Origin of the sequence: Blautia sp. An249, assembly GCF_002159835.1 — a bacterium.
In the GTDB taxonomy this organism is placed as follows: Bacteria; Bacillota; Clostridia; order Lachnospirales; family Lachnospiraceae; genus Blautia_A; species Blautia_A avistercoris.
In genome coordinates, this window is sequence record NZ_NFJL01000011.1 from 1 (window position 1) to 57,671 (window position 57,671).

At 46.3% G+C, this 57,671-nt stretch carries 46 protein-coding genes and 1 tRNA gene (1 of these 47 running past the window's edge); 8 read left to right on the forward strand and 39 right to left on the reverse strand.

Annotated features, from left to right (window positions below; genetic code table 11):
* Window positions 1-186: 186 nt before the first annotated feature.
* The gene (locus B5F53_RS11035; RefSeq protein WP_087223349.1) at window positions 187-897 is read left to right on the forward strand and encodes a TraX family protein; all 711 of its coding nucleotides are present in this window, start codon (window positions 187-189) and stop codon (window positions 895-897) included.
* Between the two features lie 16 nt (window positions 898-913).
* Here B5F53_RS11035 and B5F53_RS11040 read toward each other — a convergent pair whose 3' ends face one another.
* The 4 genes from B5F53_RS11040 to argH form a co-directional block, all read right to left on the reverse strand.
* Window positions 914-1,579 (reverse strand): UDP-N-acetylglucosamine pyrophosphorylase, encoded by a 666-nt coding sequence (locus tag B5F53_RS11040; protein WP_087223351.1) that lies wholly within the window; start codon window positions 1,577-1,579, stop codon window positions 914-916.
* Between the two features lie 11 nt (window positions 1,580-1,590).
* Window positions 1,591-3,594 (reverse strand): DNA topoisomerase, encoded by a 2,004-nt coding sequence (locus B5F53_RS11045; RefSeq protein WP_087223353.1) that lies wholly within the window; start codon window positions 3,592-3,594, stop codon window positions 1,591-1,593.
* A 130-nt stretch (window positions 3,595-3,724) separates the two neighbouring features.
* On the reverse strand, window positions 3,725-4,810 hold the full coding sequence (gene asd, locus B5F53_RS11050; protein ID WP_087223355.1) for an aspartate-semialdehyde dehydrogenase: 1,086 nt from the start codon (window positions 4,808-4,810) through the stop codon (window positions 3,725-3,727).
* Window positions 4,811-4,938: 128 nt separating this feature from the next.
* Window positions 4,939-6,321, reverse strand: a complete 1,383-nt coding sequence (argH, locus tag B5F53_RS11055; RefSeq protein ID WP_087223358.1) for an argininosuccinate lyase — start codon at window positions 6,319-6,321, stop codon at window positions 4,939-4,941.
* Window positions 6,322-6,608: 287 nt separating this feature from the next.
* Here argH and ald point away from each other — a divergent pair, with 287 nt between their 5' ends.
* Window positions 6,609-7,721 carry an alanine dehydrogenase gene (ald, locus tag B5F53_RS11060; RefSeq protein ID WP_087223361.1) on the forward strand — a complete coding sequence of 371 codons (1,113 nt, stop codon included), beginning with the start codon at window positions 6,609-6,611 and terminating at the stop codon, window positions 7,719-7,721.
* 89 nt (window positions 7,722-7,810) lie between these two features.
* Here ald and gatB read toward each other — a convergent pair whose 3' ends face one another.
* The 9 genes from gatB to B5F53_RS11110 form a co-directional block, all read right to left on the reverse strand.
* Window positions 7,811-9,250, reverse strand: a complete 1,440-nt coding sequence (gatB, locus tag B5F53_RS11065; RefSeq protein ID WP_087223363.1) for an Asp-tRNA(Asn)/Glu-tRNA(Gln) amidotransferase subunit GatB — start codon at window positions 9,248-9,250, stop codon at window positions 7,811-7,813.
* A complete protein-coding gene (gene gatA / locus B5F53_RS11070; RefSeq protein ID WP_087223365.1) occupies window positions 9,251-10,726 on the reverse strand; it encodes an Asp-tRNA(Asn)/Glu-tRNA(Gln) amidotransferase subunit GatA in 1,476 nt (491 codons plus the stop codon).
* Window positions 10,727-10,736: 10 nt separating this feature from the next.
* Window positions 10,737-11,027: an Asp-tRNA(Asn)/Glu-tRNA(Gln) amidotransferase subunit GatC gene (gatC, locus tag B5F53_RS11075; RefSeq protein ID WP_087223367.1), complete on the reverse strand. Its 291-nt coding sequence runs from the start codon at window positions 11,025-11,027 to the stop codon at window positions 10,737-10,739.
* A 13-nt stretch (window positions 11,028-11,040) separates the two neighbouring features.
* Complete coding sequence (aspS, locus tag B5F53_RS11080; protein WP_087223369.1) at window positions 11,041-12,372, reverse strand: aspartate--tRNA(Asn) ligase; 1,332 nt, start codon at window positions 12,370-12,372, stop codon at window positions 11,041-11,043.
* A gap of 74 nt (window positions 12,373-12,446) precedes the next feature.
* On the reverse strand, window positions 12,447-12,995 hold the full coding sequence (locus B5F53_RS11085) for an ANTAR domain-containing response regulator (RefSeq protein ID WP_087223371.1): 549 nt from the start codon (window positions 12,993-12,995) through the stop codon (window positions 12,447-12,449).
* Between the two features lie 27 nt (window positions 12,996-13,022).
* Window positions 13,023-14,330, reverse strand: a complete 1,308-nt coding sequence (gene glnA, locus B5F53_RS11090) for a type I glutamate--ammonia ligase (RefSeq protein WP_087223373.1) — start codon at window positions 14,328-14,330, stop codon at window positions 13,023-13,025.
* 274 nt (window positions 14,331-14,604) lie between these two features.
* On the reverse strand, window positions 14,605-16,086 hold the full coding sequence (locus B5F53_RS11100; RefSeq protein WP_087223377.1) for a glutamate synthase subunit beta: 1,482 nt from the start codon (window positions 16,084-16,086) through the stop codon (window positions 14,605-14,607).
* A gap of 21 nt (window positions 16,087-16,107) precedes the next feature.
* Complete coding sequence (gene gltB, locus B5F53_RS11105; RefSeq protein WP_087223379.1) at window positions 16,108-20,634, reverse strand: glutamate synthase large subunit; 4,527 nt, start codon at window positions 20,632-20,634, stop codon at window positions 16,108-16,110.
* The gene (locus B5F53_RS11110) at window positions 20,600-22,249 is read right to left on the reverse strand and encodes a CTP synthase (protein WP_087223381.1); all 1,650 of its coding nucleotides are present in this window, start codon (window positions 22,247-22,249) and stop codon (window positions 20,600-20,602) included. The genes gltB and B5F53_RS11110 overlap by 35 nt, the downstream gene beginning before the upstream one ends.
* Window positions 22,250-22,634: 385 nt before the next feature.
* On the opposite strand from B5F53_RS11110, the gene B5F53_RS11115 reads away from it, so the two are divergent.
* Both B5F53_RS11115 and purF read left to right on the forward strand, forming a co-directional pair.
* The gene (locus B5F53_RS11115) at window positions 22,635-24,731 is read left to right on the forward strand and encodes a glutamine synthetase III family protein (RefSeq protein ID WP_087223383.1); all 2,097 of its coding nucleotides are present in this window, start codon (window positions 22,635-22,637) and stop codon (window positions 24,729-24,731) included.
* 12 nt (window positions 24,732-24,743) lie between these two features.
* Entirely contained in the window at window positions 24,744-26,147 is a 1,404-nt protein-coding gene (gene purF / locus B5F53_RS11120; RefSeq protein WP_087223385.1) for an amidophosphoribosyltransferase, read from the forward strand.
* Here the strand turns inward: purF and B5F53_RS11125 are convergent.
* A complete protein-coding gene (locus tag B5F53_RS11125; protein WP_087223387.1) occupies window positions 26,144-26,779 on the reverse strand; it encodes an epoxyqueuosine reductase QueH in 636 nt (211 codons plus the stop codon). The genes purF and B5F53_RS11125 overlap by 4 nt on opposite strands.
* 97 nt (window positions 26,780-26,876) lie before the next feature.
* On the opposite strand from B5F53_RS11125, the gene B5F53_RS11130 reads away from it, so the two are divergent.
* Both B5F53_RS11130 and B5F53_RS11135 read left to right on the forward strand, forming a co-directional pair.
* Window positions 26,877-27,689: an ABC transporter ATP-binding protein gene (locus B5F53_RS11130; protein WP_087223389.1), complete on the forward strand. Its 813-nt coding sequence runs from the start codon at window positions 26,877-26,879 to the stop codon at window positions 27,687-27,689.
* Entirely contained in the window at window positions 27,637-28,434 is a 798-nt protein-coding gene (locus B5F53_RS11135) for an ABC transporter permease (RefSeq protein WP_087223391.1), read from the forward strand. The genes B5F53_RS11130 and B5F53_RS11135 overlap by 53 nt, the downstream gene beginning before the upstream one ends.
* A gap of 77 nt (window positions 28,435-28,511) precedes the next feature.
* Here B5F53_RS11135 and pckA read toward each other — a convergent pair whose 3' ends face one another.
* From pckA to B5F53_RS11175, 8 genes are all read right to left on the reverse strand, one after another.
* Window positions 28,512-30,116 (reverse strand): phosphoenolpyruvate carboxykinase (ATP), encoded by a 1,605-nt coding sequence (gene pckA / locus B5F53_RS11140; protein ID WP_087223393.1) that lies wholly within the window; start codon window positions 30,114-30,116, stop codon window positions 28,512-28,514.
* A 238-nt stretch (window positions 30,117-30,354) separates the two neighbouring features.
* Window positions 30,355-30,552, reverse strand: a complete 198-nt coding sequence (locus B5F53_RS11145) for a hypothetical protein (RefSeq protein ID WP_087223395.1) — start codon at window positions 30,550-30,552, stop codon at window positions 30,355-30,357.
* Window positions 30,553-30,652: 100 nt separating this feature from the next.
* On the reverse strand, window positions 30,653-31,363 hold the full coding sequence (locus B5F53_RS11150) for a NifB/NifX family molybdenum-iron cluster-binding protein (RefSeq protein WP_087223397.1): 711 nt from the start codon (window positions 31,361-31,363) through the stop codon (window positions 30,653-30,655).
* Between the two features lie 77 nt (window positions 31,364-31,440).
* Window positions 31,441-32,262, reverse strand: coding sequence for a hypothetical protein (locus B5F53_RS11155; protein ID WP_087223399.1), 822 nt, complete (start codon window positions 32,260-32,262; stop codon window positions 31,441-31,443).
* Window positions 32,263-32,386: 124 nt separating this feature from the next.
* Entirely contained in the window at window positions 32,387-33,727 is a 1,341-nt protein-coding gene (locus B5F53_RS11160; protein ID WP_087223401.1) for an MATE family efflux transporter, read from the reverse strand.
* 202 nt (window positions 33,728-33,929) lie between these two features.
* The gene (locus B5F53_RS11165) at window positions 33,930-34,847 is read right to left on the reverse strand and encodes a SufB/SufD family protein (protein ID WP_087223633.1); all 918 of its coding nucleotides are present in this window, start codon (window positions 34,845-34,847) and stop codon (window positions 33,930-33,932) included.
* Between the two features lie 14 nt (window positions 34,848-34,861).
* On the reverse strand, window positions 34,862-35,608 hold the full coding sequence (locus B5F53_RS11170) for an ABC transporter ATP-binding protein (RefSeq protein WP_087223403.1): 747 nt from the start codon (window positions 35,606-35,608) through the stop codon (window positions 34,862-34,864).
* 66 nt (window positions 35,609-35,674) lie between these two features.
* A complete protein-coding gene (locus B5F53_RS11175; RefSeq protein WP_087223405.1) occupies window positions 35,675-36,664 on the reverse strand; it encodes an acyltransferase family protein in 990 nt (329 codons plus the stop codon).
* 112 nt (window positions 36,665-36,776) lie between these two features.
* Here B5F53_RS11175 and B5F53_RS11180 point away from each other — a divergent pair, with 112 nt between their 5' ends.
* Window positions 36,777-37,646, forward strand: coding sequence for a homocysteine S-methyltransferase family protein (locus B5F53_RS11180; protein WP_087223635.1), 870 nt, complete (start codon window positions 36,777-36,779; stop codon window positions 37,644-37,646).
* Here the strand turns inward: B5F53_RS11180 and B5F53_RS11185 are convergent.
* From B5F53_RS11185 to glgB, 11 genes are all read right to left on the reverse strand, one after another.
* Window positions 37,643-38,791 carry a DUF362 domain-containing protein gene (locus tag B5F53_RS11185; protein ID WP_087223407.1) on the reverse strand — a complete coding sequence of 383 codons (1,149 nt, stop codon included), beginning with the start codon at window positions 38,789-38,791 and terminating at the stop codon, window positions 37,643-37,645. The genes B5F53_RS11180 and B5F53_RS11185 overlap by 4 nt on opposite strands.
* Window positions 38,788-40,416 (reverse strand): phosphoenolpyruvate--protein phosphotransferase, encoded by a 1,629-nt coding sequence (gene ptsP / locus B5F53_RS11190; protein ID WP_087223409.1) that lies wholly within the window; start codon window positions 40,414-40,416, stop codon window positions 38,788-38,790. The genes B5F53_RS11185 and ptsP overlap by 4 nt, the downstream gene beginning before the upstream one ends.
* Window positions 40,417-40,446: 30 nt before the next feature.
* Window positions 40,447-41,487: a polyamine ABC transporter substrate-binding protein gene (locus B5F53_RS11195; RefSeq protein WP_087223411.1), complete on the reverse strand. Its 1,041-nt coding sequence runs from the start codon at window positions 41,485-41,487 to the stop codon at window positions 40,447-40,449.
* Window positions 41,484-42,284, reverse strand: a complete 801-nt coding sequence (locus tag B5F53_RS11200) for an ABC transporter permease (RefSeq protein WP_087223413.1) — start codon at window positions 42,282-42,284, stop codon at window positions 41,484-41,486. The genes B5F53_RS11195 and B5F53_RS11200 overlap by 4 nt, the downstream gene beginning before the upstream one ends.
* Complete coding sequence (locus B5F53_RS11205; RefSeq protein WP_087223415.1) at window positions 42,281-43,135, reverse strand: ABC transporter permease; 855 nt, start codon at window positions 43,133-43,135, stop codon at window positions 42,281-42,283. The genes B5F53_RS11200 and B5F53_RS11205 overlap by 4 nt, the downstream gene beginning before the upstream one ends.
* The gene (locus B5F53_RS11210; RefSeq protein WP_087223417.1) at window positions 43,125-44,207 is read right to left on the reverse strand and encodes an ABC transporter ATP-binding protein; all 1,083 of its coding nucleotides are present in this window, start codon (window positions 44,205-44,207) and stop codon (window positions 43,125-43,127) included. Before B5F53_RS11210 ends, B5F53_RS11205 begins: the two co-directional genes overlap by 11 nt.
* 25 nt (window positions 44,208-44,232) lie before the next feature.
* Window positions 44,233-45,588, reverse strand: a complete 1,356-nt coding sequence (locus tag B5F53_RS11215) for an N-acyl-D-amino-acid deacylase family protein (RefSeq protein ID WP_242970302.1) — start codon at window positions 45,586-45,588, stop codon at window positions 44,233-44,235.
* A 107-nt stretch (window positions 45,589-45,695) separates the two neighbouring features.
* Window positions 45,696-45,989 carry a hypothetical protein gene (locus tag B5F53_RS11220; RefSeq protein WP_087223421.1) on the reverse strand — a complete coding sequence of 98 codons (294 nt, stop codon included), beginning with the start codon at window positions 45,987-45,989 and terminating at the stop codon, window positions 45,696-45,698.
* A gap of 91 nt (window positions 45,990-46,080) precedes the next feature.
* A tRNA-Thr gene (locus B5F53_RS11225) sits at window positions 46,081-46,153 on the reverse strand.
* A gap of 128 nt (window positions 46,154-46,281) precedes the next feature.
* Window positions 46,282-47,106, reverse strand: a complete 825-nt coding sequence (locus tag B5F53_RS11230) for a mechanosensitive ion channel family protein (RefSeq protein ID WP_087223423.1) — start codon at window positions 47,104-47,106, stop codon at window positions 46,282-46,284.
* 2 nt (window positions 47,107-47,108) lie between these two features.
* Window positions 47,109-49,298 carry a 1,4-alpha-glucan branching enzyme gene (glgB, locus tag B5F53_RS11235; protein WP_087223425.1) on the reverse strand — a complete coding sequence of 730 codons (2,190 nt, stop codon included), beginning with the start codon at window positions 49,296-49,298 and terminating at the stop codon, window positions 47,109-47,111.
* Window positions 49,299-49,436: 138 nt separating this feature from the next.
* Between glgB and B5F53_RS11240 the strand changes: the two genes are divergently transcribed.
* Window positions 49,437-50,411, forward strand: a complete 975-nt coding sequence (locus B5F53_RS11240) for a PfkB family carbohydrate kinase (protein ID WP_087223427.1) — start codon at window positions 49,437-49,439, stop codon at window positions 50,409-50,411.
* Window positions 50,412-50,468: 57 nt separating this feature from the next.
* Here the strand turns inward: B5F53_RS11240 and B5F53_RS11245 are convergent, their stop codons facing one another.
* The 6 genes in view from B5F53_RS11245 to ilvD are tightly spaced (at most 58 nt apart) and all read right to left on the reverse strand, a layout consistent with a single transcriptional unit that may run on beyond the window.
* Window positions 50,469-52,568 carry a sodium-translocating pyrophosphatase gene (locus B5F53_RS11245; protein WP_087223637.1) on the reverse strand — a complete coding sequence of 700 codons (2,100 nt, stop codon included), beginning with the start codon at window positions 52,566-52,568 and terminating at the stop codon, window positions 50,469-50,471.
* 58 nt (window positions 52,569-52,626) lie between these two features.
* Complete coding sequence (locus B5F53_RS19865; RefSeq protein WP_162610585.1) at window positions 52,627-52,803, reverse strand: hypothetical protein; 177 nt, start codon at window positions 52,801-52,803, stop codon at window positions 52,627-52,629.
* Between the two features lie 49 nt (window positions 52,804-52,852).
* The gene (locus B5F53_RS11250; RefSeq protein WP_087223429.1) at window positions 52,853-54,016 is read right to left on the reverse strand and encodes a phosphoglycerate dehydrogenase; all 1,164 of its coding nucleotides are present in this window, start codon (window positions 54,014-54,016) and stop codon (window positions 52,853-52,855) included.
* Window positions 54,016-55,098, reverse strand: a complete 1,083-nt coding sequence (gene serC, locus B5F53_RS11255) for a 3-phosphoserine/phosphohydroxythreonine transaminase (protein WP_087223431.1) — start codon at window positions 55,096-55,098, stop codon at window positions 54,016-54,018. Before serC ends, B5F53_RS11250 begins: the two co-directional genes overlap by 1 nt.
* Window positions 55,082-56,773: a biosynthetic-type acetolactate synthase large subunit gene (gene ilvB / locus B5F53_RS11260; protein ID WP_087223433.1), complete on the reverse strand. Its 1,692-nt coding sequence runs from the start codon at window positions 56,771-56,773 to the stop codon at window positions 55,082-55,084. Before ilvB ends, serC begins: the two co-directional genes overlap by 17 nt.
* A gap of 14 nt (window positions 56,774-56,787) precedes the next feature.
* Window positions 56,788-57,671, reverse strand: the 3' portion of a protein-coding gene (ilvD, locus tag B5F53_RS11265) for a dihydroxy-acid dehydratase (protein ID WP_087223435.1). It continues 787 nt past the right edge of the window; only the last 884 of its 1,671 coding nucleotides appear in the window; the start codon falls outside the window, past its right edge; its stop codon occupies window positions 56,788-56,790.

The window sequence follows — 57,671 nt, forward strand, 5'->3', positions numbered from 1 at the left end:
GAAAGAGTAAATATCAACTGTGCAGGAGTAAACTCTACACCTCATTAAAGGAGTGGAATTTAAAATTTCATTTTAGGTCTGCTTTCCTTTTCTATTACTGACTATCTTTTAGTATACCTTTTATGCTATAATATTTCAAGCACGGCTGTCAGCATAGTTACAACTTTCCGAGAAAGGAGGAGCCCCATGGAACGTCGCAGAATTTCTTTCAGCAACAGCGGATTAAAACTGATTGCAGTCATTACCATGCTTATTGACCATACCGGTCTGGTAATTCTGAGATACTGGCCTTCGGCCCTGGAGCCCGTTTCTCTGTTTGGGTTTTCCACCACCCTCTATCAGATTTCCAGAACCATCGGAAGAATTGCCTTTCCCATCTTCTGTTTTCTTCTGGTAGAAGGATTCCGGCATACTTCCAGCCGTTTCCGATATGCGCGAAATCTTTTTCTTTTTGCCCTGATCTCCGAAATTCCTTTTAATTATATGTTTTCCACAGACGGACGCTGGGAAAATCAAAATGTATATTTTACCCTTTTACTGGGATTTCTGGTTTTCTGTGCTCTGGAACGCTTTCAGAATCAGCTTCTTTTGCAGATTCTGTCTGCCACAGCCGGATTTGCCGCTTCCATGATTCTGAAGGCAGATTACGATTACCGGGGGTTCGTGCTTCTTATGATTCTTTATTTCTTTGCCTTTCGTCCTGCGGAGAGAACCTTACTGGCCTGCATCAGCCTGTACTGGGAATGGCCGGCCTGCTTTGCCTTTCTTCCTATCCACTTTTATAACGGAGAGCGGGGATTTATAAAAGGAAAAGCCGCGAAGTATTTCTTCTACGGCTTTTATCCTGTCCATATGATTTTGCTGGTGTGTCTGAGACACCTGCTCTTTGGCCTCTGAAATTCAGGGGTCTTTTTTATTGTTTCTTTACAATTTCTTTTGCATTTTTGTAAATGCTGTCTGCCGGTACACAGCCTCTGACTGGTGAGAGGGGATAAATATTGGAGTTTCTTCCGATTACAGTTCCCGGGTTTAAAACGGAACCGCAGCCTACTTCTACCTGGTCCCCCAGCATAGCTCCGAATTTCTTCAGACCTGTTTCCACGGATTCGCCTTCTGCTTTCACCACCACCAGTTTTTTATCGGATTTAACATTGGAGCAGATAGAGCCGGCTCCCATATGAGCCTTATAACCCAGTACGGAATCACCCACATAGTTATAGTGAGGTACCTGAACTTTATTAAATAATACGGCGTTTTTTAATTCGGTAGAATTTCCTACAACAGCTCCTTCTCCCACAATTACTTTGCCGCGGATGAAGGCACAGTGGCGGACTTCCGCTTCTTTTCCGATAATTGCCGGTCCGGTAATGCTGGCGGTAGGAGCTACTTTGGCGCTTTTGGCAATCCAGATGTCCCCTTCTTTATAATCGTATTCCTGCAAACTTAATGTCTTTCCCAGTTCTTTAATAAAATCTCCAATCTCCGGAAGTACCTCCCAGGGATAGGTTTTGCCTTCAAACAGCTTCGCCGCAATGGTTTCGTTTAAATCCAGCAAGTTTTCAATGGTATAACTTTTCATGGTTCAACCTCCTAATTGACTTTTTTATTTTTTTCGTAACAGGCCGCCGCCCTGTCGTAACAGCCCCGAAGGGCATACTGGAAATTGGAATCCAGCACCTGTTTCGTACGGCTTCGTATAAAGTTTTCCAGTTTATCCATATATTCTTTCGGCTCTATGGTTCCCTCTGCCACATAGGTCAGACCCTTCTCCCAGCTTGCCGTTAAATCGGGATTCAGCAGAGAGCGAATGGAGCAGTTTACCACATCGAAAACCATCTCGCCCAGCAGTGTGGGAGTAATGGTCTGGGTCTTTTTATTCAGGGCAAGATATTGAATCGTTACCAGTTTCTTCAGTATTTCTGCCCTGGTGGCGCTTGTGCCGATTCCACTTCCTTTTATCTGTGCCCGCAGTTCTTCATCTTCAATCAACTGACCGGCATTTTCCATTGCCAGGATCAGGGAGCCGGAATTATAACGTTTGGGAGGAGAGGTCTCTCCTTCTTTTACTTTCAGACCGTTTACAGGCAGTATACCACCCTTTCTTACTTTCTGCAACGCTTCCAGAAAGGCCGGATCTTCATTCTCCGGCTCTTCCTCTTCTGCCTTCTTTCTGGATACCGTGTTTGGAACCACCTTTAAATATCCCTCGGAAACCAGAACCTTAAAAGATGCAAAGAAGGATTCCTGGCCGATCTTCGTCTGAATACTGACTTTCTGATAGACTGCAGGCGGATAAAAGATACTTAAAAACCTTCTGACAATGGTCTCATAGACTCTCTGCGCTGTTTGGGAAAGGCCGGAAAGGGCAGAGATTCCCTGTCCTGTGGGGATGATGGCATAGTGATCCGTTATCTGCTTATCATTGGTGTAACGGCTCTTTCCTATGGTTTTATACGTTCCTGATTCCAGAATTTCCCGGGCAAAGTCAGAAACGGGTCCATAATTTTTCAGTCCGTTTATATTTCGTCCCACTACTTTGGCCACGGCCCCTGATAATACACGGGCGTCGGTTCTGGGATAGGTGACCAGTTTCTTCTCATACAGTTCCTGGGCAATCCGCAGGGTTTCATCAGGGCTGATCTTAAATAATCTGGAACAGACATTCTGAAGCTCTGCCAGATTAAACAGCAGAGGCGGATTCTTTTTTTCTTTTTTCTTTTCCGCCTTTTCCACCACCCCTTTTAAGGGCGCGTTCTTTTCCAGTTCCTGTATCAGGCTGCGGGCATCTTTTTCCTCTTTAAAACCATTTTCTTTATACAGTCTGGGAGACTGGTAATACCGGCTTCCTTCCACTGCCCTCCATTCTCCCTCAAAGGTTCTTCCTTCCAGAGCAATCTCTGCCAGCACCCGGTAAAATGGGGTTTTAACGAATTCCCGGATCTCCCGTTCTCTTCTTACTACCATTCCCAGGACACAGGTCATGACTCTTCCTACGGAAACGGCCTGATATTTGGTATGCAGGTAATTGGAAATACTGTTTCCGTATTTCAGTGACAGCAGACGGGAGAAATTAATCCCCATCAGATAATCTTCTTTGGCCCGCAAATAGGCGGACTGTGCCAGATTATCATAGGCAGACAAATCCTTTGCCTCCCGGATTCCTCTTAAGATTTCTTCCTCTGTCTGGGAATCAATCCAGACTCTCTTTCTCTCTTTTCCACAGACCTTTGCCTCCTGCTCCACCAGACGGTAAATATATTCTCCTTCCCGCCCGGAGTCCGTACATACATAGATGGTATCCACATCTTTCCGGTTCAGGAGACGGCTGACAATCTGAAACTGTTTTTTCACGGAAGGTATCACTTCATATTTAAATTCATACGGCAAAAAAGGCAGGGTATCAAGACTCCACCTTTTGTACTTGGGATCGTATTTTTCCGGATAACTCATGGTTACAAGGTGACCCACACACCAGGTTACAATCGCTGACTCAGATTCCAGATAACCGTCCTGACGTTTTCCGTTGATTTTTAAAGCTTTCGCGAATTCCTGCGCTACGCTGGGTTTTTCCGCTATGTATAAAGATTTTCCCATAATTTCTTTCTGTCCGTCTTTCTAAAAAATCAGGTCTATTATAGCATCTTCCTTTTGAAATAACAAGATTTCCAAAAAAGCGAAACGACCGTTTCAGAGAGTCACCCCTGAAACGATCGTTTTTTCCGGATTATTTCGCCTGAATATATCCTTTTGCTTTTAATGTCTCTGCACACAGAACAGCTCCGCCGGCAGCGCCGCGAACGGTATTATGAGATAATCCGATGAATTTATAATCATATACGGTATCTTCTCTTAAACGTCCGATGGAAGTACCCATGCCTTTTTCAAAGTCCACATCCTCTGATACCTGAGGACGGTTATCTTCTTCCAGATACTGAATGAAGTGTTTCGGTGCGCTGGGAAGTTCCAGTTCCTGAGGAATTCCCTTAAACTCACGCAGCTTTTCGATTAACTGCTCTTTGGTTGGTTTCTTTCTGAATTTTACAAAGACTGCTGCGGTGTGTCCGTTTAATACAGGAACACGTACGCACTGGCAGGTAATTACCGGTTCCTGTGCCGGAACGATAACGCCGTCTTTGATTTCTCCCCAGAGTCTTAATGGTTCTTTTTCGCTCTTTTCTTCTTCTCCGCCAATGTACGGAATGATGTTATGTTCCATTTCCGGCCATTCTTTAAATGTTTTTCCTGCTCCGGAAATTGCCTGGTATGTGGTAGCCACCACTTCATAAGGCTCGAATTCTTTCCATGCAGTTAAAGCCGGTGCGTAGCTCTGGATAGAGCAGTTTGGTTTAACTGCGATAAATCCTCTGGTAGTTCCCAGACGTTTCTTCTGGAATTCAATGACTTCAAAGTGTTCCGGATTGATTTCCGGCACTACCATCGGAACATCCGGTGTCCATCTGTGGGCGCTGTTATTGGAAACCACAGGTGTTTCTGTCTTTGCATATTCTTCTTCAATGGCCTTGATTTCCTCTTTGGACATATCAACTGCAGAGAATACGAAATCTACGGTTGCAGCTACTTTCTCCACTTCATTGACGTTCATAACTACCATTTTTTTCACTGCTTCCGGCATTGGAGTATCCATTTTCCAGCGTCCGCCTACAGCTTCTTCATAAGTCTTTCCTGCGCTTCTTGCGCTGGCTGCCAAAGTAACTACTTCAAACCAGGGATGGTTTTCCAAAAGAGAGATAAATCTCTGGCCTACCATACCGGTTGCTCCTAAAATTCCGACTCTTAATTTTTCACTCATAATCTTCATCCTCTTCTTACTTATTCAAATGTCTTTCCTTCGCAAACATTTGTCTTTCTTGTACATACTACAACAGATTTATCAAAAATGCAACTGTTTTTTGAAATTTTATGCAAATTTATCCCTTTTCATGCTTCTTCCTGCAGATAGGCTTCTTCCCTTGCAATTACCTGTTCCATCACAGCCGCTCCCGGCGCTCCCAGGGTCATTCGCTTCTCCACACAGGTTTTCATGCTGATGGCTTCATAAATATCTTCTTCAAATACCGGGCTGATGGATTTGTATTCTTCCAGAGAGAGATCGTCTAAGGAAATTCCCTTTTCAATGCAGCGCAGAACAAGCTGTCCTACAATTCCGTGGGCATCCCGGAAGGGCACTCCGTGATTTACCAGGTAATCGGCTGCATCCGTGGCGTTGGTAAATCCGTTTTTCGCGCTTGCCTCCATGTTTTCTCTCTTAAATTCCATGGTATCGATCATTCCTGTAAACAGGGTCAGACACCCTTTCACCGTATCAATGGCGTCAAAGGTCAGTTCCTTATCCTCCTGCATGTCTTTGTTGTAAGCCAGGGGAATCCCTTTCATGGTTGTCAGAAGGGTAACCAGCGCCCCATAGACGCGCCCGGTCTTTCCTCTTACCAGCTCTGCAATGTCCGGATTTTTCTTCTGGGGCATAATACTGCTTCCGGTGCTGTAAGCGTCATCAATTTCCACGAACTGGTACTCGTTAGAGTTCCACAGGATAATTTCCTCACAGAACCGGCTCAGATGCATCATTACCGTAGATAGAGCGCTTAACAGCTCAATTAAATAGTCCCTGTCTGAAACAGAGTCCATACTGTTTAAGGTCGCGCTGTCAAATTCCAGCAGACCTGCCGTATACTCCCGGTCCAGAGGATAGGTTGTTCCCGCCAGGGCTCCGGCCCCCAGAGGACAGGTATTCATTCTCTTTTTAATATCGGCCAGACGTCCCCGGTCTCTTTTAAACATTTCAAAATACGCACCGAAATGATGGGACACCGTAACGGGCTGGGCTTTCTGCAAATGAGTAAACCCGGGCATATACGTGTGAATTTCCTCTTTCATAATTCTCAGAAGAACTTCCAGCAAATCCTTCAGCCGCCGATCCAGTTCCTGGATTTCATCTCTGGTATAAAGCTTCATATCTAAAGCCACCTGATCGTTTCTGCTTCGTCCGGTATGTAATTTCTTTCCGGTATCTCCAATCCGTTCAATCAGATTTGCCTCCACAAAGCTGTGAATATCTTCGTATTCTTCCGTAATCTTAAGCGCGCCGCTTTGCACATCTTCCAGAATCCCCTGCAGTCCGCGGATGATTTCATCCCGTTCTGCTTCTGTTAAAATTCCCTGTTTCGCCAGCATAGTTACATGGGCAATACTTCCCCGAATATCCTGACGGTAAAATTTCTGATCATAAGTTATAGATGCATTAAAATCATATACTAACTGATCTGTTTCTTTTGTAAAGCGTCCGCCCCACAATTGAGCCATAGTCTTTCCTCTTTTCTTTCTATTTTTTGATAAATTAATACTACATTTTTTCCGATCAGAAGTCCACCCTATTTTTTAGGTAAAATAGGACGCTGACCGGTTTTTCGCCTTATAAATTCTGAAAAAATGCACCTCCCGTAAAAATTTTTATCCTAATTCCTTCTAATACGCAATTTTCAGATACTTATGCGCAAAATTTATAAATTGACTGTTCTTTCATTCTTGTTTATAATACTTTACAGAAGGGATGAAAAATACTATATAAGTTTTTTAAGGAGGATTTTACAATGAAAGTAGGATGTGTGAAAGAAATTAAAAACAATGAATTCCGTGTGGGCATGACTCCCTCTAATGTGAAATCTTACGTAAATGCCGGCCACGAAGTACTCATTGAAAAGGATGCCGGCGTGGGGTCCGGATTTTCCACGGAAGAATATGAAAAAGCAGGCGCAAAGATTCTGGATACGGCAAAGGAAGTCTGGGATGGCTGCGATATGATGATAAAAGTGAAAGAACCTCTGCCGGAAGAATATGCTTATTTCCGTAAAGACTTAATCCTGTTTACTTATCTGCATCTGGCCGCTGACCGTCCTCTGACCGACGCTATGCTTTCTTCCGGAATTAAAAGTGTTGCCTATGAAACCCTGATTGAACGCAACCGCAGCATTCCTCTTTTAGCTCCTATGAGCCAGATTGCAGGCCGTCTCTCCATTCAGGAAGGCGCCAAATATCTGGAAAAACCTTTCGGAGGCTCCGGCGTTTTATTATCCGGAGTACCTGGAACCCCGAAAGCGAAAGTTGTGATTCTGGGCGCCGGAACCGTTGGTACCAATGCCTGCAAGATCGCCGTTGGTATGGGCGCCGATGTGACGATTATGGATATTAATCTGGAACGTCTGGCCTATCTGGATGACGTTTTCGGAGCAAGAATCCAGACTCTCTACAGTACAGACGCCAACATTGAAGAAGCTTTGTCCACCGCAGATCTGGTTATCGGAAGCGTTCTGATCCCCGGAAAGGCCGCTCCCAAATTAATTAAACGGGAATATCTGAAACTTATGAAACCGGGCAGCTTAATCGTGGATGTGGCTGTAGATCAGGGCGGATGCTGTGAAACTACAAAAGTTACCTATCATGACAATCCAACCTTTGAGGTAGACGGAGTGGTTCATTACTGTGTAGGAAATATGCCGGGCGCCGTTCCGAGAACTTCCACCATCGCACTGACCAACGCTACCTTAAAATATGGTCTGATGATCGCATCCAAAGGCCTGGAGGAAGCATGCCGCGGTTATGATGTACTCTATTCCGGAGTTAATACCTATGAAGGAGCTTTAACCTGCGAAAACGTTGCCCTCAGCTACAATATGGACTATACCGATCCGAAGAGTTTATTCTAGAATAACGATTCCATCTTTTCCTGTTTTAAGCAGGCGGCTGTCAGGCTGGAAATCTCAGCCTGACAGCCGCCTTTTGTTTCCCGGAAAATTTAAAATTCTGCCAGCTTTTCTTTCAGACATTTGCTTACTTCAGCCGGATCAGCTTTTCCCTTTGTCTTTTTCATAACCTGTCCCACGAAAAATCCCATTACTTTCTCTTTTCCGTTTCGGTATTGTTCTACGGAATCCGGATTCTGTTTCAATACCTCTTCTACAATCCCACTGATCATCTGCGAGTCTTTTACGATTTTTAAGTGGTGTTCTTCAATATAAGGAATCGGATCCAGATCCTCTTTAAAAATTTTCTTAAATACGTCTTTTGCTGTCTGATTGTTAATCTCTCCTCTTTCCTGCATAAGAATCAGATCGGATAAATGTCCGGGTGTAAACTGAATCTCCTCCGGCTCCATTCCTTCTTCTTTTCTCAGACGCAAAAGCTCTCCCATAAACCAGTTGGCCGCCTTTTTCGGCTGACGGCTTAAGACTGCCGTCTCTTCAAAGAGATCTGCCAGATGCTTCGACTCGGTGAGAATTCCGGCATCATAGGAAGACAGTCCGTATTCCTCCTGAAAATATGCGGCTTTTTCTTCCCGAAGCTGGGGCTGGCGGCTCTTAATCTGTGCAATCCATTCTTCAGAAACCAGCACCGGCGGCAGATCCGGATCGGGAAAATAGCGGTAGTCTTTTGCGTCTTCTTTGGAACGCATGGCACGGGAAGACTCCTTATTATCATCCCAGCGTCTGGTTTCCTGGATAACCGGCTTTCCTGCTTCCAGAAGTTCTATCTGCCGCTCCTTCTCTCCTTCTATGGCCCTGGCAATGGCTTTAAAGGAGTTCAGATTTTTCATCTCCGTACGGGTTCCCAGTTCAGAACTTCCTGCTTTTCTCACAGATAAGTTCACATCCGCCCTCATGGATCCTTCCTGCAATTTACAGTCAGACACTCCTAAGTACTGCATCATCATCCGCAGTTTCTCCAGATAGGCAATCACTTCTTCTGCATTTCTCATATCCGGCTCTGAAACAATCTCAATCAGAGGGACGCCGCTTCGGTTATAATCCACCAGGGAACAGTCCTCCCATTCATCGTGAATCAGTTTTCCCGCGTCTTCTTCCATATGCATTTCATGGATCCGGACTTTTTTCGTTCCGCTTTCTGTCTGAATTTCTACCCATCCGTCATAGCAGATAGGCAGGTACAACTGGGAAATCTGGTAGTTCTGGGGATTGTCCGGATAGAAATAATTCTTTCGGTCAAATTTGCATACATTGCGGATTTTACAGTTTGCTGCCAGACCTGCGGCTACGGCAAACTCCACCACCTGTTTATTCAACACCGGAAGGGACCCCGGCATTCCTGTGCAGACCGGACAGGTCTGAGTATTTGGTTCTGCCCCGAACCTGGTAGAACAGCCGCAGAAAATTTTTGTCCTGGTGGCCAGCTCCACATGGACCTCTAATCCGATTACGGTTTCATATTCCTGTTTCATCTATTCTCCCTCCCTGTCCTGTTCATATGGCAGCAGAAAATCTCCTCTGGCCTTTTCATAAGCCCTGGCTGCCCGCAGCATCTGTTTCTCCTGGAAGCAGTCACCAATAAACTGGATTCCCACCGGAAGCCCTTTCTCATCCAGGCCGCAGGGAACGCTGATTCCCGGCAGACCGGCCAGATTCACTGCCACTGTATAAATATCTCCCAGATACATCTTCAGCGGGTCTTCCAGGCTGGTTCCAATAGCAGGCGCGGTGTCCGGAGCTGCGGGAGCCAGAAGTACGTCATACTTCTGAAAGGCTTTCTGAAAGCTCTTTTGTATCATCCCTTTGACCCGCAGCGCCTTCAGATAATAGGCGTCATAATAGCCGGAGCTTAATACAAAGGAGCCCAGCATAATCCTCCGTTTCACTTCCGCTCCGAATCCCTCGGAACGGGTCTTCTTATACATCTCATGCAGTCCCTCATAACCGGAGCTGCGGAATCCGTATTTTACCCCGTCGAACCGCTCCAGATTGGAGCTGGCCTCCGCCGAGGCAATAATATAGTAAGCCGGTATGGTGTAGTCCACCAGTCCAAGGGAGAAGAACTCTACGATAGCTCCCTGTTCGGTAAGTACCCGGACGGCCTCCATAAATTCACTTTTCACTCCCTCGGCAATTCCTTCCATTAAATATTCTTTCGGAATACCTATTTTCATTCCGCAGATTCCTTCCCCATCAAAATCTGCATATGTTTCTTCCTTTCTCTCCATGGAAGTGGCGTCTTTCTCATCTTTTCCCGCCAGAATCTCAAGTATGGCCGTACAGTCTTCTACATTTTTTCCGATGGGTCCAATCTGATCCAGGGAAGAACCATAGGCAATGAGTCCATAGCGGGATACGGATCCATATGTGGGTTTCAGCCCGGTAACTCCGCAGTGTCCGCTCGGCTGGCGGATAGAGCCGCCGGTGTCTGAACCCAGGGCGCACAGAACTTCACCGGAAGCTACTGCCGCGCAGGAACCCCCGGAAGAACCGCCGGGGACATGGTTTTTATTCCATGGATTATAGGTAGGGCCAAAGGCGGAAGTCTCTGTTGTGCTTCCCATGGCAAACTCATCCATATTGGTTTTACCAATGGGAATCATCCCCGCCTCTTCCAGCCTCCTGACGGCCTCGGCAGTATAAGTGGGTACAAAATTCTCCAGCATTCTGGAGGCACAGGTAGCGGGCACTCCTTTGATACAGATGTTGTCTTTAACGGCAATGGGCACTCCTGCCAGGGGTCCCTGGAAACGCCCCTCTTTTTGTCCTTCCTCTACTTTTCTGGCCTGTGCATAGGCATACTTTTCCATTACATGCAAAAACGCATGGCAGGATTTTTCCTTTTTTTCAATCTGTTCCAGGGTGTATTTCACAGCTTCCCTGGCTGATATTTCTCTGTTTTTGATTTTCTTTCCCAATTCTAATGCGGTAAGTTCTCTAAAGTCCATTCGGCGCCTCCTATTCCACAATTTTGGGAACCTGATACTGTCCCTCTTTTTGTCCCGGGGCATTGGCAAGCATCTCGTCCCTCTGATTTTCATTGGTAACCACATCTTCCCGAAATACATTTTCCATGGGGAACAGATGGGTTACAGGCTCTTCCTTTGTGGTATCCAGTTCATTTAATTTTTCCACATAATCCAGCATCTTCTGCATATCTTTCTGAGCCTGTTTCTTTTCTTCTTCATTCAGAGACAGTTTTGCCAGTATTCCGATATAATCCATTGTTTCGTCATCTATTTTTACCATATTTTCTCTCCTTTTACGGTTCCAGCCGGTTGATGTCTCTTGGGAAGAGGCAGGCCTCCCGGATGTTTTCTTCCTGTATCAGCTGCATGGTCAGACGTTCCAGCCCGATCCCAAGGCCGCCGTGAGGCGGCATTCCCCAGCGAAAAGCGTTCAGATAAGTCTCCAGTCCTTCCTGGGTCATCCCTCTTTTTTCAATTTTATCTGCAAGCATTTGATAGTCATGAATTCTCTGTCCCCCGGTGGTTACCTCCAGTCCGTGAAGCAGCAGATCGAAGCTCTGGGTAAATCTCGCATCTTCCGGATCGTCCATGGCATAGAACGGTCGCTTTTTCGAGGGATAATGGGTTACAAAGACGAAATCTGCATCATATTTTTCCTTAAAATATTTTCCGATTAGCTGCTCTTCTTCCGGTTCCAGATCATAGGGGTTTTTCATTTTTCTGTGGTATTCCCGGGCTGCCAGTTCCTTGGCCTCGTCAAAACGGACACAGGGAATTTCACTGGTCTTGGGAAGAGTGATATTCAGAAGTTTCAGCTCTTTTTGATACTCTTTCTTTAAAAGTTCTTCCATATACTGGAGAAATCCTGTTTCCATTTCCATAATTTCACGGAAATCCCGGATGTATCCCATTTCAAAATCCAGGCTGGTATATTCGTTTAAATGGCGTTTGGTATTGTGTTTTTCTGCACGAAAGACCGGGCCTGTCTCAAAGACACGCTCAAAGACGCCCACCATCATCTGTTTGTAAAGCTGGGGACTCTGCTGCAGTACGGCCGGCTTATGGAAGTATTCCAGCTTAAACAGGTTGGAACCGCCTTCTGCACTTCTGGCCCCTATTTTCGGCGTATGAATCTCTGTAAATCCCTGTTTATAGAGAAAGTCCCTAAAAGCTCTTACAATGCCTTCCTGCAGCTTAAAGACAGCCCTCTCCCGTACGTTTCGCAAAGACAGGGGGCGCATGTTCAGCTTGGTTTCCACAGAAGTATTCAGTTTCCATTTATCAATGGGAAGAGGCAGACTGACGCAGGGAGATGATAACAGACAGACATCTTTCAAAGCGATTTCCACTCCGTGAGGCGCCCGTTCTTCTTTTTGCAGCTGTCCCTTTGCCAGGACGCAGGCGCCTTCCTTTAACTGTTCATAGGGAAAGGAAACCTTTTGTTTTTCGAATACGGTCTGGAGAAGTCCTTCCCGTTTTCTTAAGATCACAAATACTACTTCTCCCATATCCCGGATGCTGTGTATGGTTCCTTCCACCGTTACCTGTTTTTGGCTGCCTTTCTCTTCTGTCAGTTCCTGTATGGTATAAATTTCTTTTTCTCTGATTCCTGTCAGCATTTCCATTGGGAATCCTCCTTCCTCGAAATAAAAAACCTGGGGCTGCTCTCTGGCCGCAGACCCCAAGAAGTCTATGTTTTCTAATCTTCAAAATTAAGTAAAAGTACCATCTGCGCCGTTTCCACCAGATTCGTTCCGCTGTCCATGCTGCATTTCTGCAGATAGCGGTAGGCTTCTTCCTCGGTCAGATGGTTTCTCTCCATGAGAAGATGTTTTGCACGATTTATATAGTTCTGTTCTTTTTCCGAACGCTGTTTCTTTTTTGTCTTTTTTTTCTGCAGTCTCCGGTATAACTGAGCCTGCATCATCTCCAGGGTATTTACCAGATCGCTTACATGGATCGGTGTGGTAATCGCTGCAATTCCAGCTCCGCATTCCGCCACTACTCTCGGAGAACCAACCAGGACCATTTCCACCATAGACGGAAGATAGTCTGCCAACTGGGTGTAATACATATCCTTCAGCCGGTAACCGCTGATTACAATTCCAGCCGGAATCTGGCTCAGCTCTGAAAGTACTCTTGCCCCGGAACTGCACACGGCGTCCACCTGAAATCCTCGTCGCACCAGAATATCACGGATTTTTTTTCCATCTTCTATTTTGGGCAGCACAATTATCACACTGATCATTTTCATTCCTGCTTTCCAAGCTCTTTCTTATATCCGATGGAGATATTCGCGAAGTTCCCAGTCTGATACCTGTGTCATATAGGATCTCCATTCTTTCCACTTCACTTCCTGGTATCTTTTCACAAAAGTTTCTCCCAGTGTTTTTCTTATTAAAGTATCCTGTTCAAATTCCAGCAGGGCTTCTTTCAGATTATCCGGAAGCCGTTCTGCCTTTTTATAATCTTCCCGGGTCTCTGCCTTTTGAGGCGCCGCCCATTCCTTCTGGATTCCTTCCAGACCTGCGGCTATACATACTGCCAGAACCAGGTAAGGATTGGAAGCGCCGTCCGGAACCCGAAGTTCAATTCGTTTTTCTGCTCCTTCCTGAATGGGAATGGTAATCAGAGAGCTTCTTCCATCTTCCGACCAGACCAGACGTGTGGGTGCATCATTCCCCGGAACCAGACGCTTATAGGAATTTACCAGAGGATTCGTAACCGCCATCATTCCCTTCGTGTGTTTTAAAAGACCCGCAATAAAGGAATAGGCCTCTTTACTGAGTCCTGCTTCATCGCTCTCATCTGCAAACAGATTCTTTCCGTCCCTAAAGACTGAAAAACTTACATGCATAGCCGAACCCACACTGTCTGTTTTCGGTTTCGGCATAAACGTGGCATGAAGCCCGTGACGTTTCGCTATACTCCGCACCGTGGTTTTAAAGGTCATCAGCCGATCCGCAGTCTCCAGCGCTTTGGCATATCTGAAGTCAATTTCATGCTGACCGCCGGCCAGCTCATGATGAGAGGATTCAATTTCAAATCCCATCTCCTCCAGAGTCAGTATCATATCTCTTCTGGCATTCTCTCCCAGATCCAGAGGGCTTAAATCCATGTATCCGGCCTGCTCATGGGTGACTGTGGTAGGAGCGCCGTCTTCATCTGTGTGAAATAAAAAAAACTCACATTCCGGATCTGCATAAAAGGTATAGCCCATATCCTCCGCCTTTTTTAATACCTGTTTCAGAATATATCTGGGACTCTCCTCAAAGGGTCTTTTATCCGGATAGGTGATGTCGCATAAGAATCTGGCAACCTTGCCCTGCTGGGGTCTCCAGGGAAGAATCGCAAACGTATCCAGATCCGGTATCAGGTACATATCTCTTTCCCGAAATCCCCGATCTCCGGTAACTGCAGATACATCAATCGTGCATTTTCCGTCCAGGGCTTCCTCTAACTGTCCGGAGGTAATGGCAATATTTTTTAAGGTGCCGAACATATCGGTAAACTGAAGACGAATAAATTCCACCTCTTCTTCCTCCACCAACTCCATAATCTTTTCTCTGGTATAATTCCCCATAAGACAATCTCCTTTATATTTTAAATTTTGTAATCTTTGGAATTTCCTATTATAAAAAAGAATCCTGCTCGCAGGATTCTCCGCCTGCGGCGGGGGGCGCAAAGCGCCTTCTTCCACTCCGACGCAGTGCGATCCAAGCGGAGCGTTTTGTTTAATAGGGAACGCAGTTTCCTATTAAACAAGAAAAAGAGCGCACTTATCACGGAACCTGTCTCCGGATAAGAACGCCCTTGTTCATGGTGGTATTATATCAATCGTCTTCTTCGTTTGTCAACTATAAATTGGTATATCCCATCAAAGACTGATCCACTGCTTTTGCAGCTTCTCTTCCTTCGTGAATGGCCCACACGACCAGAGACTGTCCCCGGTGCATATCACCGGCAGTAAATACCCGTTCTTTAGAGGTCTGATACCCTTCCCCGGTTTTTACATTGGTTCGCTGATCTACTTCCACCTGGAACGCGTCGGTTACGTATTTCTGGCTGCCCAGAAATCCCGCTGCAATCAGCACCACCTCTGCCGGAATCACCTCTTCAGAACCGGCTACCGGAACCATTCTCATGCGTCCTGTTTTTTCATCTTTTTCGCCTTTTAGCTTTACCAGCTTAAGCTGGCAGAGATTGCCGTTTTTATCCGGAATAAATTCTGATACGGTTGTCTGATAAATTCTCGGATCCTTTCCGAATACTGCAATTGCCTCTTCCTGGCCGTAATCCGTCTTGCAGACTCTGGGCCACTGTGGCCAGGGGTTATTTGCTGCTCTCCCATCGGGAGCTTTCGGCATCATCTCCAATTGGGTGACGGATTTGGCTCCCAGACGGATGGCTGTGCCTACACAGTCATTTCCCGTATCTCCTCCGCCGATAACAACCACATGTTTTCCTTTGCAGGAAACATAGGCCTGATCTTTAAACTCAGAATCCAGAAGGCTTTTGGTCACTCCTTTCAGAAAATCCACAGCGAAATAAATGCCTTTGCTTTCCCGTCCCTTTGCCTGAATATCTCTGGGATTGGAAGCTCCGCAGGCCAGAATCACCCGGTCATAGTCTTTTAACAGTTCCTTTGCCTGAATATCCTTTCCCACGTCTGTATTGGTCACAAAGCGGACGCCTTCCTCTTCCATAAGCTGAATCCTCCGGTCGATTACCTTTTTGTCCAGCTTCATATTGGGAATTCCATAGCGCAGAAGTCCGCCGATCCGGTCGTTTCTCTCAAATACGGTGACCAGATGGCCTCTGCGGTTTAACTGCATGGCGGCTGCAAGCCCGGAAGGACCGCTTCCTACCACGGCCACTTTCTTTCCTGTGCGGATTTTGGGCGGTTCTGCTTTCACCCAGCCATTTTCAAAAGCCGTTTCAATAATGGATCTTTCATTCTCCTTTGTAGACACCGGTTCTCCGTTCAGACCGCAGGTACAGGCCGCCTCACACAAGGCGGGACATACCCTTCCGGTAAATTCCGGAAAACAGTGGGTTTTCTTCAGTCTCCGGTAAGCCTGTTCCCAGTTTCCCGTATAGACTAAATCGTTGGTTTCCGGCACCAGATTATTCAATGGACAGCCGGAGACCATTCCCCCCAGCATCACGCCTGACTGACAGAAGGGAACGCCGCATGCCATGCAGCGCGCCCCCTGCAGAGACTGTTTCTTTTCAGAAAGGGGAACTCTGAATTCTGAAAAGTTCTGGATTCGCTCTTTGGGCTCCAAAACCTGTGCGGTTTCTCTCTCATATTCTAAAAATCCTGTTGGTTTTCCCATTCTTATTCCCTCCTCTGTCCTTTATTTCTGTTCCATGCTTTCATAAAACGCCTCGATCAGAGCCTGATCCCGATCCAGTCCTTTTTCTTCCATCTGCGTGGTAAGCTGCAGCATGTTTTTATAATCATTTGGAATAATCTTTTTAAATTTCGGCAGATAGTCTGCAAAATGTTCCAGGACTTTCTGTCCTTTCTCAGAACCTGTAGCTGCCACATGAGCCTCTATCAGTTCCTGAAGTTCTTTTATATCATATTTGCTTTCCATTTTTTCAATAGAAATCATTTTTTTATTGATGTTTCGGTAAAGCTCGTTTTTCTCATCCAACACATAGGCGATTCCCCCTGACATTCCGGCTGCAAAGTTTTTGCCTGTGCTGCCAAGTACGACGACTCTGCCTCCTGTCATATATTCGCATCCGTGTTCTCCGACACCTTCCACGACAGCGTTGGCACCGGAATTTCTGACAGCAAACCGCTCTCCGGCCACTCCGTTAATGTAGGCGCTTCCGCTTGTAGCTCCGTATAAAGCCACATTTCCCACGATAATATTTTCTTCTGCTTTAAAGGTGCTCTCCTTTGGCGGATATACAATCAGTTTTCCGCCGGAAAGACCTTTTCCGAAGTAATCATTGCTGTCTCCACAGAGTTTCAGCGTCAGACCTCCTGGAATAAAGGCTCCGAAGCTCTGTCCTCCTGCTCCGTCGCATTCCACTGTAAAAGTATCCTCCGGAAGACCGTTTTTATACATTCTGGTAATTTCCGAACCGAAGATCGTTCCAAATGTCCGATCCACATTGGTTACATGGGTGTGCACAGAAGTCTTTTCTCCCGTTACCAGAGCAGTTTTCATTTTCTTTAACAGCACCTTCTCATCCTGTGTTTTTGAAAGCTGGAAATCATAGGCTTTTTCCGGCTGGAAGGTTACCGGGTTCTCTCCCTGGCAGGCAGGATACAGAATCTGGCTTAAATCGATTTTACCTGCATTGGGATGTTCTGCCTGGCCTTTGACTTTTAACAAATCGGTGCGTCCCACCAGCTCATCTACGGTACGGACGCCCAGTTTAGCCATGTATTCCCTGAGTTCCTGGGCAATAAAGCGCATGAAGTTTACCACATATTCCGGTTTTCCCTGGAAGCGCTTCCGAAGTTCCGGGTTCTGTGTGGCCACTCCCACAGGACAGGTATCCAGGTTGCAGACACGCATCATCACGCAGCCCATGGTTACCAGGGGTGCTGTGGCAAATCCGAATTCTTCCGCACCCAGTATGGCGGCGATTGCCACATCCCGGCCGCTCATAAGTTTACCGTCAGTTTCCACCCGTACCCGGTTGCGGAGTCCGTTCTGAATCAATGTCTGATGGGTCTCGGCCAGTCCCAGTTCCCAGGGAAGTCCTGCCTGATGAATGGAACTTCTGGGAGCCGCTCCCGTACCTCCGTCATAGCCGGAAATCAGGATAACCTGAGCTCCTGCCTTCGCCACGCCGGCAGCAACGGTTCCCACTCCGGCCTCTGATACCAGTTTTACGGAAATATCCGCGTATTTATTGGCGCTTTTCAAATCGTAGATTAACTGAGCCAAATCCTCAATAGAATAAATATCGTGGTGAGGCGGCGGGGAGATCAGACTTACTCCCGGTGTGGAATGTCTGGTCCTGGCAATCCAGGGATAGACTTTCTTCGCCGGAAGATGTCCTCCTTCCCCGGGTTTTGCTCCCTGTGCCATCTTAATCTGAATTTCTCTGGCCGATACCAGGTAACGGCTGGTCACTCCGAAACGTCCGGAAGCTACCTGCTTGATGGCAGAACAGCGGTCATTGTCTGTTCCCTGAGAATCCAGACGTTCTTCGCTTTCTCCTCCCTCTCCGGTATTGGACTTTCCATGAAGCTGGTTCATGGCCAGAGCCAGCGTCTCATGGGCTTCCTGAGAAATGGAACCGTAGGACATGGCTCCTGTTTTAAACCGTTTCACAATGGAGTCTACGCTTTCCACTTCATCAATTGATATTTCGGAAGAAGGATAGGCAAAATCCATCAGGCTTCTCAGATAGCCGCTCTGCTCCTGGTCTACCAGTTTTGTATATTCTTTAAACAGGGAGTAATCTCCTGTCCATGACGCCTGCTGAAGCAGATGGATGGTCTGGGGATTGTAGCGGTGTTTTTCTCCCTGGCTTCTCATTTTATGATATCCCACACTGTCTAAGGCTAAATCCACATCCAGTCCCAGCGGATCGAAGGCTTTGGCATGGAGGTTCTCCACATCCCTTGCGATATCCTCCAGAGTGATTCCGCCCACCCGGCTGACCGTGTTGGTAAAGTATTTGTCAATGACTTTCTGGGAAATTCCAATGGCCTCAAAGATTTTGGCGCCCTGATAGGACTGGATGGTGGAAATTCCCATTTTTGAAGCGATTTTCACAATTCCGTGTAAAACAGCGCTGTTATAATCGTTTTCCGCCGCATAATAATCTTTATCCAGCATTTTATCATCAATTAACTGATGGATGGTCTCCAATGCAAGATAGGGATTGACTGCACTTGCTCCATACCCTAGCAAAGTAGCAAAATGATGGACTTCCCTGGGTTCTCCGGATTCCAGGATAATAGCCAGAGCCGTTCTTTTCTTGGTTTCAACCAAATGCTGATGAACAGCGGACACTGCCAGTAAGGACGGAATCGCCATCCGGTTCTCATCCACGCCCCGGTCAGAAAGTACCAGGATATTAGCCCCTTCCCGATAAGCCTTATCCACTTCCACAAACAGACGGTCAATGGCTCTTTCCAGCTTGGTTCCCATATAATAGGTAATAGGCACTGTAGCCACCTTAAAGCCGTCTACTTTCATATTTTTGATTTTCAGCATATCCGTATTGGTCAGAATCGGATTATTAATTTTCAGCACCTGACAGTTTTCCGGTTTTTCTTCCAGAAGATTTCCGTCACGTCCCACATAAACCGTGGTACTGGTTACAATCTCTTCCCGGATAGCATCAATGGGCGGATTGGTTACCTGTGCAAAAAGCTGTTTGAAATAATGAAACAGGGGCTGTCTCTTTTTCGCCAGTACGGCAAGAGGAATATCCGTTCCCATGGCTGCAATGGCTTCCGAACCGTTTAATGCCATATTCCGGATGCTGCTTCTGTATTCTTCATAAGTATAACCGAAGGCTTTCTGCAGACGGGCCAGTTCTTCCCTGGAATAGGATTCCACCTTTTTGTTTGGAATTTTCAGGCTCTTCAGTTCTGTCAGATTGCTGTCCAGCCACTCGCCATAAGGCTGACTTTTCGCATAATATTCTTTTAATTCTTCATCATCTAAAATTTTTCCCTGAACCGTATCCACCAGTAAGATTTTACCGGGATGCAGTCTTTCTTTCAGCACAATCTTCTTTGGATCCAGCGCCAGAACTCCTACCTCGGAAGAGAGGATCATGTTTCCGTCGCTGGTAATGTAATAACGGGAAGGACGAAGTCCGTTTCGATCCAGCACGGCTCCCATCACATCTCCGTCGGAAAAAAGAATGGATGCAGGTCCGTCCCAGGGCTCCATCATCGTTGCGTAGTATTGGTAAAAGTCTCTCTTCTCCTGGGAAAGGGTCTGGTTGTTGGCCCATGGTTCCGGAATCAGAATCATCATAGCCAGAGGCAGATCCATTCCATTCATTACCAGAAACTCCAGGGTATTATCCAGCATAGCAGAGTCAGATCCCTGGGTGTTTACTACCGGAAGGACTTTATACAGCTCTCCCTTAAAATAATCCGATTCCATAGTTTCTTCCCTGGCCAGCATACGGTCAATATTTCCCCGAATGGTGTTGATTTCTCCGTTATGGACAATGAACCGGTTGGGATGGGCTCTCTCCCAGCTTGGATTCGTGTTGGTACTGAAGCGGGAATGAACCAGTGCAATGGCGGACTGGTAATCCGGATCCTGGAGATCCGCAAAGAAAGTGCGAAGCTGTCCCACCAAAAACATTCCTTTATATATAATGGTTCTGCTGGACATGGAAACCACATAAGTCATGTCATTACTCTGTTCAAAAATCCGGCGTGCAATGTAAAGCTTCCGGTCAAAATCCAGACCTTTTTCCACATCTTCCGGCTTTTCAATAAAAGCCTGCATAATATTGGGCATACATTCTTTTGCCTTATGTCCCAGTACCTCCGGGTGAATGGGCACCTGACGCCATCCCAGGAATTTCAGTCCTTCTTTTTCCACGATGATTTCGAACATCTTTTTCGCCTGGTTCCGTTTCAGCTCATTCTGAGGGAAAAACAGCATGGCAACTGCATATTCTCTCTCTCCTCCAATGGCGATATTTTCTTTTTTACATACCTTTTGAAAAAATTTATGGGAGATCTGGACGAGAATACCCACGCCGTCTCCTGTCTTTCCTTCTGCGTCTTTTCCTGCCCGGTGCTCCAGATTCTCAACAATCTTTAAAGCGTTCTCCACGGTGGTATGACTCTTTTTTCCTTTTATATTGACAACTGCTCCGATTCCGCAATTATCATGTTCAAACTCCGGCCGATACAAACTTTTCTCTCTCATCCTTTTCCTCCTCCTCTTTTTTCTTTTGTGCTGCTGCTATAAATCCCCGAAACAGCGGATGTGCCCGGTTGGGTCTGGATTTTAATTCCGGATGTCCCTGCACGCCCACAAAGAAGGGGTGTTCTTTTAATTCCATCATCTCCACAATCCTTCCGTCAGGGGAAAGACCGGAGAAAATTACACCGTGACGTTCATAATCCTCCCGGTATTCATTATTTACTTCATAACGGTGACGATGCCGTTCGGAAATCTCTGTTTTTTGGTACAGGGAAAAGGCTTTTGTACCCTCCTGCAAAATACAGGGGTAAGCTCCCAGACGAAGGGTCCCTCCAATGTCTTCTACCTGACTCTGATCCGGCATTAAAGCAATCACCGGGTGACTGGTCTTTGGATCAAATTCCACACTGTGGGCATCCCGGTAGCCCAATACCTCTCTAGCAAATCCTACCATAGCCATCTGCATTCCCAGACAGATTCCCAGATAGGGAATTCCATGTTCTCTCGCATAAGAGCCGGCAAGAATCATTCCTTCCGTTCCCCTCTCTCCGAATCCTCCGGGAACCAGAATCCCGTCGGCATCTCCCAGTATGTTTTCCATATTGTCTTCTTTTAAAAGCTCCGAATCCACCCATTTAATATTCACACTGCATCTCTGGGCAATTCCTCCGTGCTTCAAAGCCTCTACCACACTGATGTAGGCGTCGTGAAGCTGTATATATTTTCCTACCAGAGCAATGGTAATTTCTGTTTTCGGATGTTTTAAGGCTTCCACCATTTCTTTCCATTCCGTTAAATCCGGAACCGGACAGTCCAGATGGAGACATTCTAAAACCACCTGAGCCAGATGCTCCTCTTCCATAGCCAGCGGAGCTTCATATAAATATTCTACGTCCAGGTTCTGGAGAACATGATTGCTGGGAACATTACAAAACATGGAAATCTTATCTTTCAGCTCCCCGGGAACTTCCTGTTCCGACCGGCAGACTAAAATATCGGGCCAGATTCCCATTCCCTGCAGCTCTTTTACGCTGGCCTGGGTAGGTTTCGTTTTCATTTCTCCGGAAGCTTTCAGATAAGGAATTAAAGTTACATGAATCAGAATTACATTCTCTTTTCCTTTCTCTCTCTGGAACTGCCGGATAGCCTCTAAAAAGGGCTGACTTTCAATATCGCCCACGGTTCCGCCCACCTCAATAATTGCGATTCGCTCTTCCCGGGGGCTCTTTTCTTTATAAAAGCGGCTCTTTATTTCATTGGTAATGTGAGGAATCACCTGTACCGTTCCTCCTCCGAAATCTCCGTGCCGCTCTTTCTGAAGCACCGACCAGTAAATTTTTCCGGTTGTAACATTGGAATTTTCATCCAGATTTTCATCAATAAACCGTTCATAGTGGCCCAGATCCAAATCCGTTTCTGTCCCGTCTTCTGTTACAAATACTTCTCCGTGCTGCGTCGGATTCATTGTTCCCGGATCAATATTAATGTAAGGGTCAAATTTCTGCATGGTCACCTGATATCCTCTGGCCTTTAAAAGTCTTCCCAGAGAAGCGGCTGTAATTCCCTTTCCAAGTCCGGAAACAACTCCGCCCGTAACAAATACATATTTTACAGACATTCCTGCTTCCTCCTCAAACCAGTTTTTCTATTTATGAAGCCCTGCTGCAAAACGAAAAGCGCCTGAACAACCCTCCCGTCAAATCTGCTCTCTGTTTTCTTAGTATTGGTAGAAATACAGAAAATATCAGATGACCGGTTTCGTGTTCAGACGCCATTGTCTTCTACAGGAAACATATTCTAATTGTAATCGGCTTCAAAAAACCATGGAAATACTATAAACTAAATTCTTTCATTTGTAAATCCCCAAATTTTCAAAATTCTTTTTTTAAAAAAGGGATTGACAATTTACAGATTTGGTGTATACTCTTCCCATAAAGCAACGGCGCTTTGGACTTTTTGTCCGAAGTGCCTTTTTTATTGTCATCAGAAAGGAGAACCTGAATATGAAAAATGTTCCTGAATTATACGGAAGCCTGGTATTTAATGACAAAGTTATGAGGGATAAACTTCCGAAAGACATGTATAAAGCCCTGAGAAAAACCATTGAAAACGGAACTCATCTAGAACTGGATGTGGCCAATTCCGTGGCCGTTGCCATGAAAGAATGGGCGGTAGAACACGGCGCTACTCATTTTACCCACTGGTTTCAGCCCATGACCGGATTTACCGCTGAGAAACATGACAGCTTTATTACCCCTATTGGAGACGGGGAAATCATTATGGACTTCTCCGGCAAAGAACTGATTAAGGGAGAGCCGGATGCTTCCAGTTTCCCGTCCGGAGGTCTTCGGGCCACCTTTGAAGCCCGTGGTTATACTGCCTGGGATCCCACTTCTCCCGCTTTCATTAAAGACAGAACTCTTTACATTCCAACTGCTTTCTGTTCTTACAGCGGAGAAGCCCTGGATAAGAAAACTCCTCTTCTGCGTTCCATGGAAGCCTTAAGCAAGGAGGCCGTACAGCTCCTTCATCTCATTGGCAAGAAAGACGTTTCTCATGTCTCTACTACTGTGGGACCGGAACAGGAATACTTCCTGGTAGATAAAGATCTGTACCTGCAGAGAAAAGATCTGCAGTTCTGCGGACGGACTCTTATCGGCTCTTCCGCACCAAAAGGCCAGGAAATGGAAGATCACTATTTCGGCTCTTTAAAGCCCCGCGTATCTTCTTACATGCATGATTTAGACGAAGCCCTCTGGAAACTGGGGATTCCTTCTAAGACCAAACATAACGAAGTGGCTCCTGCCCAGCACGAACTGGCTCCTGTTTTTGATACTGCCAATGTGGCCGTGGATCATAACCAGCTTACTATGGAAATTATGAAGAAAGTGGCTCAGAAACATAACCTGGTATGCCTCCTTCACGAAAAACCTTTTGAAGGGATTAACGGAAGCGGCAAACATAACAACTGGTCCATGATTACCAATACCGGCGCAAATTTACTGGAACCGGGGAAAACACCTGCTGAAAATACCCAGTTCTTATTGTTCCTGGCAGCAGTCATTCAGGCTGTGGACGACTATGCCGACTTAATGCGTCTTTCCGTAGCTACTGCCGGAAATGACCATCGTCTCGGAGCCAATGAAGCGCCCCCTGCCATTGTATCCATTTTCCTGGGAGATCAACTGACGCAGATTCTGGATTCCATTGAAAACGATACCTACTTCAATACCCAAAGAGACGTACAGATGGAAACAGGCGCAACGGTACTGCCTCACTTTATTAAAGATACCACAGACAGAAACCGTACTTCTCCCTTTGCTTTCACCGGAAACAAATTTGAATTCCGTATGCTTGGCTCCTCCCTTTCTGTGGCAGGTCCTAACATTATTTTAAATACAGCAGTGGCCGAGGTTCTCAGCCAGTTTACCAAAGAGCTTTCCTCTGCTGCTCCTGAAGAGATGGAAAGCGCAATTCATAACCTGTTAAAAACGACCATTAAAAATCATAAACGGATTATCTTTAACGGCAACGGCTATACCGATGAATGGGTAGAAGAAGCAAAACGCCGCGGCCTGGATAATTTAGTTTCCACTCCGGAAGCCCTGCCCCGTTTTGTATCTGATAAGAGTATTGATTTATTTACAAAACATCATATTTTCACCACTGAGGAGCTGCATTCCAGATATGAAATCATGATGGAAAATTATGAGAAGACCATTCATATTGAAGCAAAGACCATGGAAGAAATGGTGCAGAAAGATTTCCTTCCGGCTCTTTTAAGCTATCTTGAAAAGGTATCTTCTGCAGCCCTTTCCAAAAAAGCCTTCCTTCCTCAGTTATCTGTATCCTGCGAAGAACAGCTTGTGACAAAGCTCAGCGATTCCTACGCGGCAATTACCGGAGGGCTTGAAAAATTAACTGCAGATACCCAGACGGCTGAAGCTCTCACAGATGTTTTAGAAGCCTCTCTGTATTACCGCAGAACCATCTTAAAAGATATGGAAGAGCTCCGTTCTTCTGTAGATGCGGCAGAAAGGCTGATTCCAGACAACTATCTGCCCTATCCTACTTATGACAAACTTTTATTTTCCATTTAAGGAGACTCGGACATGGAAGACTTGACAAACGCTCAAACAGGTATTAAAGAAGCCTGCGGTGTATTCGGCATTTATCAATTTCACAAAGGTAACGTATTTTCTCTTATCCATTCCGGACTTTATGCCCTCCAGCACCGCGGGCAGGAAGCCTGTGGGATCGCTGTTTCTGATACAGAAGGTGAACGCGGAAACATTCGATCCCGCAAAGGCCCCGGACTGGTCAGTGAGGTATTCAAAAATTCCAAGGAAGAAGATTTCTGCGGAAACCTGGGAATCGGACACGTCCGTTACTCCACCACCGGAGCCTCTGTTGCTGAAAACGCACAGCCTTTGGTCTTAAAATATGCAAAGGGCACCATCGCCCTGGCCCATAATGGAAATCTGGTAAATGTTTCTCCTCTTCGGGAGGAACTGGAACGTGCCGGCACCGTTTTTCATACAACAACCGATTCAGAGGTTATCGCCTGCCTGATTGCCAGAGAGCGGGTTCGCTCCCACTCTGTGGAAGAGGCGGTTCTTAAAGCCGTCTCCAGATTAAACGGCGCTTATGGACTGGTGATTATGAGTCCCAGAAAATTAATTGGAGTGCGGGATCCCTGGGGATTAAAGCCTCTGTGCCTGGGAAAGCTTGAGGATGCCTATCTTCTCGCTTCAGAAAGCTGTGCCCTGACCTCTATCGGCGCGGAATTTGTCAGAGACATTGAACCGGGAGAACTGATTACTATCACTCCCGATGGAATTACCTCTAAACGCTTTACCCATCCAATGGCAGAAAAAGAAGCCCGCTGCATCTTTGAATATATTTATTTTGCCCGGCTGGACAGCACCATCGACGGTGTTTCCGTCTACGAATCCCGGATTCAAAGCGGCAAAGCCCTGGCCAGATCTCATCCTGTGGATGCAGATCTGGTTATCGGGGTTCCGGATTCCGGCCTGACAGCCGCTAAAGGTTATTCCCTCCAGTCAGGGATTCCTTTCGCACTGGCTTTCTATAAAAACAGCTATGTGGGACGGACTTTTATTAAACCCACACAGGAAGAACGGCAGACAGCCGTATCCCTGAAACTGAATGTCCTGGCCTCTGTGGTGGCAGGCAAACGGTTGGTTCTGGTGGACGACTCCATTGTCCGGGGCACCACTATCGCGGCTCTGATTCAGATGTTAAAAAAGGCAGGAGCAAAGGAAATCCATGTGCGGATTAGCTCACCGCCCTTTCTGCATCCCTGTTATTTCGGCACCGATGTTCCGTCCAACCGCCAGTTGATAGCCTCTTCCAAAACTCCGGAAGAGATCTGTCGGTCCATCGGCGCAGATTCTCTGGGCTATCTGGATTTAAAAGATCTGCCGTCCATTGCCGGAGGCCTTCCCATCTGTAAGGCCTGCTTCGACGCCGACTATCCTATGGAGATTTCTTAGATCCTTCCCGCTCTTCTGGCCTCTTCTCTGGAGAAGACGCAGCCGCAGTAGTTCTGTCTGTAAAGTCCGTATTCGGAGGAGAGTTCAATGGAGCGTTTATAACCGTTTTTCTTCTTGAAATCGGAGGGGAGATGAAGAACCTGATACTGTTCTTCCAGCTCTTCTCCGATTTCATTTATTTTCCCTGCATTTTTCAGAGGGCTGATGGACAGCGTGGTGGTAAAATAGTCATAACCGCCTTCCGCCGCCAGTCTGGCGCTCTCCTCCATTCTCATCCGATAACAGGCAAAACACCTCTCCTGCCCTTCCGGAAGTTCCTCCATTCCTTTTGCCATAGTGAAGAATCTCTGTGGATCGTAGCTCCCTTCCTGCATCTGTATGGGATACCGGGCCGGAAGCTTTTGAACCAGCTTTTTTAATTCCTGCACCCGTTTTTCATATTCTTCTTTCGGATAGATATTCGGATTATAGTAAAAAACCGTTATTTTAAAGTAAGAAGACAGATACTCCAATACATAGCTGCTGCAGGGAGCGCAGCAACTGTGAAGAAACAGAGTGGGAACTCTGTTTTCCCTCTGAAAGTCCTCTAACAGCTTCTCCAGTTCTTTTTGATAATTTCTCTGATTTGCCATAGTCTCTCATTCTCTCTTTCTATTTTCCAGAAGATATTATAGCACATTCCCTTTTGCAAGTCATAGGATAAACTATATTCTATATGGAGGTTTTTCTATGAATCCACTTCTTGAAGTAAAGGATATAAGCCTCTCTTACCACAGTCTGTCCGGGGAAACCAACGCCCTCTCTCATATATCTTTCTGTGTTTTTCCCGGTGAATTCGTCGCCATTGTAGGCCCCAGCGGCTGCGGGAAATCCACTCTGTTAAATCTGATTTGCGGCCTTCTGCGTCCGGATAAGGGGGAGATTCTACTGAATCATACCAGTGTTTTCCATAATACCACCCGCGTGGGCTATATGCTGCAAAGAGATCAGCTTTTAGAATGGCGGAGTATTTACCGAAACGTTTTGCTGGGACTGGAAATTCAGCATCAGGTTACACCTGAAAAACTGACTTATGTCCGGCACCTGCTGAAAGCTTACGGGCTGGAACGGTTTCAGGATTCCCACCCTTCTCAGCTCTCCGGAGGTATGCGTCAGAGAGCGGCTTTAATCCGTACCCTTGCCCTGGAGCCTGAGCTGCTTTTACTGGATGAACCTTTTTCCGCCCTGGACTACCAGACACGGCTGAAAGTGGCCGATGACATCGGGAAAATCCTGAAGAAGGAATCCCGCACTGCCATCTTAGTTACCCATGATGTCTCTGAAGCTGTCAGCATGGCCGATCGGATCCTTGTTCTTACGAAACGGCCGGCCACTATACAAAAGAATATCCCGATAGATTTGGAGCTTCCCGGGCGTACGCCTCTGTCCTCCAGAGATGCGCCGAAATTTAAGTATTATTTTAATCTGATATGGAAGGAGCTGAATAAAAATGATACAGACATCTCCGGAACAAAAGAAATATCTCCGCTCTCAGCGCCGTGAGAAATCCCTTGTTTTACTGATACGATTCCTTCTGTTGGTCTTCTTCCTGGCTTTTTGGGAACTGGCCGCGTCTCTCGGATGGATTGACTCCTTTATTTTCAGCAGTCCCCGAAGAGTCTTTTTCACCTTTTTAGAAATGTTAAAGGAACAGTCCTTACTTTCTCACATCGGTGTGACTTTACTGGAGACACTGGTCAGTTTCTTCTTTGTCATTATTTTAAGCCTGGGCGTTTCCATACTTTTGTGGGCATCTCCCAGGCTCTCCCATATTCTGGATCCTTATCTGGTAGTCTTAAACAGTCTGCCCAAGTCTGCCCTGGCTCCTCTTTTGATTGTATGGCTGGGCGCAAATGTACGGACGATTATCGTAGCCGGACTTTCCGTAGCCATTTTCGGATCTGTTATCAATCTCTATACCGGATTTCAGGAGGTGGATCCGGATAAGCTGAAGCTGATTGCCACCCTTGGGGGCCAAAAGAGAGAACAGCTTATTAAGGTAGTGCTTCCTTCTTCTGTGGGACTGATTTTAAGTGTGATGAAAGTCAACATCGGACTGTGTCTGGTGGGGGTTATTATCGGCGAATTTATCGGCGCCAGAAAGGGACTGGGCTATCTGATTATCTACGGCAGCCAGGTATTTAAGCTGGACTGGGTGATTATGAGCATTCTCATCCTCTGCCTGCTGGCAATGGCCCTGTATTTTCTCTTATCTGCTGTGGAAAAAGCCTGCCAGCGTGGGAGATAGCTTCACCTGCCTTGTGGAATACAAAACCGGGCGTGAGAGAAACTCTCACGCCCGGAAAAAGTGAAATGTTGGATTGATTATAACTGAGGTCCTGCTGCAACCAGAGCTTTACCAGCTTCGTTGCCTTCGTATTTTGCAAAGTTCTTAACAAATCTTCCTGCCAGATCTTTTGCTTTTGCTTCCCATTCAGCAGCATCTGCATAAGTATCGCGAGGATCCAGAATGTTGGTGTCAACGCCCGGCAGTTCGGTAGGAACTTCAATGTTGAAGTATGGAATCTTCTTTGTAGGAGCTTTCAGAATATCTCCGTTCAGGATTGCATCGATGATTCCACGGGTATCTTTAATGGAGATACGTTTTCCTGTTCCGTTCCATCCTGTATTTACCAGGTATGCTTTCGCACCGCTCTGTTCCATTCTCTTAACCAGCTCTTCTGCATATTTGGTCGGATGCAGCTCTAAGAAAGCCTGTCCGAAGCAAGCAGAGAAAGTAGGTGTAGGTTCTGTAATACCACGCTCTGTACCAGCCAGTTTTGCTGTAAATCCGGACAGGAAGTAATACTGTGTCTGTTCCGGTGTCAGAATAGATACTGGAGGAAGTACGCCGAATGCATCTGCAGACAGGAAGATAACTTCTTTTGCTGCCGGAGCAGAAGATACCGGACGAACGATTTTTTCAATGTGGTCGATCGGGTAAGATACACGGGTATTTTCTGTTACGCTCTTATCATCAAAGTCGATTTTGCCTTCTGCGTCTAAGGTAACGTTTTCCAGAAGAGCGTTGCGTTTAATTGCATTGTAGATGTCCGGTTCAGACTCTTTATCCAGGTTAATAACTTTTGCATAGCATCCGCCTTCAAAGTTAAATACGCCGTTGTCATCCCAACCATGCTCGTCATCACCGATCAGAAGACGTTTCGGGTCTGTGGACAGAGTTGTTTTTCCTGTTCCGGAAAGACCGAAGAAGATTGCTGTATTTTCTCCGTTCATATCTGTGTTTGCAGAGCAGTGCATGGAAGCGATGCCCTTCAGAGGCAGATAGTAGTTCATCATGGAGAACATACCTTTTTTCATTTCTCCACCGTACCAGGTATTTACGATAACCTGCTCGCGGCTTGTGATGTTGAACATTACAGCTGTTTCAGAGTTCAGGCCAAGTTCTTTGTAATTTTCAACTTTTGCCTTGGAAGCGTTGTAAACAACGAAATCCGGCTCAAATTCTTCCAGCTCTTCTGCTGTAGGCTGAATGAACATGTTTGTTACAAAGTGTGCCTGCCATGCTACTTCCATGATAAAGCGGATAGACATACGAGTGTCTTTGTTCGCACCGCAGAATGCGTCAACTACGTACAGTTTCTTGTTTGACAGCTCTTTTAAAGCAATGTCTTTTACCGTATTCCATGCTTCTTCTGTTGCAGGATGGTTGTCGTTCTTGTATTCGTCAGAAGTCCACCATACAGTGTCTTTGGAGTTTTCATCCATTACGATGAACTTGTCTTTAGGGGAACGTCCGGTATATTCACCAGTCATTACATTTACTGCGCCAAGTTCACTTACCTGGCCTTTTTCAAAACCTTCCAGATCTGCTTTTGTTTCTTCTTCAAATAACATTTCATAAGAAGGATTGTGCACGATTTCTATAGTTCCCGTAATGCCATACTTGCTTAAATTCATTTCTGCCATTTCACCTTTAACCTCTTTTCTTTAATAATACATAAATAAAACAAGTTCTCAGAGCCTGAGATCTTACATTATTTATGTAAGGGAATACATTGCTGTGACTCCCTCATTCCTAATTATACATATTTAATCAATTAAATCAATAAAAATCCGCCATATTTTTTAAAAAATGATAAATTTTTAACGCTAATGTCAAAAGAACGGACAGAAACTTTCCGTCTCTGTCCGTTCTTTTTCCTGTTCAGGATTCTTTTTTCTCCATGCCGGGAATAACCTGTTCCTGGGCTTTAATGACATAACCGCATTTGCTGCACACGGCGTCTTCTACCACTCTTCCTCTGGATGTATATACATCCATCTCTGCTTTACACTGGGGACATTCACGCTCTTCTAATACCCAGGTTTTATTTCCGCCTTCACAACCGTCCATAACTGCCATAAAAAACCCTCCTTTTCCTCTCCGTTTTCCGGAGATTGCTTTTTTCTAAGAGTATTATAACACTTTTTCTTCTTTTCACACAATCTTTTCTTTCGTTTTCTCAGTGATTGTGTCCGCAGCCGTGACCTTCATGGGAACCGCAGGAATGGCCGCCTTCGTGGCTGTGATGGCTGCACACGAAATCCGGATCGTAATTTAAGGTTCCAGCCAGATAGGAATTTACCTGAGCGTCCGCATCGCCGCATGCGCCGGAATACAACTGGATTCTGGCTTCAGCAAGGGCGTTTCTGGCGCCTCCGCCGATTCCTCCGCAAATCAGGACATCCACACCCTGCTCCTTTAAAAATCCTGCCAGAGCTCCATGACCGTTTCCATTGGTGCCGATAACCTGGGCGCTCTGAATTTTCCCGTCTTCTACCTGATACACTTTAAACTGCTCTGTTTTTCCGAAATGCTGGAATATCTGACCGTTTTCATAAGTTACTGCTACCTTCATTGCTCTTTCTTCCTTTCTGTCTTCTTTTTTTACTACGAAGTTCCCGCCGCAGATGGAAAGCCTTCCCCCTTCTGTCAGAAACCGGGCTGTCTTCCTCCTGGCTTCTCCATACAGAGTCTGAATGGTGCCTCTTCCCACATCCATTGTAAAGGCGCACTCCTCCTGGGTCATCCCCATATAGTCAATCAGACGAAGGGTTTCAAATTCTTCCACTGTCATCTCAATTCTGCATTCCTTCTTCTGTTCCGTATCAGAATAGAATTCACTGCAGGCAGGAAGACGCTGTACTCTTTTCTCCTTACTGGGACGCGGCATCGGGATCCTCCTTTAATTATTATCATATGCTAATTATTACTGTACTCCTGTTATTATCATATGTCAATAACATTCTGCTATTTTTTAAGAATTTTCGCACAGATACAGCACACAATCCCAAGACCTGAAAACAGCAGGATTCCGCTGCTCTGAACCATCAATACATTGGCCGCCTGACGCAGGCCGTTCATTACCTGAGGTTCCCCGGGCAGATACCAGATAATCTTTCTGGCGGCAAAGGTAAGCAGAAAATAGAATACGAAAGACGGCAGTCCTCTGGTTGTAACCTGCACTTTTTTGCCTGCACCCTGTTTCTTCGTTTTCTTTCCTCTTAATATTCCCACTGCGGCGCCGATTCCATAGACAATCAGCAGTACCGACAGAAGCAGGAAGACGGCCAGAGCCATATTCTGCTGGGTAAGTATCTGGGAAATCTGACCCAGATGATTCTTCTGCTGCCAGAACTCTTTTAATAAACTCCAGACAACGAGCACCATACAGGCAAAGCTAATCAGACGCAGAAGAAGACCTGAACGCAGGATCTGGCTGCCGGAAAGTTTATCCGTCAGGAAATCCAGAGAAATATTCCCGCTTCTTTTTGTTTTTTTCTGAGAAATTTTTTTCGGGCTCTTTTTCTCATAAACCGTCTCTTTTCTTATGCTGTTTTTGCTGTTTTTCCTCTGAACAGGCCTGGACTCTTCCAAAGTCTCTTCTTCCTGATAAATATCCTGATAGCTGTCTTTCTGCATCATCTCATCCAGATTTTTTTCCAGATTCTTTTCCAGTTCTTCCTGCGTCCTGAATTCTTCAGAAGGACTTTCCGTTATTACCGGAAGCGGATGTCCGCAGTAGCAGCAGAATTTTCCCTCTACTTTCTTTCCGCAATTTGGACAATACATGAATTATCCCTTCCTTTCTTTCCGCCTACCAAAAAACACTTCCTTTTTCCGGCGGATTTTTGCATATTCATTGTAACATAAGATGCTCTGAAAACAAAACAGTTCACAGATTCTTTAGAATTGTCTAGGCAAAAACAGTTTTTCTGGTTTTCCTCCACAGACAGACGGATACAACAGCCGCCAGAATCTCCGCCACGGGAAAGGCCGCCCAGACGCCGTTAATTCCCCAGACAGCGGGAAGAAGTATTGCCAGAGGTACAATTACAAGGAACTGGCGAAGAAGGGAAATAATCAGAGAATACCCTCCCTTTCCCAGAGCTTCAAAAGTTCCTGAATAAGTCAGGCTGAACGCCGAGAAGACAAATCCCGTTCCGATAATCCGAAGAGCCATGGAACCCATCTTCATCATCTCTTCCTGCGCGCCGAACAACTGCATAATCAGTTCCGGAAATCCTACAAACAAAACGGTTCCTGCTGCCATGATAACTCCAATCATTTTTACACAGATACGGACTACTTTCCGAAGGCGTGCTCCGTATCCGGCCCCGTAATTATACGCGGCAATGGGCCGAAGTCCCTGAATCATTCCGTTCGCCGGCATGTATACAAAACTCTGCATTTTATAATACAGTCCCAGAACGGCCACCGCTGTCTCCGAATAAGACAGAATTCCGTTTAAAATTCCCACAAGAGCGGAGGGCAGAGCCACTAAAATTCCGGAAGGAATCCCCACCTGGTAAATATCTCCGATGGTCTTTCCATTAAAACGAAAACCTTTCCAGGAAGGTTTTATGGCATTTTTACTTCCATACAAAAACAGAATCGACAGCAGGCAGGCTGCCATCTGACCGATAATTGTGGCAATTGCGGCTCCTCTTACGCCAAATTTGGGTACCCCGAACATGCCGAAGATGAAAACCGGGTCCAGAATAATATTTACAATGGCTCCCACCATCTGCATAATCATGGGAATCACCATCTGTCCTACTGACTGAAAGATTTTCTCTGCTGCAATGTGAATATGGCTGCCAAAGGTAAAGCAGATGACAATCCGGGAATAGGAAACCGCCATATCCAGAGTTGCAGAATCTTTCGTAAACAGGCTTAAAAAGGGTCTGGACAGAAAAAGTCCGATAAAGACAAACAGCAGTCCCTGCAGCCCGGCTAAAAGAAATCCGTGGTTCACCGCCTCCTGGGCTTTTTTCTGCTGTTTTGCCCCCAGACGGCGGGCAATACAGGAATTCAGCCCGACTCCCATCCCCACAGAAAATGCCAGGGACAGATTCTGAAGGGGAAAGACCAGGGAAACAGCCGCTAACGCCTGCTCGCTGAGCCTGGCCACAAAAATACTGTCTACAATGTTATATAAAGACTGAATCAGCATGGATACCATGGGAGGCAGCGCCATCGACACTAAAAGAGGGAACAGAGGCTTTGTTCCCATACGATTTTCTGTTGCTTCCATTTCTCTTTTTCCTTTCTGTTATAATAAACTTTGCGCGCCAGATGCAGACTGCCGCAGGCAGTCATAATTCCACATGCATCTGGTCGCATCCACAGCGGCTCTTTTTTTATGTAATAGGAAATCCGACGGAATTTCCTATTACATAAAAAAAGAGCCGCTGTCAGAATGGTTCCTTTCAGTGGCTCTTGTTTATTTTCTTCTTTTATTTCAAAAATCCGCTTACAATCTGCTCTTCCGCTTCCTCTTCTGTCAGCCCCAGCGTCATCAGCTTTGTAATCTGCTCTCCCGCAATTTTTCCAATTGCCGCCTCATGAATCAAAGCCGCCTCTGTGCTGTTGGCTGTCAGCTCCGGAACTGCGCTGATCTTTGCCTCATCCATAATAATGGCGTCACATTCCGTGTGACCGTTACACTTGGTATTTCCAATAATATGGGAGACAAAAAGCTGATAGGAAGAATCTCTTGCCACAGAGCGGGAAACCACGTTTGCCCCTGAATCTTCACCGTCCAAAGATACGTTAAAATGGCTCTCTGCCTTCTGTTTTCCATGGGTCATAAGACGCTCCATAACCACCAGCTTCGCGCCTTCTTTTAAATCTGCACTGGTTTTTCGAATCGTAGAGTCCACGCCTTTTATCTGGACCGTATCCATTTCCATAAAACTGTTCTCATCCATATGGACAATGGTTTCCGGATTCATGATTCTCTCTCCCAGTCCGTCTCCGCTGCCATAGTGTTTCTCCACGTATTTTACTTTCGCATTTTTCCCCACATAGAAACTGTGGATACCATCATGGCGGCTGGCCGCACTTCCTCCGTTATGGATGCCGCATCCGGCAATAATAGTTACGTCCGCGTCATCTCCGATATAAAAATCATTGTATACAACTTCTTCCAGTCCGGACTGGCTCATAATTACCGGAATGTGCACGCTTTCATGCTTCGTTCCCGGTTTAATATGCACTTCCAGTCCTTTCTCGTCTTTCCTGGTTACAATTTCAATATGATCTGTGGAATTTCTCTCCACACTTGCGCCATTGGCTCTTATATTATAGGCTCCTGTGGGGATCTCGTGAAGTCCTGCCACTGCCTCTAATAACTGCTGCTGAATCGCGTCCATCTCTTTTGCCTCCTTTAAATCGCTTTCATCTGTCTGCATGCAAAATCTGCCGCATTCGCCGTTCCCAGAAGAGACGGCAGGATTTCATCTTTGGTTCCCTGCTGTACCAGTTGTCCGTCAGCAATAACCAGGATTTCATCTGCAATATTTAAAATTCTCTCCTGGTGGGAAATAATTAAAATGGAACCATGAAGCTGATCGTGCATATTCTCAAATACGTGGATTAAATTCTGGAAACTCCACAAATCAATTCCCGCCTCCGGCTCATCAAAGACAGAGACCTGGGTTTTCCGGGCCATGATGGTGGCGATTTCAATTCGTTTAATCTCTCCTCCGGAAAGACTGGCATTTACTTCCCGGTTAATATAATCTTTCGCGCAGAGTCCCACTTCGGATAAATAACGGCAGGCGTCTTTGATCGTAATATTTTCCCCTGATGCCAGGCGGATCAGGTCAAAGACGGTCACACCTTTAAAGCGCACCGGCTGCTGGAACGCATAGCTGATTCCCAGCTTCGCCCTGTCAGTTACTGACATTTCCGTAATGTCCCTGCCATCCCAGAGTATCTGTCCGGCAGTGGGTTTCTCAATTCCTGCGATTAACTTGGCCAGGGTGGATTTTCCTCCTCCATTGGGGCCTGTGATTACTACGAATTTATTGTCATTTAATACAAAACTAATATCTTTTAAAATTTCTTTGTCCTGATTTTCCTTTGATTTTTCATCAGAAACCTGAAAAGAAACATTCCTAAGCTCCAGCATATCTTTACCTCCATCTTATGTTTCTGTCATGCATTACACTTAATCATAACATAAATTCTCTAAAATTCAAGTACGTGCTTTTCTCTTTTGGCATATCTGGACCATCAGAGCTGCCAGGCCTGTGGTCAGCATGCAGATAAGCAGGGGTTTCATCCAGTGATAAGCCCCTTTCTCTGAAATATTCAAAAGTTCTGCCAGAAACTGTACCAGTTTCCCCACTGCCGGATGCCACAGGTAGAGATGCAAAGAATACCTGCATCCCACATAGCCCAGTCTCTTTTTCAATGGGGTCTGGCCTTCAGCCCCAGCGGCCAGGAAAAAGAAAGCAAAGGCCGCCAGAATGTTCCCTGTAAATAATTCCTTCTGTCCCCACCAGAACCGTTCAAAAACAGCCAGCAATGTTCCTGCTGTCCCTGCCGTCAGATAAAAGGTTCCTGGCAGCATCGTCTTCAGCTGTATTTGGTATCGGCGTATCCAGTGCCCCATGGCGAAAAAGGGAAGACCGGTCAGAAGAAAATTTCTGACCTGGTACCTTTTCAGCGCAAATCCGGAAAAAGAAGAAAATTCTTCCAGATACAGATGTAAAAACAAAAGAAGAGGAATGAGAAAATATGCCGCCCTTTCTTTTTTCCATTTCTCCGCCATATACCAGAGAAGGTAACAGTAAAGCAGCGCCGGCAGAAACCAGAGATGGCTTTTCACCGGGGAAAAGTTATAAAGAAGGAAATTGGATACCGCTTTCATGGAAAAACATGTTTCCCAGTAATCCATTGCCCCTCCTCCCTGAATTTTCCAGAAACTCTCCCAGAGAAAGTAAAAGCTGTAGGCCACCAGCATCAGCTTCAGGATATGAGCTGCCTTTCCCGGAATTTTTGATACGTTCGGTTCCGAGTCTTTCGGGCAGCAGAAATAGCCGGACACCAAAAAAAACACCGGAACTGCCGTACGTGCTGCAGCATCAGCCGCTTCTCCAAACCATCCGGGGAAGGAAAAATGAATGAAAATGACGAAATATGCGGCCACTGCCTTTAAAGAATCAATGGAAGAATTTCTCATCTGCTCCCTCTTTTCTGAAAATGAAATCCAAGTTTTTCTTGTTCCTGTTTTCTCCTTCCTGTATACTAGAGGTAATTATGGAATCAATGAACACAAAAGGAGACTTATAATTATGACAAAACAGGAATTTCAACAGCTCTCTCAGACTCTGCTGCTTCTGGACGGCGCCACCGGCTCCAATCTGATGGCCGCCGGAATGCCCAAAGGTGTCTGCACGGAAACCTGGATTCTGGAACATCCGGATATTTTCCGCAATCTGCAAAAAGAGTATGCGCAGGCCGGCAGCCAGGTTGTATACGCCCCTACTTTCGGCGCCAATCCCATCAGTCTCGCCCAGCATCATCTGGAAGATCAGACGGAGGAGTTAAACCGTCGTCTGGTTCAGCTTTCCAGAGACGCCGTACAGGGAAAAGCCTATATCGCCGGAGACATCACCACCACAGGGAAACTGATGGAACCCCTTGGAGAGATGTCTTATGAAGAGGCCTTTGACTCCTACTGCAGACAGATTCAAGTTCTTTCTGAATGCGGAGTTGATTTTCTCGCTGCTGAGACTATGATCAGCCTGGATGAAACTCTGGCTGCCTTAGACGCCGCCCAGTCGGTCTGCCAGCTTCCTGTCCTGTGTTCTCTTACGGTAGAAGCTGACGGAAGCCTGTTTACCGGAGGAAATGTAATTGACGCCTGCGCCGCTCTGGAGGCTGCCGGAGCCAGCGCTGTAGGAATTAACTGCTCCGTAGGTCCGGATCAGCTTGTTTCCGTAGTAAAAAATATCCGTGAATCCGTATCCATCCCAGTGGTTGCAAAACCCAATGCCGGAATGCCCGAAATCACGGATAAGGGGGAAGCCCTTTATAAAATGACCCCCGAAGAATTCGCGGGTCATATGAAGGTTCTGGTTGAACAGGGCGCCTCCATTGTGGGCGGCTGCTGCGGAACAACCCCCGAACATATCCGCTGTTTATCCCGGATTCTGAACTAAGAAGACTTCTGTCCGGTGACCTGAATCGCCTCTGCAGGACACATTTCCTGGCAGCAGAAACAACGGATACATTTTTTATAATTATAAACCGGCGGTTTCTTTCTTCCATTTTGAAAGGCCACCGCTTTTTCCGGTACGGGACAGCTCTCTACGCAGATCCCGCACCGGATACATTTCTCAGTCACAATATAGGGTTTCTTCTGGAATCGATTGAGAACTTTCGCCATTTTATCCCAGAGATTGCTGCGGACAGGCGTCCTGTCTACCCGGAATCCGGGATTCCCATAGGTTTTCACCGCTGTCTCCATGGAGATTTCCCCTTCTTCTGACAACAGTTGTATCTCTTCCTCTTTCCAGGTTCCCAGCTTCATCTTCTCCCCATGGTAATTGGTAGGGACCAGTCTGGGATCCAGATGTATCAGTCTGCAGAATACACTGTCCAGAGCTACCGGATCTTCTGAGAGAAGAAGAACTCCCATGACAACAGGATCGCCGGATCCGGGACCGTTTCCCTCCATGGCCGTAATTCCATCCATGATGTAAAGCCGGGGCTTCACCATCTGATTTAAGTCCACCAGCATTCTGGCGAAACTGTCCGCACTGGGATAGCGGGTATGACCCTGGGCTTTATAAAAACCATAGATAAATCCATAGCTGTTCTTTACCGCTCCGGTAATCCGCTCCAGAGCGTGGGTTTTCATCTTGGAAAGACTGACCAGCGCATCTGCCTCAGTCACTTCTTTTGCCATCATAAATTCCCGGGCCTGTTTTCCCTGCGGATAGGAAACCCGGACTCCCTCCTGGAAATTGGCAATCCGGACTCCATAGGGCTTTAGCTGCTCATCCATCTTCGATGCAGCCATAATTTTCTCTGTATTTCCCGTCCCGCTGGAATCTCCCGCCGTTAAATTCTCACAGCCGGATTCTCTCAGTAAACGTGCAAAAGCCCCCACAACTGCCGGATGCGTTATGACGGCTTTCTCTGTTTCAGATTTTTTCAATAAGTTGGGCTTTAATAGAATTTTCTCATCTTTGCGAAAATACCGGGAGATTCCCCCCAGTATTTCCATTCCTGTTTTCAGTTTCTGATATACCTGCTCCTGCTCGTACGTGGGACAGGAAAGCAGTACTACTTTACTTTTCATGATTTACCAGTCGCACATGCCTTTCTGATTTCTTTTCGGATAGGAAGGATATAAGCGGGAACCACCGATAACCCGTCCACTCCCATCTGAATAAATGTTTCTGTCATTGTGGGATCGGCTGCCAGTTCCCCGCAGATATAGATTTCCTTACCTTCCCCGTGAACCGCGTCAATGGCCATCTGAATCATCCGCATCAGCGCCGGATGGCGGTCGTTATAAAATTTCTTTATATGGGGATTCTGGCGATCCATAGCCAGGGTATACTGGGTCAGATCATTGGTTCCCAGACTTAAAAAGTCTGCCTCTTTGGCCAACTCCCGGCTGATCATAGCGGCCGCCGGTGTTTCAATCATATATCCGTTGGGAATGTCTTTATAGGGGATGTCTTTCTTTTTCAGTCCTTCTTTGACTTCCTCTACAATATTCTGTATCTCCCGCACTTCTTCCATGGAAGTAATCATGGGATATAAAACTGCCAGATTCCCATAGGCGCTGGCCCGGTAGATTGCCCGAAGCTGAGCTTTAAACATCCTTCTCCGATCCAGACAGAGGCGGATTCCCCGGTTTCCCATAACCGGGTTTGCCTCTTCGGGAATCTCCATGTAGTCGGCCTGCAAGTCCGCGCCCAAATCCACGGTGCGGATTACCACCTGTTTCTCCCCCATGGTTTCCGCTATTTTTTTATAGGCGCGGAACAACTCTCCCTCCCGGGGATAATTCTCCCGCCCCATATACTGAAATTCACTTCTTAAGAGTCCGATTCCTTCCGCCCCGTAATAGAGAACGCTTTCCATATCTTCCAGACTTCCGATATTGGCAAACAACCGGATGTGTTTCCCATCGCTGGTTATATCCTGGGCATCCCTGAGCTTTAGGAGAAGCTCTCTCTCTTCCTGGTCTTCTTTCTGCTGCTTTTCATAATCCCGGCAGGTTTTTTCGTCCGGATCCAGAATCAGAGTCCCCCTGTATCCGTCCACAATGGCTGTCTTCCCATTCCATTCTTCCTGCACCTGTACGTTGACAATACTGGGAATGTTCATGGTTTTCGCCAGAATAGACGTATGAGATACGGCTGAACCGTTTTCGGTCACAAAGGCCAGTACTTTTTCTTTTCCCAGCTCCATCATCTCCACAGGGGTAAGCTGCTGCGCAGCCAGAATCACCGGCTCTTCTCCCAGCAGCTTTTCCTTCTCAATTCCATCCAGAATAATAATCAGACGATCCGCCAGCTCCTGGATATTTACCATCCGTTCTCTCACATACTCGTCTTCCAGCATAGAAAAGGTGGCGGCCAGCTCATCTCTGGTAGTCGCTACTGCGTAAGTGGCATTTACTTTTTCTGTGCAAATCAGACTTTCAATTGCTTTGGCGAAACTGCTGTGTTCCAGCAGATTCATATGTTTTTTAAATATCAGCGCCTGCTGCTTTCCCATATCCCTGCAGGTTTTCTCATAAAGTTCCTGAAGTTCTTTCATAGCTTCTTTTCTTGCTCTTGCAAAACGTTCCAGTTCCCTGCGGCTGCTGGATACGGTATAATGACGAATCTGGTATTCATTTTTATGGTAATTCTGTATGGTACCAATGGCAATACCCGGAAAAGCAGCAATTCCCTGAAATACTTCCATTTTTTTCACCTCTTCGCCCTTTTATTTTTCTTAATCACAGGCAGCTTTAAATTCTGTCCAGTTCTTATTATACTGCATATCTGCTTCTTCGCCAATATTTTTTACAATTTCCCCTTTAGTTACAGAATCCGGAACTACCAGGTCTTCGTTTACAAATTCATCTGCTGCCTGGTTGGTGCTGTAATATCCGATATTATTAAAGCATTCTGCTGCTACTTCCGGCTCCAGAATATAATTTACAAACTGATATGCTGCATCTTTGGACGGTGCGTCAGATGGGATAAACATATTCATAATTCCGAATCCCAGTCCTTCTTCCGGATAAACCACTTTCAAATCCGGATTTTCCTGAAGAGCCATGGTCACCTGAGAAGTATACAGGAAGGCTACGCTTGCCTCACCGTTTAAAAGAGCATTCTGTGTATTGTCATCCTGAATCATACGGATATTCGGCGCTAATTCCAGAAGTTTCTCTCCTGTGGCTTTAATATCATCCAGGTTTTCATCATTTAAGCTTCTGCCTTCTGACAGGTTCACAATTCCGTTAATTACACGGTAGTTTGCAGTAATGGCAATGCTGTCTTTCAGAGACGGATCCCACAGATCATTGTAGCCTTTAATCTCAATATCCACCTGCTCAGGATCATAGACAATCAGAGGAATACCTGCTCCGTAAGGTACCGTATACTCATCGTTTTCATCATAAAACTGTCCCTGATACAGAGGATTGATATTTTCAAAGTTGCTTAATTTTTCTTTGTCTAACTTTTCAGCAAGCCCTTCCTGAATGACAGACTCTAAAATATAGTCGTCTGCAATAATCACATCATAATCTCCGCCTTCTGCCTGAGCCAGTTTCTCCAGCATGGTTTCATTGGTATCGAAGTTGGAGTAAATGATTTCAATTCCTGTCTCTTCTTCAAAGTTGTCCAGAACTTCCTGGGGGAACATAGCTTCCCAGGTATACAGAACCAGTTCTCCTTTCTTTTCGTCTGAACTTCCTCCACAGCCGGAGAGTACCACAGACGCCGCTAAAACTCCTGTTAATAAGCCAGCTACTACTTTTTTCATATTTGTTGTCTTCCTTTCTTATTCTTTTTACTTAGACCGGCAGCAATCTTCCACAAGATAATTACCAGAATGGTCACTGCCAGCATTAAAGTACATAAAGCATTAATTTCCGGTGTAACCCCTGTCTTCAGCTGAGTATAAACCTTTAACGGCAGGGTCGATGTTCTGGGGCCGCTTACAAATACGCTGATTACCACGTCGTCCATGGACATGGCAAACGCCAGAAGCGAACCGGATAATACAGCCGGTGTTATCATCGGCAAAGTGACATCAAAAAATGCTCGCACAGGGGTCGCCCCCAAATCCAGAGCAGCCTCTTCCAGTGCCTTATCCATCCCCACCAGTCTCGCTTTTACCTGCATTAAAATATAGGGGACGCAGAATACCGTATGAGCCACAAGCAGCGTCAGCATTCCAAAAGGCATTCCCAAAAGAGAGAAAAAGGCTAAAAATACCATTCCCAGAATAATTTCCGGAATCATTAACGGCAAAATGGAAACATATTCAATAATTCCCTTTGACTTCCATTTCAGTTTAGCCAGACCCACAGCTCCCAGAGTTCCCAGAACCGCTGACAGAAAACAGCTTAAAACGCCCAGCAGCAGGCTGTTTCCCAGAGCTTCCATCAGGGCCTGGTTGGAAAACAGTTTTTCATACCACTGGAGAGAGAAGCCTTTCCAGCTTACAGTCAGCCGGGAATCGTTAAAGGAGTAAAGCACCACCATGGCAATGGGAAAGTACATGAAAAACAAAATGATTCCCAGATAGATATTTGCGATTTTGGAGTTCCTTTTCAATATAATCCCTCCAGTTCTTTTACATTTGTAATCTTACGGTACAGCCAGATCATAATCGTTGTCAGAATCGTCAGCACCACTGCCAGAGCCGCTGCAAAGGGCCAGTTGCTTCCCCGGTTCATCTGATCCTGAATCAGACTTCCCACTAATACAATCTTATTTCCTCCTAAAATATCTGCGATGAAAAACAGACCCATAGAAGGAATAAAGGTTAATATAATTCCTGAGAGCAGACCCGGCAGGGTCAGCTTCAGGGTGACTGTACGAAACGCCTGAAAAGACGTGGCGCCCAGATCCCGGGACGCTTCTATTAATGACCAGTCCAGTTTCTCAGCGCTGGAATAAACGGAGAGGATCATAAAGGGCAGCAGGGCATAAACCATCCCCACCACAATGGCCGGGTAACTGTACAGAATTTTCAAAGGTTCACTGATAATTCCCAGTTTTAAAAGCAGACCATTTAAAACGCCTTTGGTCTGGAGAATGATAATCCATCCATAGAGACGAATCAGAGAATTCACCCAGAAGGGAAGCATGATAAACAGCATTACCCTCTTTTTCCATTTGGCTGACAGTTTGGCCATAAAATAGCCGAAGGGATATCCCAGCAGACTGATAATTACCGTGCTGGTAATTGCCAGCTGAAAGGACTGTATAAAAGTCTGTAAATATACGGGATCCGTGATTCTTGTATAATTTTCCAGGGTAAATTTCCAGGTAACTCCGTATCCTTCGTTATTGGTTGCAAAACTTAAGGCCACCATGTAAACCAGCGGACCCACTAAAAATACAACAATAAACAAAAGCAGCGGCAGCATTGGAAAAAGCCCTTGATTTTTCTTACTTTTCATAGGACTCCTTTCTGTCCACTAAAACTGCGTTCTCGGCATTCCACCGAAAACAGATTTTCTGTCCCACCTGTACGTCAGCATCAATTCCATAGCGGCTGGAAATCAGCTGCTTTTTGTCCTCCAGCTCCAGGATCATCCGAAGCAGGCCGCCGGCAAATGTTTTCTCTGCTACCACAGCTTCCAGACCGCAGCCGCAGCCCGGATCCAGCGCCACATTTTCGCTTCTTACTGCAAAGGTGACTTTTTCTCCCGGTTTGGGAGGCTCTCCCTGGAAAATGGCCAGGGCCTTGCCGCCGCAGGTATTTAATAGTACCTGATTGCCGGTTACACTTTCCACCACTGCGTTTAATACGTTGGCATTTCCCACAAACCCGGCCACATAGCTGGTTCTGGGATAATTATAGACTTCGTCGGGCGTTCCGATTTGTTCAAAAAGTCCGTTATTCATAACCACAATCCGATCGGACATATTGATTGCCTCTTCCTGGTCATGGGTAATATAGATAAAAGTAATTCCCAGTTTTTTCTGCAGCCGTTTCAGTTCTGCCTGCATGGTTCTGCGAAGCTGCAGATCCAGTGCGCCCAGAGGTTCATCCAGCAGCAGCACTTTTGGGTTATTGACCAGCGCCCGGGCAATGGCTACCCTCTGTCTCTGTCCTCCCGACAGTTCTGCAGGTTTCCTTTTTTCAAATCCGGATAGCTGTACCAGTTCCAGCATCTGTTCCACCCGCACTTTGATTTCATCTTTTGGAACCTTTTTTAATTTCAGGCCATAACCAATATTATCTGCCACATTCATATAGGGAAACAGGGCATAACTCTGGAATACCGTATTGACGTCTCTTAAATGGGGAGGAAGATTGGTTACATCTTTTCCCTCCAGGATAACACGTCCCTCATCCGGTGTTTCCAGTCCTGCAATGATTCTGAGAGTGGTTGTTTTTCCACAGCCGGAAGAACCTAAAAAGGTAATAAACTCTCCCTTTTCTATGGATAAATTAATTCCTTCCAGAACGTCTACCTGATCAAACTTTTTTTTCACATTTTCTAACTTCAGCAGTATTTCTCCCATTCTTTCCTCCTGTCTTTCTCTCGGACTATTTGCGAATCGGTCTCCCGCTTCTGCTGCCTGTATAAATTCCTTCTTTCACCGCGGTTTCTCCGGCCACCAGCACATACGGAATTCCCCTGGGTCTTGCATCCGGCAGTCCCATATGAGGATAGGTAGCCGTATCGCAGATCTCCGCCGGATCAAAAACAGTAATATCTGCATCTTTTCCCGGCAGGATCACTCCTTTATCTTCCATTTTAAATACTTTGGCAGGAAGATACGTCGCCTTGTGAACTGCTTCTTCCAGGGTCAGAAGTTTCCTCTCTCTCACCATTTCTCTGAAATATCTGGGATAGGTCCCCGCAATCTGGGGATGGCCTTCTCCCTTATCATAGGCTCCTATATCCGTGGACGGCATAGCATACGGTTTCTTCAGACATTCATAGATTTCGTCCTCAATCCCTTCAAAGAAGATAACCGCTTCATGGGGACACTCTTCTTTCATACGGAAATAAAGCTCTTCATCCATCACCTGTCCCTTATATTTTCCGGTAGCTACTACCATCTGACTAAACTTCCAGTTATTATTCTGTATATTATTCAAATCAAAGGTGGCTGTATCAAAATATGTGGTCCAATTGGTATACATACCGCTGTCAATATGGATATTCAGCCCTTCTTTCTGAGCCTTTTCCAGCATTTTAAGTCCCGGATCGCAAAGGCCGCCGCAATACTGATAAACAAAATGAGAAATCAGAATATCCGCCTTTGTCTCTCTGGCAACTAAAATCAATTCATATAAAGAATATAAATCTTCGTTGGTCAGAAGTCTTGTATGAATCGGACAAATCTTTCCGTATTCAGCGCAGAGCCTTGCCAGTTCCACCACTTCCCGGATACTGCATCCCGGTACGTAATCCAGTCCGAAGGAAACTCCGCAGGCTCCGTCCTGAAATGCCTTCCTGGCCGTCTCTTTCATAATCTCTATTTCTTCGTCACACGCAGGTTTATACCGGTCATAAACTCCCGCCCGGTTTCTGAGTGGAATTCCATGGCCAATCAGCATCGCCTGATGAATGGGGAATCCTTTTCTTTCCTGCTCTTTGAAAAACTCTCCCATATCCTCCGGACTATAACCGCAGTTTCCTCCTACCGTGGTTGTAATTCCCTGGCATACAGACAGTTCCCCGGCATACAGTTCTCCGTCCACATGTCCGTGCGGGTCGATAAATCCGGGAGAAACTACCAGTCCTCCGGCGTCAATTACCTCCTCTGCCTCCAGAGGCGTCTCAGAAAGTACGGCAATCTTATCTCCCTGTATTCCCACATGTAACTGTTTCTTTGTCTTATTCTGACTGTCAATTACAATTCCGTGATTAATTGCAGTTGTCAGCATTTTCATCTCTCTCTTTCTATTATATAGTATCTTCAATCCTTTCTTCTTTTTACTGGTATTTCCCTATCTTTTTGCACAAAAAATACGGACCTATACCAAAAGCCCTGTGCTCTTCATATACAACGTAAATGAAGAGCCCTCTGTCGCAGCTTATGCATAGTGCCCGCATGTGTTTCCCATTCCCAAACAGGAACCAGCCATTGACCACCTCCGTGTCCAATGGCTGCCATTTTTCTGATATAAACAATTTCAGGCCCGTCCTGCTCCATCCAGTCTCCTCTTACTCCTGTACGCGCCATGTAGGCATGTACGTCAAGCCCGATGGCATGGAGAAAGCCCGCAACTTTTGCTGCGGTTTTTTCTTCAAAAAGTCCGTTTTTACTGCTCTGACCTTTTCTCTGTTCCATCAGACTCTCCTTTCCTCTGCCTCAAATGCAGATTTATACAGGATAAAAAACAGCCGTAAACCTATTTTACGGCTGTTCGCAGGTTTCCTAAAGCCGGAAATCAGACTTGAACTGACGACCCCTTCATTACGAGTGAAGTGCTCTACCGACTGAGCTATTCCGGCTGGTCGTTGACACAAATGATATTATACAGGATTTTCTAAAAAATGCAATAACTTTTTTATTTTCTTTTTATTTTTTCAGGGATTAAACAGCGCCAAATGCCGGTCAGACATTTGACGCCATACTTTTCTCACTGCTTTTTAATGTGAATATCCATCTGGGGATAAGCCAGTTCAATCCCTTCCCTGTCAAAGGACTCTTTGATTTTTTCGTTCAGACGCCATTTGGCAGGCCAGTAATTATCGGTTGCCACCCAGGCACGAAATCCTATCACAACCCAGGAGGCAGCCAGCTCATCCAGAAAGACCACCATTTCCTGATCCGATAAAATATCCGGATCTTCTTTTAACAGCCGCTCCAGAATTCCTTTGGCCTTCTGAATGTCTGCCTGATAAGAAATGGTAACCTTAATTTCCAGTCTCCGCTCATCTTTGGCCGTCACATTGGTAATGCTGTTATTGGAAAGAGTTCCGTTTGGAATTACAATTCTTTTATTGTCCACAGTAGACAAGGTGGTATAACAGATTTCTATCTTCGTAACCGTTCCTTCCAGATTGCTTCCGCTCTCTATGATATAATCTCCCACCAGAAAAGGCTTGAAAATCAATATCATAATTCCTCCGGCCAGATTGGCCAGTCCGCCCTGCAGGCCCACGCCCAGGGTAATTCCCGCGGAGCCCAACAGGGCCGCAATAGAACTTTCTGTCACTCCGAAATTGGTGGCAATGCTGAAGACCAGAATCGCATACAGAAACATCCGGCCCAGAGAGCACAGAAACTGAATAACGCCGGCATCTACAGAAGCTTTCTCCAGCGAAGCCCGTAAAATTTTAATCAGCCATCGGACAACCTTCAGTCCCACATAAAAAACGATAAGAGATAACAGGATTTTAAGTCCGAACTGCGCCAGTGAGGGTAAATTTCTTTCTATAAATTCTATAAATTTCTGATCCATTTCTATTTAACTGCTTTCTTTCCCGTTTTTGCGGTTTTCCCGGAAACAGCCTTTTTTACTTTTGCAGGCTGATACTGAAAAACGGACAGACTCAGCGCCGGCAGTTTTACGGTAATGGAATAGTCTCTCTCGTCGCACTCTTCCTTTTTCGCCAGTTTTACCCGCGGATTGAGCACGCCGTTTCCGCCGAATTCTTTGCGGTCGCTGTTGAATATCTCTTTATAACGGCCGCCCTCAGGTACGCCTACCTGGTATTTCTCATAGGTAACGTCTGCAAAATTGCAGAGAACCAGGAGCGTCTCTTCTTTCTTCTCTGTTTTTCTTAAAAACGCCAGTACGTTCTGTTCATAATTCATTAACTGGATCCATTCGAATCCTTCCGGATCATCATCCTTTTCATAAAGAGCCGGACAGGATTTATATACCTGTACCAGAGCTTTCAGATACTCCTTAAAAGGCTCCGGAGCCTGTCTGTCTGCCGCCTGCATTTTCTTTCCGGGATGTACCATCTGATAGCCATAGGCAAGTCTTGCATTTGCCCCTTTCTGGCTGACGCTTCCGGGCAGCTCTTCCATCAGCTCTTTCAGACATCCCACATCTCTGGTTCCCATGGGAAGGATATATTCCTCGGAGTAAGCGTAAAGCATACTTAAGGTAAGCTGATCGTGATAATCTTTCCGGTAAACCGGTTCCTTCACCAGATATTCCATAAAATCGTGAATCCATCCGCCGCTCCATTTGTAGTCAAATCCCAGATGATCCTCTTCCACACTCTCTGTCAGGTCCGGCCAGAGTCCGTCTTCCTGGGCAATTAGTAAGACTTCCGGATACTGTTTCTTCACCAGAGAATTTAAATGTTTCAGAAATTCCACGGCTTCCAGATTCTCGTTGGTTCCGTATAAATTGGGCGTCCAGTTTCCACTGGTGCGTCCGTAGTCCAGATACAGCATGGCATCCACATCGTCCATACGCAGTCCGTCCAGATGGTATTCTTCAATCCAGTACAGAGCATTGGCAATCAGGAAATTTTTCACCATAGGACTTCCGTAATCGTAAAGCAGCGTATCCCAGAAGGGGTGGACATTCTCATTTTCATTCTTCTTTTCGTAAAGCAGCGTACCGTCAAACTGCTCCAGTCCGGATGCTCCTTTGGGGAACTGGGCCGGAGTCCAGTCTAATATCACTCCGATTTCCTCTTTATGCAGCCAGTCCACAAAGTATTTAAAGTCTTCCCCCTGTCCGTATCTTCTGGTAGGGGCGTAATAAGAAGAGGTGGAGTAGCCTTTTCCCTGATCATTCAGATATTCCATCACCGGATGGAGTTCCACATGGGTATAGCCCATTTCTTTCACATAGCTTCCGATTTTCTCAGCCAGCTCCCGGTAATTCAGGGTTTTTTCTTCCTCTTTGGCCTCAGTTTCCAAATCCACCTCATAAATATAGAGAGGCACGTTCTTTTTGCCAAAGCCTTTTCTCTTCTCCAGCCAGCTCTCATCCTGCCAGGAATATCCTGTGCCGCCGGACACCACAGAAGCATCTTTCGGAGGCATCTCCGCCTGGAATGCATAGGGGTCTGCCTTCAGCAGAATTTCTCCGCTCTTTGTCTTAATCTGGTATTTATAAATGTCGCCGGCTTTTACCTGAGGAAGAAACAGCTCAAAAATTCCGGACATAGGAAGGCGGTGCATGAGAGCCCGTCTTCCGTCCCAGTCATTAAAATCACCCACAACGCTTACCGTAACTGCATTAGGTGCCCAGACGGCAAAGGCTGTCCCTTCTGTTCCCTTTACCACTGCAGGATGGGCTCCCAGTTTCCTGTAAATATCATAGTGGATTCCCGAGAGAAACTTCTTTTCATCCTCTTCGGAAATCTGTCCCGGAAACGCGTAGGGGTCGTATTCTTCCTTTATCTTTCCGTCTTTTGTCTCTATTACAAAATGATAGGCAGGGATTTTTCTCACCGGAATTTCCGCGGCGAAGTATCCGGCCTCATCTTCCATAATCATTTCCTGTTTTTTCGAAGCTTTCCCATACACAATGGTCACTTTTTCCGCTGTTGGAAAATATCCCTGTACCAATACTCCCGTCTGTGTTACCTGGGGTGTCATTACATCTCTCGGGGAAGCTTCTTCTCCATAAATAATGGCCTCAATTCTGGGCCAGTTCATGCTGTTATAAACCTGTTCTTCCATAAGCTGCACCTCCTGTTTTGTTACATTTTATCATTTCTTGTCCCTTGTTGACAAGTCATTCTAAAATAGTTTGACAAACAAGTCCTTCTGTTCTACAGTTAAACTATATTATATACTGCGTAAGGAGGATCTGAAAAAATGAATAAAATTTACGATGCCGTTGCTCTGGGTGAATTATTAATAGACTTTACAGAAAATGGAATTTCTCCCCAGGGAAATCCCCTTCTGGAAGCCAATCCCGGAGGCGCTCCCTGCAACGTTCTGGCTATGCTGAATCAACTGGGCAAAAAAACCGCCTTCATCGGCAAAGTTGGAAACGATCAGTTCGGAACCATGTTAAAAGCCGCCCTTCAGGAAGTAAATATCGAAACAAAAGGACTGCTTATGGATGACAGTGTGCACACCACTCTTGCCTTTGTCCATACGTTTCCCGACGGGGACAGGGACTTTGCATTTTACCGGAATCCGGGCGCTGATATGATGCTGACCAAGGAGGAGGTATCCGAAGATCTCATCCGCTCTTCCCGCCTGTTCCATTTCGGCACTCTCTCCTCTACTCATAAGGGTGTCCGGGAAGCTACGCGTTATGCATTGGAAGTCGCAAAAAAAGAACAGCTCCTGATTACCTTTGATCCTAATCTGCGTCCTCCTCTCTGGGAAAATTTAGAAGACGCCAGGACAGAAATTCTGTACGGTATGTCCCAGTGCGATGTTCTGAAAATTTCAGATAATGAAATGGAGTTTCTTACCGGCACTGACGACTATGACCGGGGCGTAAATCTCCTTCTGGAGAAATACCCTATTCCACTGGTACTGGTAACCCTTGGAAAAGAGGGAAGCCGGGCTTATTATCAGGGAAGAAAGGTGGAAGCCGCTCCTTTCCTGCAGGAAAAAACCATTGAAACCACCGGCGCCGGCGACACTTTCTGCGCTTCTGTTTTAAATTATGTACTGGATCACGGTCTGGAGAATCTTACCGACGAAAACCTGACCGAAATGCTTACCTTTGCCAACGCCGGCGCCTCCATTATCACAACCCGAAAAGGCGCTCTGCGTGTGATGCCCTCCAGACAGGAAGTTCTGGATTTTATCGCTGCCGAAAAAAAGAACTAATTCTTCCCGAAAAAAAGTCTGCTGCAGATTTCCTGCAGCAGATTTTTTCCTCTCTTTTCAGAAGATATGATAATTTACTACCAGTGCGGCAAATACAATGGATACCATTGATAACAGTTTAATTAAAATATTAATGGACGGCCCGGAGGTATCTTTAAAGGGATCGCCTACCGTATCCCCTACTACAGCCGCTTTGTGGGCCTCGCTGCCTTTTCCGCCGTGTACGCCGCCTTCAATATATTTCTTGGCATTATCCCATGCGCCGCCTGCATTTGCCATGAAAATTGCCATTAAGAAGCCTGTGGATGTTGAACCTGCAAGCATTCCGATAACTCCGTTATACCCCAGGATCAGCCCCACCAGGACAGGAGTAATAATTGCAAGCAGTGTCGGGAGAACCATTTCCCGCAGACTGGCTTTGGTACAAATATCCACGCATTTTGCATAGTCCGCCTCTGCAGTTCCCTCCATCAGCCCTTTTATTTCATGGAACTGTCTTCTCACTTCCATCACAATACTCTCTGCAGCCTTGCCCACCGAAGACATGGTAAGAGCGGCAAAGACAAAGGGCAGGCATGCGCCGATAAAAATTCCCACCAGGACTGCCGGATTCATAACGCTCATATCCAGCGCCACATTTCCCTGGCCTACTTCCTGTACTTTCTCCACATAAGAAGCAATCAGCGCCAGAGCCGTTAAAGCGGCGGATCCAATAGCGAATCCCTTTCCTGTGGCCGCCGTGGTATTTCCCAGAGAATCCAGGGCGTCCGTACGCTTACGCACTTCCGGATCCAGACCTGCCATTTCCGCAATTCCTCCTGCATTATCTGCAATGGGGCCATAAGCGTCTGTAGCCAGGGTGATTCCCAGGGTAGATAACATTCCCACTGCCGCAAGGGCGATTCCGTAAAGTCCTCTGACGGACTCGGTAAAGCCGCCGGAGAAAGAATACGCTGCCAGTACGCAGATGGCAATGATGATGATGGGAACTGCTGTAGAGAGCATTCCCAGACTTAAGCCCCCGATAATGATGGTAGCAGAGCCGGTTTTGGCTTTGTCCGCCAGGTTCTTCGTCGGTTTATAAGTATCTGAGGTAAAATATTCCGTAAAGAATCCGATGAGGATTCCCGCCAGAAGTCCGGACAGAATCGCAAAGTAAAATCCCATAAAATCTTTTCCCAGTACAATCCATACCAGAGGCAGGGCCGCCACAGCGATAATCACCGCACTGGTATTCGTTCCCCGTCTCAGAGCCCGAAGCAGAGTGCTCTGTCTGGTATCTTCCGCCGTTCTTACAAGGGTGGAGCCCAAAATAGAGGCCAGTACCCCGATGGCTGCCAGAAGCATGGGAACGATAACGGCATTGACCCGATCCACGGCCTCGATTTTATTAAAGGCGATTACACCAAGGGCACACGCGGAAAGAATGGAGCCCACATAAGATTCATAAAGATCGGCGCCCATTCCTGCCACATCTCCCACATTATCTCCTACGTTATCTGCAATCACCGCCGGGTTTCTGGGATCGTCTTCAGGAATTCCCACTTCTACCTTTCCTACCAGGTCAGCCCCCACATCTGCGGCCTTTGTATAAATGCCTCCGCCCACACGGGCAAACAGGGCCATGGAAGAGGCTCCCATTCCGAAGGTAAGCATGGTGCTGGTAATGTCTTCAATGGGAAGGTCAAATACCAGGCGAAGAAGCAGATACCAGATGGAAATATCCAAAAGGCCCAGCCCCACTACCGTAAAGCCCATAACCGTTCCTGCGGAAAAAGCTACCGTCAGTCCTTTGTTCAACCCTTTTTGGCAGGCATTGGCCGTCCTTGCATTGGCTCTTGTGGCAATCTGCATCCCCACAAATCCAGACAGTCCGGAGAAAAATCCCCCCGTGACAAATGCGAAAGGAACAAACCAGGTAAGAAATCCCATGGCTGCCATTCCCAGTAAAATTACAAACATTCCCACGAAAAAAATGATCAGCATCTTATACTGACGGCGCAGGTATGCCATGGCGCCTTTGTGAATGGATGCCGAGATTTTTTTCATGGTTTCATTTCCTTCCGGAAAACTTAAAACCTTTCTGGCTCTGCCTGCTGCAAATAACAGCGCCACCACAGAACCAAACAACGTCAACAGTGCCAGTACATTGTCCATAGTAATCCCCCATTTCTGATTTTTCTTGTTGTTCTTATTATAGATCTTTTCAGAAAATTTAGGTATACTTTTTGAAAAAAAGCTGTGCGGCATCTTCCGTTAGATGCTGCACAGCTTTTCGTGCTACAGTTTTCTTGAAATGATCTGAGCGATTCCTCTGAGGTACTTTGAAAGTTTTTTTCTGTTTCGATACAGCATCTGTGCTGTTTTCCGCCTGCGGTTCCATCTCTTCCATTTTTTTACCAGTCCAGGCTTTGCCTTGTTCCTCATTTTATCGCCTCCGGTTATTTAATTACCCGTACTCTGGAAACTCCTTCCAGACCCTGAAGCTCAGTAAGGGTTTCCTTGGAAGCCGCGCTTTCCAGGTCAATCAGAGTATACGCGTATTCTCCCCGTCCTTTATTGGTCAAATCCGCAATATTCAGTCCTTCCGCTCCCAGAATTTTCGTCACATGATGAATCATGTTTGGAATATTCTTATGGGTAATGGCAATTCTGCAGACAGCTACACAGGTCCCCATATCGCAGGCCGGGAAGTTTACAGAGTTTTTAATATTTCCGTTCTCCAGAAAATCTCTCAGCTCTTTTACTGCCATAACGGCACAGTTTTCTTCCGCTTCCTCTGTGGACGCTCCCAGATGAGGCGTCACTAAAGTTCCCGGAAGACCTGCCACTGCCGGAGTTGCAAAATCGGTTACATACTTTTTGATCTTTTCTTCTCTCAGTCCTTCTATCAGAGCCTCTTCATCTACCAGTAAATCTCTGGCAAAATTCAGAATTACAACTCCGTCTTTCATCTTCCCGATGGATTCTCTGTTAATCATTCCCTTGGTATCATCCGTTAAAGGAACATGAACGGTTATGTAATCACACTTTGTATAGATTTCATCCAGGGATTTGCTGTGATGGATGGTTCTGGACAGATTCCAGGCTGCGTCAATGGAAATAAAGGGATCAAATCCGTACACTTCCATTCCCAGACCGGAAGCGGCGTTGGCTACCATACTGCCAATCGCTCCTAATCCTATGATGCCCAGTTTTTTCCCTGCAATTTCACATCCGGCAAATTTCTTTTTCTGTTTTTCTGCCAGTTTTCCAATGTCTTCCTGGTTTTTCTGCTGTTCCACCCACTCGATACCGCCTACAATATCTCTGGATGCCAGCAGCATTCCTGCGATTACCAGCTCTTTCACCCCGTTGGCGTTGGCGCCCGGTGTGTTAAATACTACAATTCCTTTCTCAGAGCACTCCGCCAGAGGAATATTATTCACCCCGGCTCCCGCTCTTGCCACGGCACACAGCGAACCGGGAAGTTCCATCTCCGTCATTTTAGCGCTGCGTACCAGCACAGCGTCTGCGTCTTTCATCTCCTCCGTATTCCGGTATTGGTCTGAAAATAAATCCAGTCCCGTTTTAGAAATCGGATTCAGGCAATGATACTGAAACATCAGATATTCTCCTCCTCAAACTTTTTCATAAATGCCACTAATGCTTCAACACCTTCTATTGGCATTGCATTATAAATGCTGGCTCGCATTCCTCCCACCGTTCTGTGTCCTTTTAAGTTTTCCAGTCCGGCCGCCTTTGCTTCTTTTACAAATCTGGCGTCCAGTTCTTTATCTCCCGTTACAAAGGGAACATTCATTAAAGAACGATCTTTCGGTACAACGGTTCCCTTAAACATCCTGCTCTCATCCAGGAAATCGTAGAGAATCTTTGCTTTCTTTTCATTTCTTGCTTTCATCACTTCCAGTCCTCCCATGGCTTTCAGCCATTTGAAGACTTTTCCGCACATATAAATACAATAACAGTTTGGCGTATTGTACATGGAACCGGCATCTGCATGGGTCTTATACGTAAGCATCGTGGGAGTCCCGGGAAGAACATCTTCCGTTATCAGATCCTCTCTCACAATGGCGATGACCATACCGGCCGGTCCGATGTTTTTCTGCACGCCTCCGTACACAATTCCATAACGGCTTATGTCCATAGGCTCTGACAGGAAACAGGAGGATACGTCGGAAACCAGAAGTTTTCCCTTGGTATTGGGAAGTTCCTTAAACTTCGTTCCGTAAATGGTATTATTTTCACAAATATAAACGTAATCTGCATCCGGGCTGATGGGCAAATCGGAACAGTCCGGAATATAGGAAAATGTCTTGTCTTCTGAGGTTGCAATTTTATTGGCTTTTCCGTATTTCTGCGCCTCAGTGTAGGCTTTCTTTGCCCACTGTCCCGTTACAATGTAGTCTGCTACCCGGTTTTTCATCAGATTCATGGGAATCATAGCAAACTGCTGGCTGGCTCCGCCCTGTAAAAATAAGACCCTGTAATTCTCCGGGATCTGGAGCAGTTCTCTTAAATCCGCCTCAGCTTCGTCAATAATCTGCTGGAAAGCGGGACTTCTGTGGCTCATTTCCATTACAGACATTCCCGTTCCTCTGTAATCCAGCATTTCCTCTGCTGCTTCTTTTAATACTTCTTCCGGCAATGCTGCAGGCCCCGCTGAAAAGTTAAACACTCTTGCCATTTTTTAAATCCTCCTCGTCAAATGCGTCTTCAATGTCTGCTCCCGCTGGAACCATCGGGAAAACTTTCAGATCCTGGTTGATAAGGCAATCCAGAACTACCGGATGGTCAGCCGCCAGAGCTTTAGCCAGTGCTGGCTCAACTTCTTCTTTTTTGGTGATGCGGATGGCTTCTGCTCCCATTCCTTCAGAAACTTTTACAAAATCCATCACATCGTTTAAAACTGTATGTGAATACCGGCTGTCATAGAACAGATTCTGCCACTGGCGCACCATTCCCAGCACGTGATTATTGAGAATAATCTGCACAATCGGAAGACGGTTTCTCACAGCCGTAATCACTTCATTCATATTCATCCGGAAACATCCGTCTCCGGCGATATTGATGACCTGTTTCTCGGGACATCCTATCTGAGCTCCGATACATGCTCCCAGACCATATCCCATGGTTCCCAGTCCGCCGGAACTAAGGAAAGTTCTGGGTTCCTTATATTGATAATACTGGGCCGCCCACATCTGATGCTGGCCCACATCTGTGGTAATAATGGTATCCTGATCCTTTGTCATCTCATAGAGTTTTTCGATAATATACGGACCGGTCAGCTGATCCGGATCGTACTTCAGCGGATAGGTTTCTTTTAATTCTTCTATATGAGAAACCCATTCTTTATGTGAAGCAGGAGAGACTTTTTCCAGAATTCTTCTGAGAACTTCTTTCAGGTCTCCGATTACGGCTGCATCCACTACCACATTTTTATTGACTTCAGCAGCATCCACGTCAATCTGCAGAATTTTAGCGTTTTTCGCAAAGTTGTTTACATTTCCTGTCACACGATCGCTGAATCTGGCTCCCAGCACAATCAGCAAATCACACTGGGAAACGCCCAGATTGGAAGCCTTCGTTCCGTGCATTCCCAGCATTCCCGTGTACAGAGGATCCTTTCCGTCAAAGGCGCCTTTTCCCATCAGACTGTCGCAGACAGGAGATTCTATCCTGTGCGCCAGTTCCCGGATTTCTTCCGAAGCGCCGGAAATTACGCCTCCTCCGCCTGCGAAAATAAACGGTTTTTCAGAGGCTTCTATCATTTCTACTGCCTGCTTAATATCCTCCGGACGGATTTCCTTTGTCTCCCGGTTAATGGTGGCCGGCTGTTTCCGTTCGTATTCCCATTTCGCTCCGGTGACGTCCTTGGTAACGTCCACCAGTACCGGACCCGGACGGCCGCTTTTTGCAATATAAAAGGCTTTCCGGATACTGTCGGCCAGTTTGGAAATATCTTTTACAATAAAGCTGTGTTTGGTCACCGGCATTACAATTCCGGCAATATCCACCTCCTGGAAAGAGTCTCTTCCCAGAAGAGGTTTCCCCACATTGGCTGTAATGGCTACCATCGGTACGGAATCCATGGATGCGGTGGCAATTCCGGTCACCAGATTCGTGGCTCCCGGACCGCTGGTTGCCATACAGACGCCTACTTTGCCTGTGGCTCTGGCATATCCGTCCGCTGCATGAGCTGCTCCCTGTTCGTGGGAAGTCAGGACATGACGGATTTCATCCCGATATTCATACAGAGCATCGTAAATATTTAAAATGGCTCCGCCGGGGTAACCGAAGACGGTATCCACTCCCTGCTCTTTCAGACATTCTATGATGATCTGTGCTCCTGTAAGCTGCATATCTCAATTCCTCCCTAGTGTTTCGGTACTTCCAAGATGGCTCCCCGGTTTCCGGATGTCACCATAGCGGCATATCTGGCCAGATAACCGGTGGTGACTTTCGGCTCTCTCGGTGTCCAGTTCTTTCTCCTTCTTTCCATTTCTTCCGGAGTAATATCTGCTTCCAGTTTCATTTCCGGAATATTAATACGTATCCTGTCTCCTTCTTCAATCAGCGCAATGGGGCCGCCCACTGCCGCTTCCGGAGAAACGTGTCCGATGGATGCGCCTCTGGAAGCTCCGCTGAAACGTCCGTCTGTAATCAGCGCCACAGAAGATCCCAGTCCCATTCCTGCAATGGCGGAAGTAGGATTCAGCATTTCTCTCATGCCCGGACCGCCTTTAGGTCCTTCATAACGGATAACCACCACGTCTCCGGCCACAATCTTTCCGCCTTTGATGGCTTCAATGGCATCTTCCTCGCAGTCAAAGACTCTTGCAGGACCCTCATGAACCATCATTTCCTCACAGACTGCAGAACGTTTTACAACGCCTCCGTCAGGAGCCAGATTTCCTTTTAAAACAGCTAAACCGCCGGTTTCACTGTACGGATTTTCTATCGGACGAATCACGCTCGGATCTTTATTGATACATCCTTCAATATTTTCACCCAGTGTCTTTCCGGTAACTGTCATACAGTCCGTGTGAAGGAGATTCTTCTTATTCAGCTCGTTCATCACCGCATACACGCCGCCTGCTTCATTTAAATCTTCCATATAAGTAGGGCCTGCCGGCGCAAGATGACAGAGGTTCGGTGTCCTGCTGCTGATTTCATTGGCAAAGCTGATATCGAAATCCATTCCAATCTCATGGGCGATTGCCGGAATATGCAGCATACTGTTGGTGGAACATCCAAGGG

What these genes read in the sequence shown, in the direction of transcription:
- B5F53_RS11035 (WP_087223349.1), top strand. Translation starts at nt 187, where the DNA reads ATGGAACGTCGCAGAATTTCTTTCAGCAACAGCGGATTAAAACTGATT.
- B5F53_RS11040 (WP_087223351.1), bottom strand. Translation starts at nt 1,579, where the DNA reads ATGAAAAGTTATACCATTGAAAACTTGCTGGATTTAAACGAAACCATT.
- B5F53_RS11045 (WP_087223353.1), bottom strand. Translation starts at nt 3,594, where the DNA reads ATGGGAAAATCTTTATACATAGCGGAAAAACCCAGCGTAGCGCAGGAA.
- asd (WP_087223355.1), bottom strand. Translation starts at nt 4,810, where the DNA reads ATGAGTGAAAAATTAAGAGTCGGAATTTTAGGAGCAACCGGTATGGTA.
- argH (WP_087223358.1), bottom strand. Translation starts at nt 6,321, where the DNA reads ATGGCTCAATTGTGGGGCGGACGCTTTACAAAAGAAACAGATCAGTTA.
- ald (WP_087223361.1), top strand. Translation starts at nt 6,609, where the DNA reads ATGAAAGTAGGATGTGTGAAAGAAATTAAAAACAATGAATTCCGTGTG.
- gatB (WP_087223363.1), bottom strand. Translation starts at nt 9,250, where the DNA reads ATGAAACAGGAATATGAAACCGTAATCGGATTAGAGGTCCATGTGGAG.
- gatA (WP_087223365.1), bottom strand. Translation starts at nt 10,726, where the DNA reads ATGGACTTTAGAGAACTTACCGCATTAGAATTGGGAAAGAAAATCAAA.
- gatC (WP_087223367.1), bottom strand. Translation starts at nt 11,027, where the DNA reads ATGGTAAAAATAGATGACGAAACAATGGATTATATCGGAATACTGGCA.
- aspS (WP_087223369.1), bottom strand. Translation starts at nt 12,372, where the DNA reads ATGGAAATGCTGACAGGAATCAGAGAAAAAGAAATTTATACCATACAG.
- B5F53_RS11085 (WP_087223371.1), bottom strand. Translation starts at nt 12,995, where the DNA reads ATGATCAGTGTGATAATTGTGCTGCCCAAAATAGAAGATGGAAAAAAA.
- glnA (WP_087223373.1), bottom strand. Translation starts at nt 14,330, where the DNA reads ATGGGGAATTATACCAGAGAAAAGATTATGGAGTTGGTGGAGGAAGAA.
- B5F53_RS11100 (WP_087223377.1), bottom strand. Translation starts at nt 16,086, where the DNA reads ATGGGAAAACCAACAGGATTTTTAGAATATGAGAGAGAAACCGCACAG.
- gltB (WP_087223379.1), bottom strand. Translation starts at nt 20,634, where the DNA reads ATGAGAGAGAAAAGTTTGTATCGGCCGGAGTTTGAACATGATAATTGC.
- B5F53_RS11110 (WP_087223381.1), bottom strand. Translation starts at nt 22,249, where the DNA reads ATGTCTGTAAAATATGTATTTGTTACGGGCGGAGTTGTTTCCGGACTT.
- B5F53_RS11115 (WP_087223383.1), top strand. Translation starts at nt 22,635, where the DNA reads ATGAAAAATGTTCCTGAATTATACGGAAGCCTGGTATTTAATGACAAA.
- purF (WP_087223385.1), top strand. Translation starts at nt 24,744, where the DNA reads ATGGAAGACTTGACAAACGCTCAAACAGGTATTAAAGAAGCCTGCGGT.
- B5F53_RS11125 (WP_087223387.1), bottom strand. Translation starts at nt 26,779, where the DNA reads ATGGCAAATCAGAGAAATTATCAAAAAGAACTGGAGAAGCTGTTAGAG.
- B5F53_RS11130 (WP_087223389.1), top strand. Translation starts at nt 26,877, where the DNA reads ATGAATCCACTTCTTGAAGTAAAGGATATAAGCCTCTCTTACCACAGT.
- B5F53_RS11135 (WP_087223391.1), top strand. Translation starts at nt 27,637, where the DNA reads ATGATACAGACATCTCCGGAACAAAAGAAATATCTCCGCTCTCAGCGC.
- pckA (WP_087223393.1), bottom strand. Translation starts at nt 30,116, where the DNA reads ATGGCAGAAATGAATTTAAGCAAGTATGGCATTACGGGAACTATAGAA.
- B5F53_RS11145 (WP_087223395.1), bottom strand. Translation starts at nt 30,552, where the DNA reads ATGGCAGTTATGGACGGTTGTGAAGGCGGAAATAAAACCTGGGTATTA.
- B5F53_RS11150 (WP_087223397.1), bottom strand. Translation starts at nt 31,363, where the DNA reads ATGCCGCGTCCCAGTAAGGAGAAAAGAGTACAGCGTCTTCCTGCCTGC.
- B5F53_RS11155 (WP_087223399.1), bottom strand. Translation starts at nt 32,262, where the DNA reads ATGTATTGTCCAAATTGCGGAAAGAAAGTAGAGGGAAAATTCTGCTGC.
- B5F53_RS11160 (WP_087223401.1), bottom strand. Translation starts at nt 33,727, where the DNA reads ATGGAAGCAACAGAAAATCGTATGGGAACAAAGCCTCTGTTCCCTCTT.
- B5F53_RS11165 (WP_087223633.1), bottom strand. Translation starts at nt 34,847, where the DNA reads ATGGACGCGATTCAGCAGCAGTTATTAGAGGCAGTGGCAGGACTTCAC.
- B5F53_RS11170 (WP_087223403.1), bottom strand. Translation starts at nt 35,608, where the DNA reads ATGCTGGAGCTTAGGAATGTTTCTTTTCAGGTTTCTGATGAAAAATCA.
- B5F53_RS11175 (WP_087223405.1), bottom strand. Translation starts at nt 36,664, where the DNA reads ATGAGAAATTCTTCCATTGATTCTTTAAAGGCAGTGGCCGCATATTTC.
- B5F53_RS11180 (WP_087223635.1), top strand. Translation starts at nt 36,777, where the DNA reads ATGACAAAACAGGAATTTCAACAGCTCTCTCAGACTCTGCTGCTTCTG.
- B5F53_RS11185 (WP_087223407.1), bottom strand. Translation starts at nt 38,791, where the DNA reads ATGAAAAGTAAAGTAGTACTGCTTTCCTGTCCCACGTACGAGCAGGAG.
- ptsP (WP_087223409.1), bottom strand. Translation starts at nt 40,416, where the DNA reads ATGGAAGTATTTCAGGGAATTGCTGCTTTTCCGGGTATTGCCATTGGT.
- B5F53_RS11195 (WP_087223411.1), bottom strand. Translation starts at nt 41,487, where the DNA reads ATGAAAAAAGTAGTAGCTGGCTTATTAACAGGAGTTTTAGCGGCGTCT.
- B5F53_RS11205 (WP_087223415.1), bottom strand. Translation starts at nt 43,135, where the DNA reads ATGAAAAGTAAGAAAAATCAAGGGCTTTTTCCAATGCTGCCGCTGCTT.
- B5F53_RS11210 (WP_087223417.1), bottom strand. Translation starts at nt 44,207, where the DNA reads ATGGGAGAAATACTGCTGAAGTTAGAAAATGTGAAAAAAAAGTTTGAT.
- B5F53_RS11215 (WP_242970302.1), bottom strand. Translation starts at nt 45,588, where the DNA reads ATGAAAATGCTGACAACTGCAATTAATCACGGAATTGTAATTGACAGT.
- B5F53_RS11220 (WP_087223421.1), bottom strand. Translation starts at nt 45,989, where the DNA reads ATGGAACAGAGAAAAGGTCAGAGCAGTAAAAACGGACTTTTTGAAGAA.
- B5F53_RS11230 (WP_087223423.1), bottom strand. Translation starts at nt 47,106, where the DNA reads ATGGATCAGAAATTTATAGAATTTATAGAAAGAAATTTACCCTCACTG.
- glgB (WP_087223425.1), bottom strand. Translation starts at nt 49,298, where the DNA reads ATGGAAGAACAGGTTTATAACAGCATGAACTGGCCCAGAATTGAGGCC.
- B5F53_RS11240 (WP_087223427.1), top strand. Translation starts at nt 49,437, where the DNA reads ATGAATAAAATTTACGATGCCGTTGCTCTGGGTGAATTATTAATAGAC.
- B5F53_RS11245 (WP_087223637.1), bottom strand. Translation starts at nt 52,568, where the DNA reads ATGGACAATGTACTGGCACTGTTGACGTTGTTTGGTTCTGTGGTGGCG.
- B5F53_RS19865 (WP_162610585.1), bottom strand. Translation starts at nt 52,803, where the DNA reads ATGGAAGAGATGGAACCGCAGGCGGAAAACAGCACAGATGCTGTATCG.
- B5F53_RS11250 (WP_087223429.1), bottom strand. Translation starts at nt 54,016, where the DNA reads ATGTTTCAGTATCATTGCCTGAATCCGATTTCTAAAACGGGACTGGAT.
- serC (WP_087223431.1), bottom strand. Translation starts at nt 55,098, where the DNA reads ATGGCAAGAGTGTTTAACTTTTCAGCGGGGCCTGCAGCATTGCCGGAA.
- ilvB (WP_087223433.1), bottom strand. Translation starts at nt 56,773, where the DNA reads ATGCAGCTTACAGGAGCACAGATCATCATAGAATGTCTGAAAGAGCAG.